General features: G+C 69.1%; 44 protein-coding genes (1 of these 44 running past the window's edge). 21 read left to right on the plus strand and 23 right to left on the minus strand.

From position 1 onward, the window contains the following. Positions 1–223, minus strand: partial view of a Rid family hydrolase gene (locus QTI51_RS33065; protein WP_116913008.1) — the 5' portion only. Its footprint begins 182 nt before the window's first position; 223 of the gene's 405 nt are visible here — the first part of the coding sequence; the start codon lies at positions 221–223; its stop codon lies off the left edge, out of view. A gap of 184 nt (positions 224–407) precedes the next feature. Between QTI51_RS33065 and QTI51_RS33070 the strand changes: the two genes are divergently transcribed. After that, positions 408–1,331 carry a LysR family transcriptional regulator gene (locus QTI51_RS33070; RefSeq protein ID WP_286517421.1) on the plus strand — a complete coding sequence of 308 codons (924 nt, stop codon included), beginning with the start codon at positions 408–410 and terminating at the stop codon, positions 1,329–1,331. A gap of 91 nt (positions 1,332–1,422) precedes the next feature. Here QTI51_RS33070 and acpA read toward each other — a convergent pair whose 3' ends face one another. Then, positions 1,423–3,648 carry an acid phosphatase gene (acpA, locus tag QTI51_RS33075; protein WP_116913095.1) on the minus strand — a complete coding sequence of 742 codons (2,226 nt, stop codon included), beginning with the start codon at positions 3,646–3,648 and terminating at the stop codon, positions 1,423–1,425. A 393-nt stretch (positions 3,649–4,041) separates the two neighbouring features. Between acpA and QTI51_RS33080 the strand changes: the two genes are divergently transcribed. The 5 genes from QTI51_RS33080 to QTI51_RS33100 all read left to right on the plus strand — a co-directional run bounded on the left by QTI51_RS33080 (position 4,042) and on the right by QTI51_RS33100 (position 10,906). Further along, a complete protein-coding gene (locus QTI51_RS33080; RefSeq protein ID WP_116913006.1) occupies positions 4,042–6,357 on the plus strand; it encodes an SGNH/GDSL hydrolase family protein in 2,316 nt (771 codons plus the stop codon). Beyond that, on the plus strand, positions 6,354–7,805 hold the full coding sequence (locus QTI51_RS33085; RefSeq protein ID WP_116913005.1) for a cytochrome-c peroxidase: 1,452 nt from the start codon (positions 6,354–6,356) through the stop codon (positions 7,803–7,805). Before QTI51_RS33080 ends, QTI51_RS33085 begins: the two co-directional genes overlap by 4 nt. Before the next feature lie 19 nt (positions 7,806–7,824). Further along, positions 7,825–8,499 (plus strand): SEN1982 family lipoprotein, encoded by a 675-nt coding sequence (locus QTI51_RS33090; protein WP_116913004.1) that lies wholly within the window; start codon positions 7,825–7,827, stop codon positions 8,497–8,499. After that, positions 8,492–9,394 (plus strand): 2OG-Fe(II) oxygenase, encoded by a 903-nt coding sequence (locus QTI51_RS33095; RefSeq protein WP_286517422.1) that lies wholly within the window; start codon positions 8,492–8,494, stop codon positions 9,392–9,394. Before QTI51_RS33090 ends, QTI51_RS33095 begins: the two co-directional genes overlap by 8 nt. Before the next feature lie 96 nt (positions 9,395–9,490). Continuing rightward, entirely contained in the window at positions 9,491–10,906 is a 1,416-nt protein-coding gene (locus tag QTI51_RS33100; RefSeq protein WP_503011567.1) for a cytochrome-c peroxidase, read from the plus strand. 3 nt (positions 10,907–10,909) lie between these two features. On the opposite strand, the gene QTI51_RS33105 is transcribed toward QTI51_RS33100, so the two are convergent. Then, positions 10,910–11,392: a MarR family winged helix-turn-helix transcriptional regulator gene (locus QTI51_RS33105; protein ID WP_116913093.1), complete on the minus strand. Its 483-nt coding sequence runs from the start codon at positions 11,390–11,392 to the stop codon at positions 10,910–10,912. 85 nt (positions 11,393–11,477) lie between these two features. Here QTI51_RS33105 and QTI51_RS33110 point away from each other — a divergent pair, with 85 nt between their 5' ends. From QTI51_RS33110 to QTI51_RS33125, 4 genes are all read left to right on the plus strand, one after another. Continuing rightward, the gene (locus QTI51_RS33110; protein ID WP_116913002.1) at positions 11,478–12,656 is read left to right on the plus strand and encodes an FAD-dependent oxidoreductase; all 1,179 of its coding nucleotides are present in this window, start codon (positions 11,478–11,480) and stop codon (positions 12,654–12,656) included. Positions 12,657–12,755: 99 nt separating this feature from the next. Beyond that, positions 12,756–13,331 carry a PadR family transcriptional regulator gene (locus QTI51_RS33115; RefSeq protein ID WP_116913092.1) on the plus strand — a complete coding sequence of 192 codons (576 nt, stop codon included), beginning with the start codon at positions 12,756–12,758 and terminating at the stop codon, positions 13,329–13,331. A gap of 48 nt (positions 13,332–13,379) precedes the next feature. Continuing rightward, the gene (locus QTI51_RS33120) at positions 13,380–13,793 is read left to right on the plus strand and encodes a DOPA 4,5-dioxygenase family protein (protein ID WP_116913001.1); all 414 of its coding nucleotides are present in this window, start codon (positions 13,380–13,382) and stop codon (positions 13,791–13,793) included. Further along, positions 13,786–14,625 carry a siderophore-interacting protein gene (locus QTI51_RS33125; protein WP_116913000.1) on the plus strand — a complete coding sequence of 280 codons (840 nt, stop codon included), beginning with the start codon at positions 13,786–13,788 and terminating at the stop codon, positions 14,623–14,625. Before QTI51_RS33120 ends, QTI51_RS33125 begins: the two co-directional genes overlap by 8 nt. Before the next feature lie 134 nt (positions 14,626–14,759). Here the strand turns inward: QTI51_RS33125 and QTI51_RS33130 are convergent, their stop codons facing one another. The 4 genes from QTI51_RS33130 to QTI51_RS33145 all read right to left on the minus strand — a co-directional run bounded on the left by QTI51_RS33130 (position 14,760) and on the right by QTI51_RS33145 (position 18,498). After that, entirely contained in the window at positions 14,760–16,292 is a 1,533-nt protein-coding gene (locus tag QTI51_RS33130) for a DHA2 family efflux MFS transporter permease subunit (RefSeq protein ID WP_116912999.1), read from the minus strand. Further along, positions 16,289–16,762: a MarR family winged helix-turn-helix transcriptional regulator gene (locus QTI51_RS33135; protein WP_116912998.1), complete on the minus strand. Its 474-nt coding sequence runs from the start codon at positions 16,760–16,762 to the stop codon at positions 16,289–16,291. Before QTI51_RS33135 ends, QTI51_RS33130 begins: the two co-directional genes overlap by 4 nt. A gap of 79 nt (positions 16,763–16,841) precedes the next feature. Continuing rightward, positions 16,842–17,819, minus strand: coding sequence for a magnesium and cobalt transport protein CorA (locus QTI51_RS33140; RefSeq protein WP_286517423.1), 978 nt, complete (start codon positions 17,817–17,819; stop codon positions 16,842–16,844). Positions 17,820–17,880: 61 nt separating this feature from the next. Next, on the minus strand, positions 17,881–18,498 hold the full coding sequence (locus tag QTI51_RS33145) for a hypothetical protein (RefSeq protein WP_286517424.1): 618 nt from the start codon (positions 18,496–18,498) through the stop codon (positions 17,881–17,883). Between the two features lie 220 nt (positions 18,499–18,718). On the opposite strand from QTI51_RS33145, the gene mutS reads away from it, so the two are divergent. From mutS to QTI51_RS33160, 3 genes are read left to right on the plus strand one after another with little or no spacing between them, the layout of a single operon-like run. Further along, complete coding sequence (mutS, locus tag QTI51_RS33150) at positions 18,719–21,316, plus strand: DNA mismatch repair protein MutS (protein WP_286517432.1); 2,598 nt, start codon at positions 18,719–18,721, stop codon at positions 21,314–21,316. Positions 21,317–21,344: 28 nt separating this feature from the next. Continuing rightward, a complete protein-coding gene (locus QTI51_RS33155; RefSeq protein ID WP_116912950.1) occupies positions 21,345–22,184 on the plus strand; it encodes a proteasome-type protease in 840 nt (279 codons plus the stop codon). A gap of 5 nt (positions 22,185–22,189) precedes the next feature. After that, a complete protein-coding gene (locus QTI51_RS33160) occupies positions 22,190–23,002 on the plus strand; it encodes an alpha/beta fold hydrolase (protein WP_116912949.1) in 813 nt (270 codons plus the stop codon). 151 nt (positions 23,003–23,153) lie between these two features. Here QTI51_RS33160 and QTI51_RS33165 read toward each other — a convergent pair whose 3' ends face one another. Genes QTI51_RS33165 through QTI51_RS33195 form a run of 7 tightly spaced genes read right to left on the minus strand, consistent with a single transcriptional unit; the run spans position 23,154 to position 30,857 of the window. Continuing rightward, a complete protein-coding gene (locus QTI51_RS33165) occupies positions 23,154–24,626 on the minus strand; it encodes an amidase (protein WP_116912948.1) in 1,473 nt (490 codons plus the stop codon). 51 nt (positions 24,627–24,677) lie between these two features. Continuing rightward, entirely contained in the window at positions 24,678–25,022 is a 345-nt protein-coding gene (locus tag QTI51_RS33170) for an AzlD domain-containing protein (protein WP_207786819.1), read from the minus strand. Next, a complete protein-coding gene (locus QTI51_RS33175; RefSeq protein ID WP_286517425.1) occupies positions 25,022–25,762 on the minus strand; it encodes an AzlC family ABC transporter permease in 741 nt (246 codons plus the stop codon). The genes QTI51_RS33170 and QTI51_RS33175 overlap by 1 nt, the downstream gene beginning before the upstream one ends. Next, complete coding sequence (locus QTI51_RS33180; protein WP_116912947.1) at positions 25,759–27,429, minus strand: dipeptide ABC transporter ATP-binding protein; 1,671 nt, start codon at positions 27,427–27,429, stop codon at positions 25,759–25,761. Before QTI51_RS33180 ends, QTI51_RS33175 begins: the two co-directional genes overlap by 4 nt. A gap of 13 nt (positions 27,430–27,442) precedes the next feature. After that, a complete protein-coding gene (locus tag QTI51_RS33185; RefSeq protein ID WP_116912946.1) occupies positions 27,443–28,315 on the minus strand; it encodes an ABC transporter permease in 873 nt (290 codons plus the stop codon). A 1-nt stretch (position 28,316) separates the two neighbouring features. Next, positions 28,317–29,258: an ABC transporter permease gene (locus QTI51_RS33190; protein WP_286517426.1), complete on the minus strand. Its 942-nt coding sequence runs from the start codon at positions 29,256–29,258 to the stop codon at positions 28,317–28,319. Positions 29,259–29,282: 24 nt separating this feature from the next. Continuing rightward, positions 29,283–30,857, minus strand: coding sequence for an ABC transporter substrate-binding protein (locus QTI51_RS33195; RefSeq protein ID WP_286517427.1), 1,575 nt, complete (start codon positions 30,855–30,857; stop codon positions 29,283–29,285). Positions 30,858–31,110: 253 nt separating this feature from the next. Here QTI51_RS33195 and QTI51_RS33200 point away from each other — a divergent pair, with 253 nt between their 5' ends. From QTI51_RS33200 to QTI51_RS33215, 4 genes are all read left to right on the plus strand, one after another. Further along, positions 31,111–32,529: an aminotransferase-like domain-containing protein gene (locus QTI51_RS33200; RefSeq protein WP_116912943.1), complete on the plus strand. Its 1,419-nt coding sequence runs from the start codon at positions 31,111–31,113 to the stop codon at positions 32,527–32,529. A 107-nt stretch (positions 32,530–32,636) separates the two neighbouring features. Continuing rightward, positions 32,637–33,239 carry a GNAT family N-acetyltransferase gene (locus QTI51_RS33205; RefSeq protein WP_116912942.1) on the plus strand — a complete coding sequence of 201 codons (603 nt, stop codon included), beginning with the start codon at positions 32,637–32,639 and terminating at the stop codon, positions 33,237–33,239. A gap of 118 nt (positions 33,240–33,357) precedes the next feature. Beyond that, positions 33,358–34,080 (plus strand): response regulator transcription factor, encoded by a 723-nt coding sequence (locus QTI51_RS33210; protein ID WP_116912941.1) that lies wholly within the window; start codon positions 33,358–33,360, stop codon positions 34,078–34,080. Between the two features lie 71 nt (positions 34,081–34,151). After that, positions 34,152–35,936 (plus strand): sensor histidine kinase, encoded by a 1,785-nt coding sequence (locus QTI51_RS33215; RefSeq protein ID WP_286517428.1) that lies wholly within the window; start codon positions 34,152–34,154, stop codon positions 35,934–35,936. Between the two features lie 4 nt (positions 35,937–35,940). Here the strand turns inward: QTI51_RS33215 and QTI51_RS33220 are convergent, their stop codons facing one another. After that, on the minus strand, positions 35,941–38,343 hold the full coding sequence (locus tag QTI51_RS33220) for a cytochrome P450/oxidoreductase (protein ID WP_116912939.1): 2,403 nt from the start codon (positions 38,341–38,343) through the stop codon (positions 35,941–35,943). Positions 38,344–38,354: 11 nt separating this feature from the next. Continuing rightward, on the minus strand, positions 38,355–39,347 hold the full coding sequence (locus QTI51_RS33225; protein WP_116912938.1) for a Bug family tripartite tricarboxylate transporter substrate binding protein: 993 nt from the start codon (positions 39,345–39,347) through the stop codon (positions 38,355–38,357). A gap of 135 nt (positions 39,348–39,482) precedes the next feature. On the opposite strand from QTI51_RS33225, the gene QTI51_RS33230 reads away from it, so the two are divergent. Continuing rightward, entirely contained in the window at positions 39,483–40,307 is an 825-nt protein-coding gene (locus QTI51_RS33230; protein ID WP_116912937.1) for an IclR family transcriptional regulator, read from the plus strand. 32 nt (positions 40,308–40,339) lie between these two features. Here QTI51_RS33230 and QTI51_RS33235 read toward each other — a convergent pair whose 3' ends face one another. Continuing rightward, a complete protein-coding gene (locus QTI51_RS33235; RefSeq protein ID WP_116912936.1) occupies positions 40,340–41,167 on the minus strand; it encodes an undecaprenyl-diphosphate phosphatase in 828 nt (275 codons plus the stop codon). A gap of 156 nt (positions 41,168–41,323) precedes the next feature. Between QTI51_RS33235 and QTI51_RS33240 the strand changes: the two genes are divergently transcribed. Then, positions 41,324–42,220: a hypothetical protein gene (locus tag QTI51_RS33240; protein WP_116912935.1), complete on the plus strand. Its 897-nt coding sequence runs from the start codon at positions 41,324–41,326 to the stop codon at positions 42,218–42,220. 29 nt (positions 42,221–42,249) lie between these two features. Here QTI51_RS33240 and QTI51_RS33245 read toward each other — a convergent pair whose 3' ends face one another. From QTI51_RS33245 to QTI51_RS33255, 3 genes are read right to left on the minus strand one after another with little or no spacing between them, the layout of a single operon-like run. After that, on the minus strand, positions 42,250–42,933 hold the full coding sequence (locus QTI51_RS33245) for an aspartate/glutamate racemase family protein (protein ID WP_116912934.1): 684 nt from the start codon (positions 42,931–42,933) through the stop codon (positions 42,250–42,252). Between the two features lie 23 nt (positions 42,934–42,956). Beyond that, positions 42,957–43,880, minus strand: a complete 924-nt coding sequence (locus QTI51_RS33250) for a transporter substrate-binding domain-containing protein (RefSeq protein ID WP_116912933.1) — start codon at positions 43,878–43,880, stop codon at positions 42,957–42,959. 53 nt (positions 43,881–43,933) lie between these two features. Further along, entirely contained in the window at positions 43,934–45,268 is a 1,335-nt protein-coding gene (locus QTI51_RS33255; protein ID WP_116912932.1) for an aspartate aminotransferase family protein, read from the minus strand. 196 nt (positions 45,269–45,464) lie between these two features. On the opposite strand from QTI51_RS33255, the gene QTI51_RS33260 reads away from it, so the two are divergent. Further along, positions 45,465–46,331, plus strand: a complete 867-nt coding sequence (locus tag QTI51_RS33260; RefSeq protein ID WP_116912931.1) for a MurR/RpiR family transcriptional regulator — start codon at positions 45,465–45,467, stop codon at positions 46,329–46,331. Between the two features lie 22 nt (positions 46,332–46,353). On the opposite strand, the gene QTI51_RS33265 is transcribed toward QTI51_RS33260, so the two are convergent. After that, positions 46,354–47,049 carry a GntR family transcriptional regulator gene (locus tag QTI51_RS33265; protein ID WP_286517433.1) on the minus strand — a complete coding sequence of 232 codons (696 nt, stop codon included), beginning with the start codon at positions 47,047–47,049 and terminating at the stop codon, positions 46,354–46,356. A gap of 286 nt (positions 47,050–47,335) precedes the next feature. Here QTI51_RS33265 and QTI51_RS33270 point away from each other — a divergent pair, with 286 nt between their 5' ends. Next, entirely contained in the window at positions 47,336–47,701 is a 366-nt protein-coding gene (locus QTI51_RS33270) for an SPW repeat protein (protein WP_116913086.1), read from the plus strand. 115 nt (positions 47,702–47,816) lie between these two features. On the opposite strand, the gene QTI51_RS33275 is transcribed toward QTI51_RS33270, so the two are convergent. Together QTI51_RS33275 and QTI51_RS33280 are read right to left on the minus strand one after the other, a co-directional pair. After that, the gene (locus QTI51_RS33275; protein WP_116912929.1) at positions 47,817–49,319 is read right to left on the minus strand and encodes an efflux transporter outer membrane subunit; all 1,503 of its coding nucleotides are present in this window, start codon (positions 49,317–49,319) and stop codon (positions 47,817–47,819) included. Positions 49,320–49,332: 13 nt separating this feature from the next. Further along, positions 49,333–52,611: an efflux RND transporter permease subunit gene (locus QTI51_RS33280; protein ID WP_116912928.1), complete on the minus strand. Its 3,279-nt coding sequence runs from the start codon at positions 52,609–52,611 to the stop codon at positions 49,333–49,335. Positions 52,612–52,806 lie beyond the last annotated feature (195 nt).

The following is a 52,806-nucleotide window of genomic DNA, read 5'->3' on the forward strand; positions in this document are numbered from 1 at the left end:
CCACGTCGTCGAAGGTGCAGCCCGCGGCCGCCAGCACGGCGTTCAGGTTGCCGAAGGCGAGCCGCACCTGTGCCTCGAGGTCGGGTTCGGGCGAGCCGTCTTCGCGGCTGCCGACCTGGCCCGACACGAACAGGAAACCGTTGGAGCGAACGGCCGGCGAATAGCGGTTCTTTTCATAGAGCGCCTGGCGGCCAAGGGGAAAAACGACGTCGCGCTGGGTCATGGAGTGCCTTTGTATGGAATGGGTCGGTGAGCCGGCATCGAAGCCGCCCCAGGATCACGGTGAAGGGACTTTAGGCACTGCCCCGCTCGCGATAAACAGGCAAGGCCAACAATCACTGTTTGTGGATTCCAAACAATCCCGTCCTTCACAAGACCAGACCCGACCAGACCGAACAGGATCAGCCATGGACCGTTTCGATGCGATGCAGGCGTTCGCGCGCGTGGTGGAAGCCGGCAGCTTCACCAAGGCGGCCGGCACGCTCCACATGAGCAAGACCACCGTGACGCAGCTCGTGCAGCAGCTGGAGGCGCGCCTGCGCGTGAAGCTGCTCAACCGCACCACGCGCAAGGTGAACGTGACGGCCGACGGCGCGGCCTACTACGAGCGCGTGGTGCGGCTGCTGGCCGACATGGACGACGCGGAAACCAGCCTGTCCGACGCGTCGGCGGCGCCTCGCGGCCGGCTGCGGGTGGACGTGCCCAGCCCGCTGGCCCGCACGATCCTGGTGCCGGCTCTGCCGGGCTTCTGCGCGCGCTACCCCGACATCCAGCTCGACATGGGCGTGAGCGACCGCATGGTGGACCTGATCGGCGAGAACGTGGACTGCGTGGTGCGCGGCGGCGAGCTCACCGACCAGTCGCTGATGGCGCGCCGTGTGGGTGACCTGCAGCTCGGTGTCTACGCGGCGCCCGGCTACCTGGCGCTGGCCGGCACGCCCGCGCACCCGCACGCACTCGAAGACACGCACCACCGCATCGTCGGCTTCCTGTGGTCGCGCAACGGCAAGACCTTTCCGTACGCGATGCGCCGCGGCGACGAGCGCATCGAGGTGCAGGGGCGCTACGTGCTGTCGGTAGACGACGGCAACGCCTACCTCGCGGCCGGCCTGGCCGGGCTGGGCGTGCTCTGGCTGCCGGACTACATGGCCAAGGCGCACGTGGCGCAAGGCGAACTGGTGCCGCTGTTCGAAGACTGGCGGCTCGACCCGATGCCGCTGTACGTGGCGTTTCCGCCGAACCGGCATGTGAGCGCCAAGCTGCGCGTGTTCATCGACTGGGTGGCGCAGCTGATGGCGCAGCACGCGCCGGTGGCCGTGGGGCTCGGCTAAAGGCCAGACCTAGGTGGCGTAACGCTAGAAAAGCGTGATGGAGCAGCCGGGCGCCTGAAGGCACCCGGCTGCCGAACCTTCACACCGCAGCTCAGGACTTGCCGAAGCTCAGCGCGCCGGTCAGGTCACCCATCGGGTGGCTGCCGTTCTTCACGAGCGCGGTGTCGCGGTCGACCAGGCCCTTCAGCGGCGGCAGCGACCAGCGGTGCGTGATGAAGCGCAGCGTGGAGGCGGTGTCGTACTGCGTCTTGTCGACAAAGCCCCTCTTGGAGAACGGCGAGACGATCAGCGCGGGAATGCGCGTGCCGGGGCCCCAGCGGTCGCCCTTGGGCACGCCGGCGTGGTCGTAGAAGCCGCCGTTTTCGTCGTAGGTGACGACCACGAGCATGTGGCCCCACTGAGGGCTGGCCTGCAGCTTGGCCAGCACGTTGGCGATGTGGGCGTCGCCGTCGGCCACGCTGGCATAGCCGGCGTGCTGGTTCAGGTTGCCCTGCGGCTTGTAGAAGCTCACGGCGGGCAGCGTGCCGGCGGCGGCGTCCTTCAGGAAGTCGGCGTCGAAGTCCTTCAGGTGGGCGGCGCGCGCGTCCGGGTGGGCCGACGGGTCGAAGGCCGCGTAGTAGTTGAACGGCTGGTGGTGGAACTGGAAGTTCGGCGTCTGCGCGGCGGGCGGCACGGCCACCGGGAACTTGCGGTCGCCGCTGGCGATGGCGGAGGTGTCCTTCCACGCACCGCCGTACCAGGCCCAGCTCAGGCCCTTGGCCGTGAGCAGGTCGCCGATGGTGGTCTGCGTCTGCGGCGGCAGCGTACTGGCATTGGCCGGGTCTGCGAAGAGCTTGCCGGTGTCGCTGCTCGCCGGAGCGACGTTGCTGGGCTGGTACGGCGGCTGCATGGTGTTCACCGCGTAGAAGTTGCCGGCCGCATCCTTCGGCGTGATGGTGTTGTCGTTCAGGTAGGTGGGCGCGCCGTTCAGCACGGAAGTCGGCGCGCCGGCCTTGGGCGTCAGGCGCACGAAGTTGCCGTCGGCGTCGGTGTCGATGGCCGAGATCGACTTGACGACCGGCGAGTTCGCGCCGTCGGCGTTCGGGTACAGCGGCGCGCAGGCGCACACCAGGTACTGGTGGTTCAGGAACGAGCCACCGAACGCGCCCATGAAGAAGTTGTCGGCCAGCGTGAAGTTCTTTGCCACTTGCCACAGCTGCATCTGGGTGCCGTCGTAGTAGCCCATGCTCAGGCCACCCGCGTCGGAGTAGGCGGCGAACTTGTCGTTCTTGCCGCCGTTGATCTGCATCTGGTTGTTGTAGAAGCGGTGCACCAGGTCGCGCGTGATGACCGTCTGGTCGACCACCGTGGTGGTGTTGAAGAAGCCAGCCTTCGCGTCGATCTGGAACATCTTGTTGGGCATGCCGACGGTGGCCTGCTGAATGATCTGCACCGTCTGGCCGCCGGCGGTGACGCCGTTCCACACCGGTGGCAGCGTCGGCAGCGTCGAGCCGTCGAAATCCTTCTGCGGCTCGGGCGTGCTCGTCGACGACGTCGGGTTCACGCCCGGAATGCCGTTGGCGCCGGGGAACAGGCCGTACAGGTTGTCGAAGCCACGGTTTTCCGCGTAGATCACGACCACGTTGGTGATCTGGTCGAGCGCGAAGCGGTTGCGCAGCGCGGCGATCACGTCGCCGCCGGCACCGGCCTCGGCCACCGCTTCGGCGATGCGCTCGAGCGACTGGTCGATCTCGTTCTGCAGCGCGGTCTTGATGGCCGCGTCGCTCACCTTGTTGTGGTCGGCCAGCAGCTGCGCTTCGCTCACGCCGATGCGTGCGGCCAGCGCGGTGCGCGCGGCGGCCAGGTTGCCGCCGTTGGCGTCCATCAGCGCGACGAGCTCGGTGGTGATGGCGTTCACCACGCCGTTGGCGCTGGCCGGGGCGCGGAACACCAGCGGCTGGGTGACGGCGCTCTCGGTGTTGGTGGCGGGGTTGAAGCGCTTGCTCGAGGTGCCGATCTCGGCGACCACGGCGCCCTCGCCCTTCAGCGTGAAGGCGCCGTTGGCGTCGGTGGTGGTGCTGACTTCGCCGCTGTCGCAACGGCCGTTGTTGTTGGCGTCGATGCAGACCTTGGCGTTGCGGTAGTAACTGCCGGTGACGACGCCCGAGGTCGTGGGCCCGGCGCTGCTGGAGGGGAACCCGAAAAAGCCCGGGCCGCTGTCGCCGCCGCCGCAGGCCGCGACCAGCGCCGCCGCGGCGATGGCTGTAGGCCAGGGGGTGAGGTGGCGTACGAGTTTGCGCCCGCGAGCGGACACGTTGCTGCGTTGGAAGGTGGTCATCATGTGTGGAGTTATGAGATGTGGATGAGCCTGACCAGCGGTCGGCGGGCGTGATGCTCTGCCCGCGCCGTGACAGCCACATTTCAGTCGGCGCAGTGACGGGAAACCGCCGAAAAATCAGCCGATGGTCAGGTGAAAGTCAGCCTTCGCCCCGGCTTTCCGCGCGCAAAAGAAGGGCTCCAGCAGCCCTTCTCCGTCGGTTCGACTCGCTAATTCGCAGCTAAGTCATTTGCCGCCGGACTGACATGGGGCAACCCTAGATTCACCGGCGGTCCGCGGCAGCGGCACCTGTGCCTGGTCGACCGGGCAGCCGGGTGCCGTGCACGTGCATCACGCCCTCCCCCCATTGTTTGAAAGAAGAAATTGAAAGCCACTCCAACAATCAGATCAGGCTTGCTGTATCCCGCCTTGACGGTGCTCGCGGCCTCGCTGCTGGCCGCGTGCGGCGGTGGCGGCGACGGCCCGGGCATCGCCTTCCTGCCGCCCGCCACCCAACCCGCAGGCTCCGGCACCACGGTGAGCGGCGTGCTCACGGCCAGCGCCTTCAAGCCCGGCAGCAGCACCGACCCCGTGGTCGCGGCCGGCTACTACGCAGGCGCCACGGTGTGCGTGGACAGCAACGGCAACGGCCGCTGCGACACCGGCGAGCCCGCCGCCGTCACCGATGCCAACGGCAAGTTCAGCCTGTCGCTGTCGGCCGCCTCGGCCCTCATCGCCGACATCGGCACCAACGCGAAGAACACCGCCACCAACACCAAGGTGGCCACGCGCGAAGTGCTGCGCGTGATGCTCGACCAGGTGCAGGAACAGGGCGCGACCGTGGTGGTGAGCCCGCTGTCGTCCGAAGTGGCGCGGCTGGTGGAAGCCAACCACACCAGCTACGCCGTCGAGAAGCAGAACCTGGCCACGCGCCTGGGCGTGCCCGCGGCCTCGCTGCTGGGCGACCTGAACGCCGCCAGCGGCACGGTGCAGACCGCGCTGCTGAACGAAGCCAACGCGCTGAACAACCGCTTCGCCTACGCCACCACCAAGCTCGACCGCGGCGACAAGTTCCCCGACGCGCTGGCCAACCCCGGTGGCGACCCGCGCCTGACCGGTATGGCCGGGGTGACCACCGCCACCGCGAACGTGGCGGACAACCGCAAGCCCATCACCTTCCTGCAGTCGCAGCAGGCGGCGTTCAACGTGGAAGGCATTCCGCGCTACGACAACATCTTCATCGTGATGCTGGAGAACAAGGCCACGATGTCGATCCTGAACTCGGCCTACGCGCCGAAGATCAACGGCTACCTGAAGGCCGGCAACCAGCTCGTGAGCTACTACGCCACCGGCAACCCGAGCGAGCCCAACTACACGGCGCTGGGCGGCGCGGACGACTGGGGCATCACCGACGACGCGCAGTGGAACTGCGACGCCACCGGCGCCAACGCGGTGCAGGACACGCCAACGCCTGACAGCTCGCAACCCGGCCTGAGCAAGTCGCCGTTCGCGGCCACCTGCACGCAGTCCGCCGCGGTCAACCACAACATCGTGGGCCGGCCCAACCTGTTCAACGCCATCACCAAGGCCGGCCTGACCTGGCGCACGTACAGCGAGTCGATGAACCCGGGGCAAGACTTCCGCACCGACAGCGTGGCCGACACTTCCGTCAGCGCCAAGGACAACGTGTATGCGCCGGGCACGCTGGGCGGCAACGCCACCGCCGTGGGCGACGCCACGCTCACGCTGCCGCTGCCGGCCGGCCTGTACAAGACCAAGCACCACCCCGGCATGGCCTACCAGAACGTGCGCAGCGCGCCCGAATGGAAGTACAGCAACCGCACCATGGGCGGCGGCCAGTGGGACGCCGCGCTGAAGAACAGCCTCGACTACACCATTCCGGCCGGCTACGACTACGACCAGCTCGGCAGCGACCTGGCCAGCGGCAACGTGGGCAACCTGAACTTCCTGGTGCCCGACCAGTGCGACGACATGCACGGCATCAGCGTGAAGGGCACCAACGGCGGCGGCGCCACCGGCACCGCGAGCGATTGCAGCAGCGTTGCCAACAACGTGTCGGCCACCGCCGTCTCGCCGATCATCACGCGCGGCGACAACTACGTGGACTACACCGTCAAGCGCATCCAGGCCTCGGCGCTGTGGAAGAACCCGCAGAAGCGCGTGGCCATCGTGCTGATGTTCGACGAAGGCAATGCCACCAGCGGCTTCAACTCCTGCTGCGGCTGGAACCCGCTGAAGGGCAGCGACCCGGCGCACCCGGTGCGCCCGCTGATGCAGAACGCGGACGGCAGCTGGACCTTCGACCCCAGCATCAACAACTACCAGGTGGGCAACCGCGGCCACGGCGAGAGCATCTTCGGCATCCTGACCAACCAGGCGGACGCACCCAAGGGCGTGTCCGACAGCGATGCCTACAGCCACTTCTCGTTCGTGCGCACGCTGCAGGACATGTTCCAGCTGGCCGACCCGACCGACGACGCCACGTACATGAACCGCTCGAAGTACACCGAGGCCTTCATCGCCGCGAACATCATGAACCTGCCGGACTACGCGGGCAGCGCGGACACGCACTTCGACAGCGTGCGGCCGATCAACCATGCCTTCGTGATTCCGGCGAGCTACACGCAGAAGCAGTCGGGCGACGTGTCGACCACGGCGCAGGTCGGGGCCGATACCAACCAGGTCAATGTCTGGTCGCTGAAGCAATGAGGTCACACCGTTCAGGCCCGCAAGGGCCGGCGGTGGCACGCCCGGGCTGGCTGGCGCTTGCTCGGGTTCGGGCCCTGGCCTGGGGCGCGGCGGGCATCGCGGGCGCGATGCTCGCCGCGTGCGGCGGCAGCAGCGGCGGCGGCTCCGCTGCCGCGCTGCCAGGCGCGGCTGGCGCACCGGCGGCGGTGGCCTCCGCGCCACCCCCCTCATCGGCCAGCACGCTGAGCCTCGCCGCGCAAGTCGGCCAGAAGATGTTCTTCGACAAGAACCTCTCGGGCTCCGGCACCATGTCGTGCGCCAGCTGCCACGACCCGGCGCACGCGCACGCGCCGGCCAACGACCTGTCGGTACAGCTCGGCGGCGCGCACATGGACCAGGCCGGCCTGCGCGCCGTGCCCTCGCTGCGCTACAAGGACATCACCCCGCCCTACGCCGACCTGCTGGACAACCCGGACGGCATCAGCGTGCCGGGCCCGGGCGGCGGCTTCACCGCCGACGGCCGCGCCGACACGCTGGCTGCGCAGGCGCGCATTCCGCTGCTCGACCCGATCGAGATGGCCAACGCCAGCAGCGCAGACGTGGTGAAGAAGCTGCAGGCCGCCGACTACGCACCGCTTGTCGCCAAGGCCTTCGGGGACAAGGTGTTCGACGACAGCGACGCAGCCTTTGCCAGCGCGCTGAAGGCCCTGCAGGCCTACCAGCTCGAGGACAACAGCTTTCACCCGTACAGCAGCAAGTTCGACAAGTACGCGAGCAACAAGATCGGCGGCACGCTCACGCCCGCGGAAACGCGCGGCCTGAAGGTGTTCACCAACCCGAACACCGGCAACTGCGCCTCGTGCCACTACCAGGGCGCGGGGCTGAACGGCAGCTCGGCGCTGTTCACCGACTTTTCCTACGAGGCGATCAGCGTGCCGCGCAACGCAGGCATCGCGGCCAACAACGACCTGAAGTACTTCGACATGGGTGTGTGCGGCCCGCTGCGCACCGACCATGCGCCGGCCGGGCCCAATGCCGCGAACAGCTTCTGCGGCATGTTCAAGGCGCCCACCCTGCGCAACGTGGCGACGCGCGGCGCCTTCTTCCACAACGGCGTGATGCATTCGCTGGAGCAGGTCGTTCGCTTCTACAACACGCGCGACACGCAACCCGAGCTCTGGTATCCCACCGTGGGCGGCACGCCGAAGGCGAAGAACGACCCGGGCTTTCCGACCTATGGCCTGGTCACCACGCAGTACACGGGCGGCAAGGTGCAGAAGTACGACGACCTGCCGGCGGCCTACGCGTCGAACATCGACACGCAGCTGCCGATGGACGGCCGCGCCGCGGGCTCGGCGCCGCCGATGTCCGAGCAGGACATCTCCGACCTGATCTGCTTCCTGAACATCCTGAGCGACGCGGACACCCAGCCCGCCACGCCGGCGAAGCCGGGGGCGTGCACCAATTGATTTCTTCCCTTTCTCTTTCATGAACAAGAAAAACATCTACGCGGCCACGGGTGCGCTTAGCTTTGCCGCGCTGGCCCTGCTCTCCGGCTGCGGCCCGCAGCAACCCGAAGCCAACCTGCAGGACATGACGGCCGCGATGAACGCCTACCTCGCGAAGAAGGGCGACCTCTGCCTGGGCAAGACCCAGTGGCCCATCGACGTGCCGCAGCGCGAAGTCGGCACGCGCGCGCGCAACGCAGTGCAGATGCCGGTGCTGGAGCACGTGGGGCTGGTGAGCGCGTCCGAAGCGAAGGTCGAGGACGTTAAGGAAGGCGAGCAGCCCACCGAGATCACCGTCACGCGCTATGTGCTGACCGAGGAAGGAAAAAAGTACCTTCACACGCGCGGCACACCCGGCACACCCGGCACTACCGACACGCAAGCCGACTTCTGCGCCGCGCACCTCACGCTCGACAAGGTCGTGGGCTGGGAAGCGCGCAAGGAAACCGGCGACGCCGACAAGGCGAAGAACGCGGCGGCCGATGCCGTCTCTGTCACCTACACCTACAAGGTCGAGGCCGCGCCGTGGACCGGCGACGCCGACGTGCAGAAGGCCTTCCCCATGGTCGACCGCGTGGTGCGCGGCGCCGGCACGATGCAGCTGAAGCAGAACTTCAGGCACACCGACAGCGGCTGGGTGCCCGAAGGTGTCTGAGCCGGCGGACGCGGTGCTGCGCTTCGCGCCCGCGCTGAGCGAGTGGGTGCTGCACAACCTGCGCCAGGGGTGCGCGCCCGCGCAGGTCATGGAGGCCATGCGCGCGCAGCGCATGCCTGCAGAGGCGGCCCGGTCCATCGTCGATGCCTTCGTGTTCGCGCTGCGCACCGGCAGCCCCGTGCCCGTCGACTCGGTGACGGTGGCGCCGCCCTACCAGTACGAGCCGTCGCGCTTGCCGCAGGGCACGTCGATTCGCGCGGCGGACCGCCTCGTGCGCGTGGCGGCCCGCGCCGCGCAGCCGGCGATGGCCGTGCTGAACGACGTGCTCGACGCACAGGAGTGCGAGGAACTGATCGCGCTGGCGCGCCCGCGGCTCACGCCGTCGACCACGGTCGATCCGCTGACCGGGCAAGACCGCGCGGGCGGCCATCGCAGCAGCCTGGGCATGTTCTTCAGGCTGCGCGAAAACCCGCTGGTCGCGCGCATCGACGAGCGCGTCTCCGCGCTCATGAACCTGCCGGTGGAGAACGGCGAGGGGCTGCAGGTGCTGCACTACCCGGCGGGCGCGCAGAGCCTGCCGCACTTCGACTTTCTGGTGTCGTCCAACGCCGCCAACCAGGCGTCGCTGCAACGCAGCGGCCAGCGCGTGAGCACGCTAGTGAGCTACCTCAACGACGTGGAAGAAGGCGGGGAAACGGTGTTTCCGGAAACCGGCTGGTCGGTGTCGCCGCAGCGTGGCAGCGCCGTGTACTTCGAGTACTGCAACAGCCTGGGCCAGATCGACCCGGCCTCGCTGCATGCGGGCGCCGCGGTGGTGCGAGGCGAGAAATGGGTCGCGACCAAGTGGATGCGGCAGCGCCTCTTCGTGCCTGCGCCGGCACCGCTGGGCCGCTGACACGCGATTGACACACCGCTGACACACGCCCGGCCGATCCTCGCGGCTGCGCTGCGGCCCTGCCCCTTGCTCCGCGCCCTGCTCCTCCAGTTCCACGTGCCTGCGACGTTCTTTTCTTCCACCCGCCTGGGCCACCCGGTGCGCCTGGCTGCAGCTGCCGTGCTCTGCGCCCTGCTGGCCGCATGCGGCCCCGCGCCCGGTGCCGCGTCGCTGACCGCCGCTACACCGGCACCCGCGCCGCAGGCCGCGCCCACGCCGGCCACTCCCGGTACAAGCGAAACAGGCGCGACGGGCGCAGCAGGCGCAACAAGCCCCACCGGCGCCACGCCCGCCTATGTGGGCGCCACCTACGCACCCGTTCCCGGCCGCCCGCAGCCCAGCGCCGCGCAGCTCACCGACATCGGCCGGCGCATCTTCTTCGACGGCAGCCTGTCGGCGTCTGGCAAGGCGTCTTGCGCGAGCTGCCACGATCCGCAGCACGCCTGGGGGCCGCCGAACGCGCTGTCGGTGCAGCTCGGCGGCGTGGACGGCAAGCGCGAGGGCCCGCGCGCCGCGCCGTCGTTGCGCTACCTGGAAACGCTCACCGCCTTCACCGAGCACCACCACGACAACGACGGCGACGACAGCGTGGACGCCGGCCCCACCGGCGGCCACATGTGGGACGGCCGCGCCGGCTCGGCGCACGAGCAGGCCGGCATGCCGCTGCTGTCGCCCGACGAGATGGGCAACGCATCGGTGCAGGAGGTGGCGGCCAAGCTCGAACGCGCGAGCTATGCCGGCGCGCTCCGCAAGGCCTTCGGCGACGACGTGTTCAAGGACCCGAACGCCGCCTTCAAGGCCGCGGGGCTGGCGCTGGAGGTGTTCCAGCAGTCGCCGAGCGACTTCTACCCGTTCACCAGCAAGTTCGACGCGGTGCTGCGCGGCCAGGTCAAGCTCAGCGCGGCCGAGGCGCGCGGGCAGCAACTGTTCAACGACGCGGCCAAGGGCAACTGCGCTTCGTGCCACATCAGCGAACGCACGCAGGACGGCGCGTTTCCCTTCTTTACCGACTACGGGCTCATTGCGCTCGGCGTGCCGCGCAACCGCAAGCTGAAGGCCAACGCGGACCCCGCCTTTCATGACATGGGCCTGTGCGGCCCGTACCGCACCGACATGAAGGACCACCCCGAGTACTGCGGCCTGTTCCGCACGCCCACGCTGCGCAACGTGGCGGTGCGCCAGAGCTTCTTTCACAACGGGGTCTTCCACTCGCTGGAGGAAGCCATTCGCTTCTATGCCCAGCGCGACACCGCCCCCGAACGCTGGTATGGGCGCACGCGCAACGGCATCGTGCAGAAGTACGACGACCTGCCCGCGCAGTACCACGCCAACGTCAACACCGAAGCCCCCTTCGGCCAGAAGCGCGGCGACAAGCCGGCGTTGACCGAGGCGGAGATACGCGACGTGGCGGCTTTCTTGCGCACGCTGACGGACGCCGACCAGAAGAACGCGCCGGTCACCGCGGCGCGATAGGGCCTATCGGGCGTCAGCTTCGGTATCGGCGTCGGTCCCTGCCGCGCCCCCGGCGCCCATGCGCTCGACATTCGCATCGAGCCGCACCAGCAGCGCCGTCAACTGCGCGATCTCTTCCTGCGAGAAGCCGGCCAGCGCGCGTTGCGCGTGCGCATCCATCAGCGCCTTCGCCTTGGGCAGCCGCCTGGCGGCCAGCGGCGTGAGCGAGATGAGGCGGCTGCGGCCGTCCTGCGGGTCGGGCACGCGCTCGACCAGGCCGTCGCGCTCCATGCGGGCCAGCAGCTGCGCCATGCTGGGCTGCTCGACCTGCGCGATGCGCGCGAGCTCGGCCTGCGAGAGCGCCTTGCGCAGCTTGAGCGACACCAGCACCGGCAACTGGCCCACCGCCAGGCCCAGCTCGCGCAGGCCGCCGTCTGCAATGCGCATGAAGCCGCGCGTGACGCGGCCGATGAGCTTCAGGGGGTTGGGTTCGTGGATGTCGGTCATGCGGGGCATTCTAACTTCATAGCCTCCTATGCTAATATGAATAGGAGCCTATCTTTCAACGCGCATTCCCTTCGGAGATCGACCGATGACCCACCCTCCCCGCATCGCCATCGTCGGCGCCGGCCCCGGCGGCCTCACGCTGGCGCGCATTCTTCACCTGTCGGGCATTGCTGCCACGGTCTTCGAGCGCGAAGAAGGCCCGCTCGTGCGGCCCCAGGGCGGCACGCTCGACCTGCACGAAGAGTCGGGCCTGCTGGCCGTGCGGCGCGCCGGGCTCGACGCCGAGTTCCAGCGCATCGCGCGCTACGACGACCAGGGCTCGCGGCTGCTCGACAAGACCGGTCGCGTGCTGTTCGAAGAGCCCGACGCCTCGGCCGGCAACCGCCCCGAAGTCGATCGCACCGCGCTGCGCGACATGCTGCTGGCGTCGCTGCCGCCCGGTCGCGTGCAGTGGGGCCGTTCGTTGCGCGACGTGCGGCTGCAAGGTGGCGGCAGTGGCGGCGGCTGGAACCTGTTGTTCCCCGACGCCGAAGCCGGCCCCTTCGACCTGGTGGTCGGCGCGGACGGCGCCTGGTCGCGCGTGCGGCCGATGCTGTCGCCGTACAAGCCGCAGTACAGCGGGCTGACCTTCGTCGAGTTCGGCATCGACGATGTCGACCGCCGCCACCCGGCGCTCTCGCAGCTGGTGGGCCGCGGCAAGCTCGACGTGCAGGGCGACGGCAAGATGCTCATCGCGCAACGCAACGGCCACGCGCACATCCGCGGCTACGCGATCTTCCGGGTGCCGCCGGACTGGGCCGCGAAGCGCTTCGACTTCACCTCGCCCGCCGCCGTGCGCAGCGCGCTGCTCGCGGAGTTCGCGGGGTACGCGGACGCCATCACCGACCTTTTTCGCGCCAGCAACGACCACTTCGTGCCGCGGCCCATCCACGCGCTGCCGGTGGGCCATTGCTGGACGTCGCGGCGCGGGCTGACGCTGCTGGGCGACGCGGCGCACCTGATGTCGCCCTTCGGCGGCGAAGGCGTGAACGCGGCGATGCGCGACGCGGCCGAGCTGGCGGCGCTGCTTGCCGCGCAGGACGACTGGGCGGCGGCCGTCGCCACTTACGAAATGCACATGTTCGAACGCGTGGCCGAAGCCGCCGAAGGTTCGGCCGAGGGCGCGGCGGTGCAGATGTCGCATGTGGGCGAGGCACTGGCGCTGGCGCACCTGCAGGCACATCGGGCGGATCAAACACAGAGGCGTCAGGCAACGACCGCCTGAAGCTTCCGCCACCTCGCGGGGCGTCCTTGCTGTATCGATTTGACTTTATTTTAGATATATCTAAAATAATTCCGATACACATCACAAAGGATGCCCACCATGAGACATTTCCATCACGCCCATCACCACTGCCGCACCGCCCGCGGCGAACATGAAGACGGCCTTTCCGGTGGCCGCGGACCGCGCGGCGGCCGTGGCGGCGGCGGCGGGCGCGTGTTCGGCCACGGCGGCCTGCGCTTCGTGCTGCTGCAGCTCATCGCCGAAAAGCCGGCCCACGGCTACGAGCTGATCAAGGCCATCGAAGACCGCCTGGGCGGCAGCTACGCACCCAGCCCCGGCGTGGTCTACCCCACGCTCACGCTGCTCGAAGAGCTCGGCTACCTCAGCGTGGAAAACGCCGACGGCGGCGGGCGCAAGCGCTACAGCGTCACCGACAGCGGCCAGGAGTTCCTGGCGGCCAACCGCGAGACGGCCGACGCCATGATGGCCCGCATGAACGGCGGCGTGGACGGCGCCGGCCCTCGCGGCGGGCGCCCGCCGCAGGTCACGCGCGCCATCGAGAACCTCAAGCTCGCCATGCGCATGCGCCTGTCGGGCACGCCGCTGACCGAGCAGCAGGCGCACGACTTCGCCGCCGTGCTCGACAGCGCCGCGCAGCAGATCGAGAAGATCTGAGCCGCACCCCGTCGCTGCACGCAACCGCCCTCCTCATTCGCCACGGCCATGCCCCACAACATCGCAACGATCAGGGGCTACCACGCCCATGTCTACTTCGACGCCGCCACGCGCGCCACGGCGCTCGCCGTGCGGCATGCGCTCACCGGCTGCTTCGAGCTGCGGGTGGGCGGCCTGCGCGACGCGCCCGGCGGCCCGCACCCGAAGCCGTCGTACCAGCTCGGGTTCACGCCCGGCCAGTTCGACCACGTGGTGCCCTGGCTCATGCTCAACCGCCAGGGCCTCGACGTGCTCGTGCACCCGCTGACGGGCGACGACGCCGGCGACCACGCTTTTCGCGCGCTGTGGCTGGGCACGCCGCAGCCGCTGGACATCGACTTCCTGCGCGGCCCGCCGGTCACGGCCGCAGCGCCTTCCCCATCTCAACCCGCCCTGCTCACACAGGAAACCTGCAATGACTGACTTCAGCACATCACCTGCTTCCACCGCCCCCGACCGCACGCCGCGCCGGGTGCGCCACGACCTGCGGTTTCGCCAGCTCACGGTGAAGACCGCCGAGCGCGTCACGCCGCACCTGATCCGCATCACGCTCACCGGCGCCGACCTCGCGGGCTTCAACAGCCCCGGCTTCGACGACCACGCGAAGATCTTCTTTCCCGATGCCAATACCGGCAAGCTCACGCTGCCGACCGCCGGCCCCGACGGGCCGGTGTGGCCCGCCAGCGGCCGCCCCACCATGCGCGACTACACGCCGCGCCGCCACGACGCCCAGGCCAACACGCTCGAAATCGACTTCGCGCTGCACGAGGCCGGCCCCGCCACCCGATGGGCCGAGCAGGCCAAGCCCGGCGACGTGGTCGGCGTGGGCGGCCCGCGCGGCTCGTTCATCGTGCCGACCGAGTTCGACTGGCACCTGCTGATCGGCGACGACACCGCCCTGCCCGCCATCTCGCGCCGACTGGCCGAGTTGCCCGCCGGCGCGCGCGTGGTGGTGCTGGCCGAAGTCGACAGCGAGGCCGACGAACTGCCGTTCGATACGCAGGCCGAACTCACGCTGCACTGGGTGCACCGCCGCGGCGCCGAGCCGGGCACGAGCACCGTGCTGGTCGACGCGCTGAAGGCGGCCAAGCTGCCGGCCGGCGACTTCCATGCATGGGTGGGTTGCGAGTCGGCGATTGCCAAGGCGCTGCGCGCGCACCTGGTCGGCGAACGCGGCGCGAACCCGAAGTGGACGCGGGCCTCGGGGTACTGGCGCAAGGGCGCCGCCGCGACGCACGATTCGCACGACGAGTAGTCCGGTCTTGCTCCTTCCCCCTTTGGGGGAAGGCTGGGATGGGGGCAAGCGGCGTTCGACAAGCCGCTGATGACGTACAGGCCGTCGTGCCCCCACCCCTGCCCTCCCCCAGCGGGGGAGGGAGAAATGCAGAGTCAGTGCGGCACTTCCGCCGGCCCCGACGTCGCCGCGTTCCGCCGCGGGCTCCTGATCAACAACAGCAGCGGAATCGCCAGCACCGTGATCACCATCATGATCCCGAAGTCGTCCAGGTACCCGATCAGCGCGCCCTGCCGCGTCACCTCGGCGTTGATCAACGCCAGCCCGGTCATCGTGTCGGGCGACATCATCTGCGGCAGCGTCGACAGCGCCTGGTTGCCGGGCGCCACGGTCGCGGCGATCTGCGCATGCGCCTTGCTCGAACCCTCGGTCAGCAACGCCTGCACGATCGAGATGCCCACGCTGCTGCCGATGTTGCGCAGCAGGCTGAAGATGGGCGTGCCCTGGTTGCGCAGCCGCGGCGCCAGCGTGGCGAAGGTGGCGGTCGACAGCGGCACGAAGGTGAAGCCAATGCCCAGCCCCTGGATGAAGCCCGACATGATGATCAGGCTGCTGTCCATCTGCAGCGTGAGCCGCGTCATCTGGTAGAGCGAGAACGCCGTCAGGCCGAAGCCCACCGCCATGATCGCGCGCACGTCGATGCGCTGCACCAGCCGGCCCACGATGATCATCGCGATCATCGTGCCCACGCCGCGCGGCGCGGTCACCTCCCCGGTGTAGATCACCGGATAACCCATCAGCCCCTGCAGGAAGTTGGGCAACAGCGCCATGGTCGCGAACAGGATCATGCCGACGATGAACGCGAACAGCAGCCCGGTGACGAAGTTGCGGTCTTTCAGCAGGTCGCGGTCGAAGAACGACACGCCCTGCACCGTCCACGTGTGCACCACGAAGAAGCCGAAGGCCACCAGCGCGGCGGCCGCCTCGAGCTTGATTTCCCACGAGTCGAACCAGTCGAGCTGCTCGCCGCGGTCCAGGAAGAGCTGCAGCATGCCGATGGCCAGGCTCAGCGTGACGAAGCCGAAGATGTCGAGCTTCTCGCCCTGCGGCCGGCTCTCGGGCAGGTAGCGCGCAATGCCCCAGAACGCGAAGATGCCCACCGGCAGGTTGATGAAGAACACCCAGCGCCAGTCGAAGTTCTCGGTGAGCCAGCCGCCCAGCAGCGGCCCGAGGATGGGCCCGACCATGATGCCCGCGCCCCAGATGGCCATGGCCTGGCCGACCTTTTCGCGCGGGTTGATGTCCAGCAGCACCGCCTGCGACAGCGGCACCAGCGCGGCCCCGAAGATGCCCTGCAGCAACCGCGCCGCCACGATGCCCACCAGCGAGGTCGCCAGACCGCACAGCGCCGACGCCACCGTGAAGCCGATCACCGAGATGATGAACACGCGCCGCCGGCCCCAGTGGCCGCACAGCCAGCCGGTCAGCGGCAGCGCGATGGCCGAGGCCACGATGTACGAGGTGAGCACCCAGGTGATCTGGTCCTGCGAGGCCTGCAGGCTGCCCTGCATGTGCGGCAGCGCGACGTTGGCAATGGTCGTGTCCAGCGCCTGCATGATGGTCGCCAGCATGATCGAGATGGTGATCATGCCCTTGTGCGGCACGGTGGTTCCGGGCGCGACGCTCATGGCTTCTGGCCCCCGCCGGTGATGTCCACCAGGCTGCCCTGCACACGGCCCAGCAGGCTCAGCAGCTGCGCGCGCTCGGGCTGCGTCAGCACCGACATCACGCGCGCGTTGAGGCCGTCGCTGATGCTCAGCGCGGCGTCGAGCGCCTTCTCGGCGCTGGGCTCCAGGAGGATGTTGTTGACGCGGCGGTCGGTGGCACTGGGCTCGCGGCGAATCCAGCCGGCGGCGGCCATGCGGTCGCACAGGCCGGCCACGGCCATCGGGCTCAGGTCGAGGCGCTGGGCCAGCTCGGCCTGAGAAAGCGGTTCGACCTCGCCCGGGTCGCCGTGCATGGCCAGCGCGCCGAGCAGGCGGCACTGGGCGCTGGTAAGGCCGATGCGTTCGCGCGCCAGGCGGTCGAACTCTTCGATGTAAAGCTTGCCGACGCTCTTGACGAGAAAGCCGAAACGCTGGGTGAAGTCCCTTTTCATAAGGGACTGGATTATCTACATGTTTATTAGTTTGGCATTAGCAACGCCAAGCCAATGCTCATCCACTACAGCCCGACCCCTACAGCCAGCCTGCGCGCCTGAACCGGTAGTAGAGGTAGCCGCAGGTGCTCACGATGAGGGCCAGCGCCACCGGGTAGCCGTAGTGGAATTTCAGCTCCGGCATGTGCTCGAAGTTCATGCCCCAGATGCCGGCGAACGCGGTGCACACCGCGAAGATGCTGGCCCAGGCCGCCAGGCGCTTGGTGACTTCGCTTTCTTCGATGGTCACCATCGACAGGTTCACCTGGATCGCCGTTCCGATGGTGTCGCGCATGGCGTCGATGGAGCCGTTGATGCGCCCCAGGTGGTCGCCCACGTCGCGAAAGTACTCCTGCGAGCTCATGCAGATCTGCGGCACCCGCCCGCCGTGCATCTTGCCGGCCGCCTCCAGCAGCGGCGCCACCGCGCGCTTCAGGATCATGCTGCGGCGCTTCAGGTCGTACAGCTGCTTGATCTTGTCGCGCGCCGCGCCGCCCTGGCCGAAGATCTGCTGCTCGATGCTCTCGAGCTCCACTTCCAGCGCGTCGATCACCGGAAAGTAGCGGTCGACCACCGCGTCCATCAGCGCATACAGCACAAAGCCCGCGCCGTTGCGCAGCAGGTCGGGCTCGCGCTCGCAGCGCTCGCGCACGCCCAGGAAGCCCTGCTTGCTGCGGTTGCGCACCGACAGCACGTAGTTGGTACCGACGAACACGTCGACCTCGCCCACGTTGGTGCAGTGCTCGCCTTCGGGCGAGGGCTCCACCAGGTGCATGACCACGAAGAGCGAGTCGCCGTACTCCTCGACCTTCGGGCGCTGGTGGCCGTGGTGGGCGTCTTCGACCGCCAGCGGATGCAGGTTGAATTCCTTCTGCATCTCTTCCAGCTCTTCGTTGGAGGCGTCGCTCAGCGCCACCCACACGAAGCAGCCCGGGCGGCTGATGTAGTCGCTGATGTCCTCGACCGAGATGTCGGCGAGCTTGGCGCCGTTTTCATACGCCACGCAGTTGATCAGCATCGGTGCTCCGAATGAATCGCGGTTGGTTGGAATGGCCGGGGGTGGGCCCGTTCAGGACAGTTCAGGGCGCGTCGGCGTCGGCGGTTGCTGCAAGGCGGGCCGTGGCGGCCAGCGCCGCGTCGATGGCTTGCGTTTCGCGGCGAAGCAGGGCGAGGCCCTTGTCAGCAAGAGCGGTATGGCTGGCCACGTCGGCCCACAGGCTGGCAGCCGCCTCGGCGCAGGTGAGCGAGGCGAAACGGATGCGGCCCTTCGCCAGTTCGACGAAGCGCTGTTCGCGCAGCGGGTCCGCGCGGTCCCAGGCGCCGCCGATGAGCACCCGCTTGCCGCGCTTGACGCGCGGTTCCAGCTCGGCGAAGAAAGGCAGCTTGGCGGAGAGCCAGCCGGCCAGGCCGGTGTTCAGCGCGGTGTCGAACGCCGACGGCGCGGCATGCGCCCTGGCGAACTCGCGCAGGGTGCCGAGTTGATACAGCACCGCGTCCTTCGGACCGGCCGCGCCGCCTTCGACGGGCCGGATGACCGACGGCGGGCTGCCCGCGCGGCCTTCGGGCCGTTTCGATTTGCGCAGGTCCGCGAGCTGGGCCGGTGACATGCAGAGATAGAGCGCGGCCAGTTCGGCGGGCAAGGTGGCGGTGTCTGGCAGCGCCAGGGCGCCGGCATCAGGGCCTTGGGGTTCGTTCATTTGGGCCATGGGCGCCTTGTTCTTCATGCGCGGGTCGCGCTGGCGGATTTTAGGGGGGTGGGTGCATGCGAGTGGTGCTGCCTGAAATGCCCGGGCGCTCCGGCAGCCAGTGAACCTGGTAGTCGGCTGAGCCGTCCGCCCGTCCCCGATAATCGCCCGAGTGAAAACGACGACTGCCCAACCCCCCCCCTCGACCAGCGACTTTTCCGGGCACACGCCCATGATGGCGCAGTACCTAGGCCTCAAGGCCAACCACCCGGACACCTTGCTGTTCTACCGGATGGGCGACTTTTACGAGCTGTTCTGGGCCGATGCCGAAAAGGCCGCGCGCCTGCTCGACATCACGCTCACGCAGCGCGGCCAGTCGGCCGGGCAGCCCGTGGTGATGTGCGGCGTGCCCTTTCATGCGGTCGACACCTACCTGGCGCGGCTCATCAAGCTGGGTGAATCGGTGGCCATCTGCGAGCAGGTGGGCGAGGTCGGCGCGAGCAAGGGACCGGTCGAGCGCAAGGTGATGCGGGTGGTCACGCCCGGCACGCTGACCGACTCCGAGCTGCTCAGCGACAAGAGCGAATCGCTGCTGCTCGCGGTGCACGCGGGCACGCGCAACTTCTGCGGGCTGGCCTGGCTCAGCGTGACGGGCGCGGAGCTTCGGCTGGCCGAATGCCCGGCCGACGCGCTCGAGACCTGGATCGCCCGCATCGCGCCCAGCGAACTGCTGTACAGCGCCGAGGTCACGCCCGCCTTCGAGCAGCGCCTGAAGGCCGCGCGCGCCGCCACCCCCTTCACGCTGTCGATCCGCCCCGCGTGGCAGTTCGACGGCGGCCTGGGCGAGCGCAAGCTCAGCGAGCAGATGGGCAGCAACAGCCTGGCGGCTTGGAACGCCGAGTCGCTCACCAACGCGCATGCCGCGGCCGCCGCGCTGCTGGGCTACGCAGAACATACGCAAGGCCGCGCGCTCTCGCACGTGCAGCGCCTGTCGGTGGAGCGCGACGGCGACCTGATCGAGCTGCCGCCCACCACGCGGCGCAACCTCGAGCTGGTGCAGACGCTGCGCGGCGAAGAGTCGCCCACGATGTTCTCGCTGCTCGACACCTGCATGACGGGCATGGGCAGCCGGCTGCTGAAGCGCTGGCTGCTATCGCCGCGCCGCGATCGCTCCGAGGCGCAGGCGCGGCTCGAGGCCATCGGCGCGCTGCAGTCCACGGTGCTCGGCGGCACGGCCGCGCCGTGGCGCACGCTGCGCGAGCAACTGAAGAACACCAGCGACGTGGAACGCATCGCCGCGCGCATCGCGCTGCGCCAGGTGCGCCCGCGCGAACTGCTGGCACTGCGCCTGGCGCTATCGAAAGCGGAGCAGCTCGCCCCGCTGCTGCCCGCCGCCTCCGAGCTGCTCTCCCGCATCACCGAGCGCCTGGCGCCGCCGCCGGGCTGCGCTGACCTGCTGGTGAGCGCCATCAAGCCCGACCCGTCCGCGCTGGTGCGCGACGGCGGCGTGATTGCCACCGGCCACGACGCCGAGCTCGACGAGCTGCGCGCCATCAGCGACAACTGCGACGACTTCTTGCTGAAGCTCGAAATCAGCGAGCGCGAGCGCACCGGCATCAGCAACCTGCGGGTGCAGTTCAACCGGGTGCACGGCTTCTACATCGAGGTGACGCAAAGCGCGCTCTCCAAGGTGCCCGACAACTACCGCCGCCGCCAGACGCTGAAGAACGCCGAGCGCTTCATCACGCCCGAGCTGAAGGCCTTCGAGGACAAGGCGCTGAGCGCGCAAGACCGCGCGCTGGCCCGCGAGAAGTGGCTGTACGAGCAGCTGCTCGATGCGCTGCAGCCCTCGGTGGGCGCGCTCACGCAACTGGCCGGCGGCATCGCCACGCTCGACGCGCTGTGCGCGCTGGCCGAGCGCTCGCACACGCTGCACTGGCGCGCGCCCAGCTTCGTGTCGCACCCTTGCATCGAGATCTCGCAGGGCCGCCACCCGGTGGTGGAAGCGCGGCTGGCCGAAAAGTCGTCGGGCGGCTTCATCGCCAACGACACGCAACTGGGCCCGCAGCAGCGCATGCAGGTCATCACCGGCCCCAACATGGGCGGTAAATCGACGTACATGCGCCAGGTGGCCATCGTGGTGCTGCTGGCTTCCATCGGCTCGCACGTGCCGGCCGCGGCCTGCAGGCTCGGGCCCATCGACGCCATCCACACCCGCATCGGCGCGGCGGACGACCTGGCCAACGCGCAGTCGACCTTCATGCTGGAGATGACCGAGGCCGCGCAGATACTGCACAGCGCCACGGCCCAGTCGCTGGTGCTGATGGACGAAATCGGCCGCGGCACCAGCACCTTCGACGGCCTGGCGCTGGCCGCGGGCATCGCGGCCCAGCTGCACGACCGCAGCAAGGCCTTCACGCTGTTCGCCACGCACTACTTCGAGCTGACCGAGTTCCCGGCCACGCACCATGGCGCGGTGAACATGCACGTGAGCGCGACGGAAGCAGGCCGCGACATCGTCTTCCTTCACGAAATGCAGCCCGGCCCGGCCAGCAAGAGCTACGGGATCCAGGTGGCGCGGCTGGCCGGCATGCCGGCCGCGGTGGTCAACCATGCGCGCCAGGCGCTGGAGGCGCTCGAATCGCAGCATGCGCAAACGCGTGCGCAGGTCGACCTGTTCGCACCGCCTCCGGTGGCCGAAACGCCCTTGTCCAGCGCCGTAGAATCCGCCCTGGCTGCGCTCGACCCCGACACCATGAGCCCGCGCGAGGCACTCGACGCCTTGTACGCCCTTCAAAAATTGAACAAACGCGAACAGGCCGCCGGCTGACCGGGCACTGTTCATGCGAGATGAACTCATGACTTACTGCGTAGGCATCAAACTCAACGCCGGCCTGGTGTTCCTGTCCGACTCGCGCACCAATGCGGGCGTGGACCACATCAGCACCTTCCGCAAGATGATCGTCTACGAGCAGCCGGGCGACCGCGTGATGGTGCTGCTGTCTTCGGGCAACCTCAGCATCTCGCAGTCGGTGCGCGAAATTCTCCAGATCGAGGAGCTGCGCGAAACCCGCGAAGACGGCACGCCCGGCGAGCCCATCACCATCTGGAACGCCAAGAGCATGTTCGACGCCGCCCGCGTGCTCGGCTCGGCGGTGCGCCATGTGTACGACCGCGACGCCGAGGCGCTCAAGCATGCGGGGCTGGACTTCAACGTGTCCTTCATCTTCGGCGGGCAGGTCAAGGGGGAGGGCATGCGCCTGTTCCTGGTGTACGCGGCCGGCAACTTCATCGAAGCGACCACCGAAACGCCCTACTTCCAGGTCGGCGAGTCGAAGTACGGCAAGCCCGTGCTCGACCGCGTGCTCACCCCCGAGACCCCGCTGGACGAAGCCGCCAAGTGCGCGCTGGTGTCGATGGACTCGACCATGAAGTCGAACCTGTCGGTCGGCCTGCCGCTCGACCTGGTGGTGTACGAGGCCAACAAGCTCGAGACCGACCGCGTGATCTGCATCGACGCCGACAACCCCTACTACCGCATGATGCACAACAGCTGGGGCCAGAAGCTGCGCGAGGTGTTCGACAGCATCGAAGACCCGGTGTGGGACGACAGCCATACCGAGCATCCGTTGAAGATGCCCGCAACGCGCCACGGCGCCCTGCGCAAGATCTCCACCCCCGACGAAAAGCTGATCTGAACCCCGTGCCCCCGGTCGTTTTCTCGCACGGCAACAGCTTTCCCGCCAGCACCTACCGCGTCGTTCTCGACAGCCTGCGCGCCCGCGGCTTCGAGGTCGACGCCATCGAGAAGTTCGGGCACGACCCGAAGTACCCGGTGACCGACAACTGGCCGCACCTGGTGCAGCAGCTGGCCGACTTCGCCAAGCTGCGCGCCGAACGCGCGGGCGGCCCGGTGTTTTTGGTCGGCCACTCGCTGGGCGGCTTCCTGAGCCTGATGTGCGCGGCGCGACACCCCGAGCTGGCACGTGGCGTGGTGCTGGTCGACTCGCCCATCCTCGGCGGCTGGCGCGCCAACACGCTCAACGTGGTGAAGCGCACGCCGCTCATGAAGAGCATTTCGCCAGGCGCCATCAGCCGCAAGCGCCGCAACAGCTGGGAGCACCGCGAGGCGGTGTTCGAGCATTTCCGCAGCAAGAAGGCCTTCGCGAAGTGGGACGAGCAGGTGCTGCACGACTACATCGACCACGGCACCTTCGACGGCGACAAGGGCGGCGAAGACGGCCGCGAGCTCAGCTTCGACCGCGACGTGGAAACCGCCATCTACAACACCCTGCCCCACAACCTGGGCGCCTTGCTGCGCGCGCACCCGCTCAAGTGCAAGGCGGCCTTCATCGGCGGGCGCCAGTCGGCCGAGATGAAGCGCGTGGGCATGACGATGACCCAGCTGGTCACCAAGGGCCGCATCGCCATGATGGACGGCACGCACCTGTTTCCGATGGAAAAGCCGCTCGCGACAGCGGCGGCCATCGAGGCCGCGCTGCGCAACCTGCTCTGAGCGGCTGCAGGCGCCGCGTCATCACCCCGTGATGACGCACGCGCAGGTCACGTGTCGGTGACGTGCAAGCAGGTCACGCGTTCGTGAGGTGCAAGGAGGTCACGCGTTCGTGAGATGCAAGCAGGTCACGCGTTCGTGAAGTGCAAGCAGGTCACGCGTTCGCGACGTGCACCCCCGGCCGCTGCCCCGCGTTCCACTTGCCCCCCAACGCCCGCTCGATCTGCGCGGCCAGCTGCAGCAGCAGCCCGTCGTTCGCCTGCGCCGCCTGCGCCTGGATGCCCAGCGGCAGGCCGTTTTCCTGTGCTGCCATCGGCAGCGAGATGCCCGGCAGCCCGCACAGGTTCGACAGCGGCGTGTACGCAAAGTTTTGCCACAGGTTGGCGAACCAGTCGTACACCGAGGGGTTGGTGCTGGTCGTCAGGTATTCGCTGGTGCCCACCTTGGGCGTGGGCAGCGCGGTGATGGGCGTGAGGATGATGTCCCAGCGCTGGAAGAAATTGCCGAACGCGCGCGAGGTCGTGTTGAACACCGCCTGCATCTTCGAGCGCTCGGTGTACGAGGTGTTCAGCCCGGCTTCCCAGATCTTGATGTTGATGGGCTCCAGCAGCTCGGCCGGCGGGCGCTCCAGCCCCAGGCGGTGCAGGTGGCCGTCGATGACCTGCGCGAAGTTGCTGATGTAGCAGGTGGTCTGCGCGGCAAAGGCGGTCTGAAAGTCGACTTCGGGCAGCACCCACTCCACGTGGTGCCCCAGCCCTTCGAGGAACTTGCCCGTGCGCTCCAGCTCGGCCACGAAATGCGGCGTGGCGCGAAAGTCGCCCCACTCGTGCGACAGCGCGATGCGCAGGCGGCCCGGGTCTTTGCGGATGAGTTCGCTGTACGGTTCGGCGGGCGACCAGAAGGGCATGAACTCGCCCGGCGCGCCGCCGCGGCAGTGATCGACAAAGGCGGCCGTGTCGCGCACGGTGCGGCTGTGGCAGCCCTGGATGGACACCAGCCCCGACAGGTCCGACAGCCCTGGCGCCAGCGAGAACACGCCGCGCGACACCTTCAGGCCGATGTTGCCATTCACGCCCGCCGGAATGCGGATGGAGCCGCCGCCGTCGGTGGCGTGCGACAGCGGCAGCACGCCCGCGGCCACGGCCGCCGCCGTGCCGGCCGACGAGCCGCAGGTGGTGTATTCGAGGTCCCACGGGTTGCGCGTGACGTGCAGCGCGTTTTCCACCGAGCTGCACACGCCGAACTCCGGCGTGGTGCTGCGGCCCACGATGTTCAGGCCGGCCTTGCGCAGCTTTTCCGTGAGGAAGCTGTCGGCCGCCGGGCGGTTGCCCTGCATGATCATCGAGCCGAACTCCTGCAGCCGGCCCTTCAGCGTGGGGCCCAGGTCCTTCATGAGGTACGGCAGGCCGGCGAACACGCCTTCGGGGTCCATGCCGTCCTTCAGCGGGTCGGCCACCACGTCGTCGAACACCTCGACCACCGCGTCGAGCCGCGGGTTGACCTTGGCGATGCCGGCCGCGGCCTGCGCGGCCAGTTCGGCCGCCGTCACGTCGCCCTTGCGCACGCGCTCGGCCAGCGCCATGCCGTCGTGCGCGGCCCATTCGTCCCAGCTCATTGCCAGCGTCATCTCATGTACTCCAGTTCGCTTCAAAAAAATGTGGATCGGTCGTTGTTCGTTTCATGGCCAGCCGAAGCCCAGCCGCAGGAGCATCAGCGTACCCGTGCCGACCAGGATCGTCCCGGCCACGTCGTTTCGCCGGACCAGGTAGTAGGCCAATGCGGCGCCCACTGCAAAAAGCCGCGCATCGTGCCAGTCGGACAGCAGGCGCCCGTTGCTCAGGAACACGTCGGGCACCACCATGGCGAGCAGCGCCGCCACCGGGGCGTGGCGCAGCCCGCGCCACAGCCAGCCGGGCAGCCTGGGTTCGCTGTCGGGCAGCAGGAAGAAGCTGCGCGTGAGCACCGTCACCACCACCAGCGCGCCCACGGCCAGCCACACGTAGGCCTCGTGCCCAAGGTGCATCAGCGCGCACCCCAGTGGCGGTCGGCCCAGGTGCCCGCCACGAAGGCGGTGGCAATGGCCGCGACCACGTTGAGCCCCATCGGCAGCGATGCTGTCGCCAGCGCCACCGCGCCCGCGGCCAGTGCCGAGCAGCGCACCGCGCGGTCGGTGAGCATCGGCAAGGCCAGCGCCAGCAAGGCGAGCACGCCGATGAAGCGCAGGCCCCATGCAGCCGGAATGGCGTCGGCCAGGAAGATGCCCGCCAGCGACGCGACGTGCCACGCCGCCCAGTTGGTCAACGCCAGCCCCAGAAAGTAGCCCTGCTGGCGCGCCGTGGCGCGCCCTTCAGGCGAAGGCTGCGGATGCCGGTGCACGAACTGCGCATACACCGGGTCGCCCGCCAGGTACGACAGCAGCACGCGCGCGAGCCGGCGGTGCGCGCCGAAATAGCGCCGCCAGTTCACGCTGAACACCACGAAGCGCAGGTTCAGCACGCACGCGGTCGCCACGATCACCCACAGCGGCGCGCCGGCCGCGATGAGCGGCAGGCAGGCCAGCTGCGAGGCGCTGGCGAACACCAGCAGCGACATCGCCAGGATCACGCCCAGCCCGACGCCGCTCTTGGCCATGGCCACGCCGGCCACCAGCCCCATGGCCATGGTGCCCAGCGCCGCGCCCGCGATGTCGCGCCGCCCTTCGGCAAAGGCGCCGCGCCAGGCGGGGTCGTCGATGGCCGCGCGCCAGGCGCCCCGCAGGCTCACTGCGCGCTCGCGAGTTCCGCGCGCGGCGCCGCCGCCAGCAGCCGCCGCGTGTACGCGTCGGCCGGCGCGTTGAACACCTGCCCCGTGGGGCCCTGCTCCACGATGCGGCCCTGGCTCATGACGATGACGCGGTCGCACAGCTGCGCGGCCACGCGCAGGTCGTGCGTGATGAACAGAATGCCCAGCCCCAGGTCGCGCTGTATCTCGCGCAGCAGATCGAGAATCTGCGCCTGCACCGACACGTCGAGCGCCGACACGGCCTCGTCGGCCACCAGCACCTGCGGCTGGCAGGCAATGGCGCGCGCGATGGCCAGGCGCTGGCGCTGGCCGCCGGAGAACTGGTGCGGGTAGCGCTCCAGCGCGGTGCGCGGCAGCTGGATGCGGTCCATCAGCTCTTCGGCGGTCTGGCGTGCGTGCAGCTTGCTCAGCCCGAAGTTCATCGCGCCCTCCACCATCGACGAGCCCACGGTGCGCCGCGGGTTCAGCGAACGGTTCGGGTCCTGGAACACCACCTGCACGCGCGAGCGCAGCGGCCGCAGCCGGCCCTCGGGCAGGTCGCGCACCTCGGCGTCGCCCCACAGGATGCTGCCCGCGCTGGGCGCGATCAGCCGGATCATGCAGCGCGCGAAGGTCGACTTGCCCGAGCCCGACTCGCCCACCACGCCCACCGTTTCGCCGCGGTGCACGGCCACGCTCGCGTCCTGCAGCGCGGTGTTGTGCTTCGCGCGGCCGAGCCAGTCGCGCCGCGTGTAGACCTTGCCGACGCCGGTGCCGCTCAGCAGCGGCTTGCCGCCGGGCAATGCGCGCGCGGGCGGCGGCGTCATGCCGGGCACGGCGTCGAGCAGCATGCGCGTGTAGGCCTCGCGCGGCTGGCGCAGCACCTGTTCGCACGGGCCCTGCTCCACCAGCGCGCCGCGGTGCATCACCATCACGTCGTCGGCAATTTCCGCGACCACGCCCATGTCGTGCGTGATGAAGAGCACCGCGCTGCCCTGCTCGGCCTGCAGCTCGGCGATGAGCTTCAGTATCTCGGCCTGCGTGGTCACGTCCAGCGCGGTGGTCGGCTCGTCGCAGATCAGCAGGCGCGGCTTCAGGATGATGGCCATCGCGATCACGATGCGCTGGCGCTGCCCGCCCGAGAGCTGGTGCGGGTAGCTCGCATGAATGCGCGCCGGCTCGGGCAGCCGCACGCGCTCGAAGATGGCGATGGTGTGCGCCTTGCGCTCGGCCGCGCCCCATGCGGTGTGCGTGCGCAGCAGCTCGTCGACCTGCTCGCCGCAGGTGAGCACCGGGTTCAGCGCCGTCATCGGCTCCTGGAACACCATGCCCATGCCGGTGCCGCGCAACTGGCGCAGCCGCTTGTCGGAGGTGAAGCGGCCCTGCGCCACCAGCTTCTCGCCGCACAGCATCACGTCGCCGGCCTTCAGCGTGAGGCCCTTGGCCAGCAGGCCCATCACCGTGGTGGCCAGCACGGACTTGCCCGAGCCCGACTCCCCCACGATGCACAGCGTGCGCCCGGCCTCGATGCGCAGGTCGAGCCGTTCGATGGCGTGCGGGCGGTCGGCGTCAGAGGGCAACGCCACCTGCAGGCCGCGCACTTCGAGGATGGGGGCGCCCGGGTTGGAACCGGGTGTGGAACCGGATGTGGAATCGGATGTGGCGTTCATGAAAATCTGCGCCTCACACGCGTTTGGAGAACTTGGGGTCGAGCACGTCGCGCAGGCCGTCGCCCAGCATGTTGATGGCCAGCACCGTGGGCACCAGGAACAGCGCGGGGAACAGCACGTTGCCCGGGCTCTGCGAGAACTGCACGCGCCCCTCGGCCATGATGTTTCCCCAGGTGGGCACGTCCGACGGCAGGCCCAGCCCGAGAAAGCTCAGGATGGCCTCGGTCAGCACGGCCGAGGCCGCGATGAAGGTGCCCTGCACGATCAGCGGCGCCAGCGCGTTGGGCAAGATGTCGCGCCACAGGATGGTCGCGTCGGCCGTGGCCAGCGCGCGCGCGGCCTCCACGAAGGGCTCGTCGCGCAGGCTCATCACCAGCGCGCGCACCAGGCGCGTCACGCGCGGCACCTCGGGCACGGCAATGGCCAATATCACCGTCGGCAGGCTGGCGCCCAGCACCGCCACCAGCGTGATGGCCAGCAGCACGGCGGGAATGGCCATCACGCCGTCCATCACGCGCATCAGCACCGCGTCGACCGCGCGGAAGTAGCCCGCCAGCATGCCCAGCAGGCAGCCGAAGGCGATGGCGACGAAGGCGGTGAACAGGCCCACCGTCATCGAGATGCGGGTGCCGTAAAGCACGCGGCTCCACACGTCGCGGCCCACGCTGTCGCTGCCCATCCAGAAGGTGTGGGCGAACTGCGCGCCGTCGGGCAGCGTCACCTGGCCCGCGGTGCCCGCGCCCACCGAGATGAAGCTCGGGTCCATCACCGAGGGGTCGAAGGTGCCCAGCCAGGGCGCGAACACGCCCAGCAGCGCGAGCACCACCAGCACGACGATGCCGCCGCGCACGGCGCTGTTGCGCCAGAGTCTTTTCAAGGTGCTCATGTCAGTAGCGAATGCGTGGATCGATGAACAGGTAGCTCACGTCCACCAGCAGGTTGACGGCCACGTACACCACGGCGAAGAACAGCACCACGCCCTGCAGCACCGGAAAGTCGCGGTTCAGCACCGCGTCCACCGTGAGCTGCCCCAGGCCCGGAATGGCGAACACCGTCTCGGTGACCACCACGCCGCCCAGCAGCAGCGCCGCGCTCACGCCGATCACCGTGACCACCGGCACCGCCGCATTGCGCAGCGCGTGGTGCTTGAGCACCTGCAGCTCGGTGATGCCCTTGGCGCGCGCGGTGCGAATGAAGTCTTCGGTCAGCGCCTCGCTCACCGCGGCGCGCGTCACGCGCGACAGCAGCGCCACGTAGGTGATGGCCAGCGTGAGGCATGGCAGCACCAGCTGGTTCAGCCATGGCCCCACGCCTTCTCCTATGCGCCGGTAGCCCTGCACCGGAAACCACTGCAGCTTCATCGCCAGCAGATAGATCAGCACATAGCCGACCACGAACACCGGCACCGAGAAGCCCGCCACCGAGAACGCCATGACGGCCTTGTCGAGCCAGCCGCCCATGCGCCACGCGGCCAGCGTGCCAAGCGGCAGCGCAATGGCCACCGCCAGCAGCAGCGTGCCGCCGGCCAGCGAGAGCGTGGGCTCCATGCGCTGGCCGATGAGCTCCAGCACCGGCTTGTTCAAAAAGAACGAGAAGCCCAGGTCGCCGTGCAGCACGCCGTTGCCCCAGATCGCGAACTGCTCCCACAGCGGCCGGGTGAGGCCGAGCTGCACGCGGATGCGGTCCAGGTCTTCGTTGGTGGCGCTGTTGCCGCCGATGACGGCCGCCGGGTCGCCGGGCGTGAGGCGCACGATCATGAAGATCGCCACCGCCACCACCAGCAGCACGGGAATGGTGGCGAGCAGGCGCTTGCCGAGGAAGGTCAGCATGGACGGGCCCTCTTCTCTTCGTTCTTATTGCTTCTTGATGTTCCAGTACACCTGCGCACCGGCCGGCACCAGGCCGCTCACGTTCTTGCGCACCGCGGCGGGCTGGTTGTACTGGCCCACGGGCACGTGCGTGGCGGTCTCGAAGGCGCGCAGCTGGGCGGCCTGCGCCAGCTTCTTCTTGTCGGCGTCGGTCTTGGCCTGGGTGAACTGCATCTTGATTTCCTCGAGCTTGGCGTCGGTCTGCCAGCCGAACCAGCCCTTGTCGCCGGTGGCGTTCATCATGGCCATGGTGATGGGGTTCAGGATGTCCGAGGCGGTCCACGAGGTCATGAACGCGCTCCAGCCGCCGGCCGCGGGGGCGTCCTTCTTGGCGCGGCGCGCCACCAGCGTGGACCAGTCCATCGACTGCATGTCGACCTTGAAGCCGGCCTGCTCCAGCTGCTGCTTGGCCACCAGCGGCAGCTTGCCGATGGTCGGGTTGTCGGTCGGGCGCATCAGCACCACCGGCTCGCCCTTGTAGCCCGCCTCTTCGAGCAAGGCCTTGGCCTTCTGCGGGTTGGCTACGCCGGTGTAGTCGCCGGTTTGCTCCGACTCGAACAGCGTGCCGCAGGGGAACATGCTCTTGCAGTAGCGCGTGAGGCCGGGCGTGCCGACCTGGGTGCGCAGGAAGGCTTCCTGCCCCAGCGCCAGCAAGGCCGCGCGGCGCACCTTCTCGTTGTTGAACGGCGGCTGCAGGAAGTTGAAGCGCAGGATGAACTGGTTGCCCGCGGGTTGCGCATCGACCAGCTTGATGTCGGGGTTGGTGCGCAGCGTGGCGTACTGCTCGAACGCCGGCTGCTCCAGGATGTCGGCCTCGCCGTTGAGCAGCGCGTTCATCTGCGTCTGTGCGTCGCGAATGATGAGCCACTCCACGCGGTCCACGTACACGTTCTTGCCGCCGGCGGTGCCCGAGGGTGCTTCGGCGCGCGGCTTGTAGCGCGTGTTCCTGGTGAACACCACGCGCTCGCCGGGGCGGAATTCGTCGGCCTTGAACACGTAGGGGCCGGAGCCGATCGACTCCTTGATCTGCACGTCGCCCGAGGTGTCGGCAATGCGCTTGGGCATGATGAACGGCACGTTGGAAGACGGCTTGCCCAGCGCCTCGAGCACCAGGCCGAAGGGCTCCTTCAGCACGATGACGAAGGTCTTGGCGTCGGGCGTGTCGTAGCGCTCGGTCACCTTCGACAGCTGCGCGCCGAAGGTGTCGCGGCTGGCCCAGCGCTTGATGGACGAGACCACGTCCTCGCTGGTGACGGGCTTGCCGTCATGGAACTCCAGGCCGTCGCGCAGCGTGAAGGTCCAGGTCTTGTTGTCGGGCGACACCTTCCACTTGTCGACCATCTGCGGGCGGATGTGGCCTTCGAGGTCGGTGGCGAACAGCGTGTCGTACACCATGTAGCCGAAGTTGCGCGTCACGTAGGCGGTGGTCCAGATCGGGTCGAGCACGGTGATGTTGCTGCTCGGAATGATCTTCAGCGTGGTGGTCTGCGCCATCGCCGGGGCAATGAACGCACCGGCCAGCAGCGCGGCGGCGCCCCATCGGGCAAGGCGGCGCGACAAGATTCCTGCCGGGCGGACAGGCGAAGGCGAGAAGGGCTGCGGTTGCATGTGATTTCCTGACAAAGGATGAACGGGGAACGCCGTGCCGGGCAGCCTCGGAAGGCGTGCGGCGGCGAGGTCTCCATTGAGACATCTGCCAAGGGAAATGCATATATACAGTTGAGAGGGTCTGTAGTAGAACAGTCGCTCTTCTTCCCTGTGTTCGTCCCCGTGTTGGGGCTTTTTCGTGCACACGAAACGTGCATGCCATGCCGTGATCACTGTCAACCCTTCGCTGCCCACGCCCCTGGTGCGCCAGGTCTACGACGCACTGCTCGCGCAGATCGCCTCCAGCGCGATGAAGCCCGGCGACAAGCTGCCTTCGGTGCGCGCGCTGTCCACCGACTGCGGCGTGAGCACCATGACCATCACCAACGCCTACCAGCGGCTGGTGGCCGAGGGCCATGTGGAGGCGCGGCGCGCCAGCGGCTACTACGTGGCCGAGGCCGAGCGCTCGGCCGCCACGCGGCGCAAGCCCTTCCTGGGCCGCACCTCGGTCGACTCGCTGTGGCTGCTGAAGCACGTGTACGAAGACGACCGCACGCTGCTGAACGCCGGCTGCGGCTGGATCCCGCCCGAGATGCTGCATATAGACGGTGTGAAGCGCGCGCTGGCCGCGCTGTCGCGCAAGTCGGCCGCCGGGCTGGCGAACTACGGCACGCCCCACGGCTACCTGCCGCTGCGCCAGCAGGTGCAGACGCTGCTCGCGCAGCAGGGCATCGAGACCGCGCCGCACCAGATCGTGCTGACGCACGGCGCCTCTCAGGCGCTGAACCTGGTGGCGCGCTGCCTGCTGCAGCCGCGCGACGTGGTGCTGGTCGACGAGCCCGGCTCCACCAACCTGTACGCGATGCTGCGCTCGCTCGACCTGAAGCTGGTGGGCGTGGAGCGCACCGTGCACGGCCCCGACGTGGCCGCGCTGCAGGCGCTGGCGCAGCGCCACGGGGCCAAGGCTTTCTTCACCACCACCAACCTGCACAACCCCACCGGCGGCCACTGCACGCCGGCGGTTGCCTACCAGATGCTGCGGCTGGCCGAGCAGCTGGATTTCCACATCGTCGACAACGACGTGATGGCCGGGCTGGAGCCGCCCGGCGCCGCCACGCCGCTGGCGAGCCTGGACCGGCTGCAGCGCGTGATCCATGTGGGGAGCTTTTCGAAGACGGTGTCGCCCGCGCTGCGCGTGGGCTTCGTGGCGTGCAACGAGGAGTTCGCGGAAAAGATGATCCTGCAGAAGATGGTCAACAGCCTCACCACCTCGGAACTCACCGAGCGGCTGCTGCACGGCGTGCTGGTCGAGGGCCGCTACCGCGCGCACGTGTCGAAGCTCGCCGAGCGGCTGCAGGCGGCGCAGCACACGGTGTGCGACAGGCTGGAGGCCGCGGGCATGCAGCTGTTCACGCGGCCGGCGGGCGGGCCCTTTCTGTGGGCGCGCTTCGAGCGCGACGACGTCGACATGCGGGCGCTGGCGCAGCGCGCCATTGCCGAGAGCTTTCTGCTGGCGCCGGGCGACCTGTTTCGCACCGACCTGCGGCCCACGCCGTGGCTGCGCTTCAACGTGGGCTACGCGGACGACCCGAGGCTGTACCGCTTCCTGGCGCAAGAGGCCAAGCGGCTGCGCGCCAGGGCCTGAGCGCGCGCCTTTCGCCACACAGGCGCTTCCTAGAATCACACGGGTTCCGCCGCCCCCCAAAGTCCCATCCTGTCCCGTCCCGTCCCGTCCCGTCTCTGCAGACCCGCATGCCACCCCCACATATCTCCACGCCAGCGCTGGCCGACGCGCTGATCGTCGATCCGTTCTACCTCGCGATTTCCGTCGACTTCGAGCACGACCTGCACCAGCGCAAGGCGGTGCTCGCCGCGTACTTCGGCTACTCGATGGGCGAGGCCGCGCGCACCGGCCGCTGCCTGGTGCCCGACGACCCCGCGCTGGGCGCCGCGGCCTGGCTGCTGCCGCGTGCGGACGATGTGGACGCCACGGAGTCCGCCGCCAAGAGCGCTTTTCTGGCCGACACGCTGGGCCCGCGCGGCCTGGCGAACTACGACCGCATCGTCGCGTTCATGTCGGCGCGCGCGCCGGCCGTGGTGCCGGCGGGTGCGTGGTACCTGTCGATCCTGGGCATCGCACCGGCGGCGCAGGGGCGCGGCATTGGCGCGCGGCTGCTCGCGCCCACGCTGGCCGAGGCCGACGCGGCGGGCGCGCCCTGCTTCCTGGAAACCTTCACGCCGCCGAGCGTGGGCTTCTACGAGCGGCTGGGCTTTCGCAGCGAGGCCGCGCACCACGAGCCGGTGTCGGGGGCGCAGTACCTCATCATGTGCAGGCCGCCTTTCAAGCCCCTTTGATCCGCGCGCGCGGCGGGGTCGATAGATACAGCTGGCAATACTTGGCAACATTTCCGGGACAATGGCCGCCCAGGCCCCACCCACCTCGGGCAACCGGCCTGGCAACAGAATCCGCCGCATGTCCGCCGTCGCTTTCACCGAAGAAGTCCAGCCCGTCTCGCTGAGCCCCGCGCTCATCGTCGAAGACGACCCTGCCATGCAGGCCCGCCTGCGCCACGTGCTGTCCACGCTGGGCTGCAACGCCGCGCACATCGCCGTGACCGACAGCGTGGCCGGCGCGCAGCGGCTGCTGGCCGACAACCGCTACAGCGTGGCGCTGGTCGACATCGGCCTGCCCGACGGCAGCGGCGTGGAGCTCATCGGCTGGCTGCAGGCGCACCACCCGGGCGTGCCCGCGGTGGTGATCTCGGCCTGGCGCACCGAAGAAGTCATCTTCGCGGCGCTGCGCGCGGGCGCCATCGGCTACCTGCTGAAGGAGCGCGACGACCTCGAGCTGGGCCTGGCGCTGCGCAGCATCGAGCAAGGCGGCGCGCCCATCGACCCGACCATCGCGCGGCGCATCCTGGCCTGGGTGGCCGCGGCGGCGCCGCCGACCACCGCTACGGCGTCCACCCCGGCGCAAACGCCCCCGGTCGGCGCGCTGCGCTCCGCGCTCACGCCGCGCGAACGCAAGATCCTCGAGCTCGTGGCGCAGGGCCTGAGCAACCGCGACATGGCGGAGTCGCTGTCGATCTCCAGACTGACCGTGGAATGCCACACGAAGAACATCTACCGCAAGCTGGCCGTCAACTCCCGCACCGAAGCCGTGTTCCAGGCGCGGCGGCATGGCTTGCTGCGCTGATCGGCGCGCTGCCTCCCTTTTTCGCGCTCCTTTTCACGTTCTTTGTCGCGCTCTTTCTCGCGGCCGCGCCCGTGCCTGTGTTCGCGCAGGAGGCGACCCCGCCCGCATTGCGCGTGGAGGCCGTGCGCGCCGCCGGCTGGCACGACACCGCGCCGCCCGCCGAGGGCTGGACACCGGTCGCCCTGCCCGACAGCTGGGCCCAGCGCTGGCCCGGCTTCGACGGCGTGGTCTGGTACCGGCTGAGCTGGACGCAGCCTGAGCCGGTGCACGAAGCCGGCCTGCTGCTGCGCTACCTGAACATGGCCGGCGAGGTGTCGCTCAACGGCACGCCCCTTTCGCGCGACGACAGCCTGGTGGAGCCGCTCACCCGCGCATGGAACACGCCGCGCTACTGGCTGCTGGCGGCGCCGCTGCTGCGCCCCGGCGCCAACACGCTGCTGGTGCGCGTGTCGGGCCTCGCGGCCTACCAGGCCGGGCTGGGGCCGGTGGAGCTGGGCGCGCCCCGCGCCATGCAGGCGGCGTTCGAACGCGAGCGGCTGCTGCGCCGCGACCTGCAGGTGCTGGGCCTGGCGGTGAGCGCGGCGGTGTCGGCCTTCTTCGCGGCGTGGTGGTGGCTGCGCCGGCGCGAGACGGCCTACGGCTGGTTCGCTGCCATGTCGGTGCTGTGGCTGCTGTTCGCCTACAACCAGATCGCGACCAGCCCCTGGCCCTTCGCGTCGAACCACGGCTGGCAGGCGCTGAACACCTCGCTGCTGCTGGTGTTCAGCCTGTCGTACCTGGTGTTCGCGCTGCGCTATGCCGGGCGGCGCAAGCCTCGCCTGGAAGGCGCGGCGCTGCTGGTGGTGGCCGCGGGCGTGGTCGACCTGTGGACCGCGCCGCTGGCCGACCTGATGGCACACCGCGCGCTGTGGACGCTGGTGGGCGGGCTGACCATCATCGTGGTGAACAGCGTGGCCGTCGTGCATGCGTGGCGCCACCCGGGCAGCCCGATGCGCGCGCTCACGCCATTCATGGCGCTGTCGGCCATCACCGGGGCGCACGACCTGCTGGTGTTCACGCAGGTGATCGACAGCAACATCTACTACACCAACATGTCCTCGTACGTGCTGCTGCTGGGCATGGCGCTGGCGCAGGCCGCGCGCTTCGCGCAGAGCCTGCGGCGCATCGAGAACTTCAACACCGAGCTCATCGAGGAAGTGAACGCCGCCAAAGCCGAGCTGGCGGCCACGCTGGCGCAGCAGCACGCGCTGGAACTCGCGCACGCGCGCATCGGCGAGCGCGTGAACCTGGTGAGCGACCTGCACGACGGCCTGGGCGGCATGCTGGTGGGCAGCATCGCCACGCTGGAGCGCGCGCCCGAAAACCTGAGCGCGCCCGAGCTGCTGGCCATGCTCAAGCGCCTGCGCGACGACCTGCGGCTGATCATCGACGCCACCGGCCGCGACGACGGCGCCCGCACGCTGGGCGAGCTGCTGGCGCCGATGCGCCACCGCAGCGCGCAGCTGCTGGAGGCCAACGGCATCGACTGCCGCTGGCAGGTGGCGAACATCGACACGCTGGAGCTGCCGCCTTCGCAAAGCCTGGACCTGATGCGTTTCCTGCAGGAGGCGCTGACCAACGTGCTCAAGCACAGCGCCAGCGCGCGGGTGGACGTGAGCGTGGCGCGCGCCGGTGCCGAGCTGCGCCTGAGCGTGCGTGACGACGGGCGCGGCTTCGCGGTCGAAGACACGGCTCGCAACGCGGGCGCAGGGCTGCGGAATCTGCGCGCGCGGGCGCGGCGCCTGGGGGGCGAGCTGCAGCTGCAGTCGCGCCCCGGCGAAACGCAGGTGGCGCTGCGGATGCCGCTGGCGCCCTAGGCGCTCAGAGCTCCAGCACCAGCCGCCCCTGGCCTTGCCCCTCGCCCTGGGCGCTACAGGCGCGCGAGCAGCAGGCCATCATCTTGGTGTTGGCCTCTCGCTCCATGCGCGTGAGCACCACGTCGCGGTGGTCGACCTTGCCCGACAGCACGCGCACTTCGCAGGAGCCGCACAGGCCCTCTTCGCAGTCGCTCTGCACATCGACATTGGCGGCGCGCAAGGCGCTCAGCAAGGTCTGGTCGGGCGGCACGGTGAGCACCAGGCCGGAGTCTTTCAGCTCGACCTCGAAGGCATGCTCCTTCGACGGGTCGAGCGTGGCCAGCGTCGATTCGAAATGCTCCACGCGCAACGCGCCCTCGGGCCATGCGGCGCACGCGTCTTCCAGCGCCTCGAGCATGCGCAGCGGGCCGCAGGCGTACACCTGCGCACCGGGCACGGGCTGCGCGAGCAGCGCCTGCAGGTCGTTGCGGCGGCCTTCGCTCGCGGCGTGCAGGTGCAGGCGCTCGCCGTGCAGCGCGACCAGCTCGTCGACGAAGGCCATGCTGGCGCGGCTGCGGCCGCTGTAGTGCAGCTCGTAGTCCATGCCCAGCGCCTTGGCGCGCCGCGCCATCGCGCTCACCGGCGTGATGCCGATGCCGCCTGCGATGAAGATGGCCTTCTTCAGCGACTCGTCCAGCCTGAAGTGATTGCGCGGGCCGCGAATGCGCAGCCGGTCGCCCGCTTTCACGTTCGCATGCACCCAGGCCGAGCCGCCGCGGCCTTCGGGCTCGTGCAGCACGGCAATCTCGAGCACGCCGGCCTCGTCCGGGTCGCCGCACAGCGAGTACTGGCGAGACAGGTCGGCCGTGCCGCATTCCACGTCGATGTGCGCGCCGGGCGTCCAGCGCGGCAGCGGCTTGCCGTCGGGCGAGGCCAGGCGCAGCCTGACGATGCCGTCGGCCACCGGCGTCACGCGCTCGACCACCACGGGCCGCGCGATCGAGCCGGCCGAAGGCTCGCCGATGCGTACCGGCACCGGCACCTGCACATCGCGCAGGCCCTTGTTCGTGCGCTCGGGGTTCGCCGCCGGGTCCCATTCCACGAGCAGGTGCTCCGGCCCGCGAAACGAGGTGTTCGGCACGTAGGTGAAGCGCTGCGCCGACAGCTTCATGTGCGGCAGGCGGCGCGTGAACTCCTCCAGGAAGATCTGCATTTCCATGCGCGCCAGGTTCTTGCCCATGCACTGGTGCGAGCCGTAGCCGAAGGTGAGGTGGTCGCTGGCGTTGTCGCGGCGAATGTCGAACAGGTCGGCGTCCTCGAAGTGGCCTTCGTCGTGGTTGGCCGACGACGTGACGATCAGCAGGCGCGAGCCCGCGGGCAGGTCGACGCCGTCGATGCGCGTGTCCTTGGTGACCAGGCGGCGCCACGCGGCCACCGAGCCGTTGTGGCGCAGGCACTCTTCCACCGCGTTGGGAATCAGGCCCGGGTCTTCGCACAGCTCCTGCCACACCTGCGGGTGCTGCAGCAGCAGCTTCATCGCGTTGGCGGTGGCGTTGGCGGTGGTCTCGTGCGCGGCGACGATGCCGGCCATCATCATCGAGTGCAGGTACGAGTCGGTCACCACCTCGGGCTGCAGCGCCTGCTTGCGAATGCCGTACTGCATCCAGCCGGGCGCGTCGGGGTCTTGCCGCATCTTCTCGAGCACCTTGCCGGCGTACTGCCAGAAGTTGCCCACCGCGTGCGCCACGGCCACCTGCTCTTCGGGCCTGGGCCGGCCCCAGGTGTTGACGGTGTGGGCAATGGAGTACTTGCGCAGCGTGTCCATGTCTTCCTCGGGCACGCCGAGAAAGTGCAGCGCCACGGTCAGCGGAATTTCCCACAGCATCTGGTCGACGAGGTCGGCCTTGCCGTCGTCGATGAAGCGGTCCACATACGTGCGCGCCAGCTCGCGCACCATCGGCTCGTGGTGCTTCAGCGCCTCGGGCGTGAACGGGTCCATGAGCGCGCGGCGGCGCGGCATGTGCGCGGGCTCGTCCTCGTTCACCAGCGTGCGGTTCAGCGCGAAGCCGTACGACGCCAGCACCGCGTTGGCCTCCTCGCCGGTGGGCGTGATCTTTTCCAGCGCGTTCGACGGGCTGAAGGTGATGTTGTCGCGAAACACCGCCTTGATGTCCGCATAGCGCGTGAGCACCCAGTAGCCCAGCTTCGGGCTGTAGAAGACGGGCTCCTGCTCGCGCGCCCAGCGCACGTACTCGGGCGGGTCCTGCTGGTAGCCGTCTTCGAAGGGGTCGAAGCCGGCGGCGCGCTGGCTCACCGGGCAGCCGGTGGGCGTGCGCTCGGAAGACAGCGCGCCATGCGCGACGGGGCAGCCCGAACGCTGCGGGGCGCTCGTGCTCGCGGCTGGCTGGACGGGGGCGGTGTCTGGCATGGCGTGGGTTCTCAGTCGAGGGTGATCTTGAGATCGCGGATGAGCTTTTGCCAGCGCACGGTCTCGTTCTTGAGCAGCTCGGCGTACTGCGCGGGCGTGTTGCCCACCGGCTCCACGCCGAAGTCGACCATGCGCGTGCGCACCGACGGCTCGTTGATGGCCGCGACGATCTGGCGGTTCAGCGTCTTCACCACGTCGGGCGGCGTGGCCGAAGGCACCACCACGCCGACCAGCGCGGCGGCTTCGACGTTCTTGTAGCCCAGCTCGGCGAAGGTGGGCACGTCGGGCAGCTGCGGCAGGCGGGTGGCGTTGGCCACGGCCAGCGCGCGCACCTTGCCGCCCTTGATGAAGCCCGAGCCCGCGGCCAGGTCGACCATCATGGCCGGCAGCTGCCCGCCGACCACGTCGGCCAGCGCGGGCGCCGCGCCGCGGTAAGGCACGTGCACCATGAAGAGCTTGGCCTCCACCTTCAGCAGCTCCATCGCCAGGTGGTGCGGGCTGCCCGCGCCGGCCGAGGCGTAGTTGATGCCGCCGGGCTTGGCGCGCGCCTGCGCGATGAAGTCCTTGGCCGAGGCGAAGCCCGAGTTGGCACCCACCACCAGGATCATCGGGAACTTGCCCATCAGCGTGACCGGGGCCAGGTCCTTGGTGGGGCTGTACGTGAGCGACTTGTACAGCGCCGGGTTGAACACCAGCGTGCCGTTGTCGGCCGAGAGGATGGTGTAGCCGTCCGCCGGCGCGCGCGCCGTTTCCGCGGCGCCCAGGGCGGTGTTGCCGCCGGGCTTGTTGTCGACCAGCACCGGCTGGCCGACCTGCGTGGAGAAGGTCTGCGCGACCGTGCGCGCGAGAAAGTCGGAGCCGCCGCCGGCCGCGTACGGAACGATCCAGCGGATCGGCTTGGCGGGATAGGTCTGCGCGCTGGCGGCGGTGGCGCCAAGGCCGGCGACGGCCGCGATGCCGGCGAAGGAAATGACCGCGAGGGCGCGGGCGGCGTGCTTCTTCATGGGGGTGTCTCCGGGGTGAATATTGTGTATTGCGTAATTATCATACGCATTGCGTAATCTTCAGATCACGGGTTTACCCGGCCTCCACCGGCCGTTTTCAGGGCGCCCCGGGCCTGCACCTAACATCGAGCGCACATGACCTCATCGCCGGAACCCCTCGCCGCCCCCGCCCCCGCACGTGAACGCCGCCAGCGCGTGCAGGCCGCCGAAACCGGCATGGCCGTGCTCAAGGGGCTGGCGCACCTGGGCGGGCGCAGCAGCCTCACCGCCCTGTCGACCCACGTGGCCGAAAGCCCGGCCAAGGTGCACCGCTACCTCGCCAGCCTGATGGAAGAAGGCCTGGTGGCGCAGGACGCCGCCTCGCAGCACTACTACCTGGGCACCGAGGCCATCCAGATCGGGCTGGCCGCCATGCGCCAGGCCGACCCCATTCGCGCGGCCGAGCCCTGCCTGATACGCCTGCGCGAAACGCTGGAGGTGACCTGCTTCGTGGCAGTGATGGGCAACAAGGGCCCGACCATCGTGCGCTTCGAGGAACCGGGCCTGCCGGTGACGGTGAACGTGCGCGTGGGCTCGGTGATGTCGATGCTGTGGTCGGCCACCGGCCGCGCCTTCCTGGGGCTGCTCGACGAGTCGCGCGTGCTGGCGCTGGCCGAGCAGGAACTGGGCGACGCCACGCCCGACATGCGCGCGCTGCTCGACGCGAAAGACCCGATCGGCAGCTTGCGCCGCGAGGTGCAGCAGGCGCGCTGCGCCAGCGTGAAGGACACCTACCTGCGCGGCATCAGCGCCGTGGCGGCGCCGGTGTACGACTACGCGGGCCGCGTGAGCGCGGTGATTACCGCGCTGGGCGCCACGGGCGGCTTCGACCCCGCCATCGACGGCCCCATTGCCGTGGCGGTGCGGCAGGAGGCCCGGGCCGCCAGCGCCCTGCTGGGCGCCACCGCGGCCGCGGCCTGAAGTTTCAAACGCTCAAGTTTTGCGCAGGCGGCTCAGTCCGCCCACACCACCACGCCGCTCCACGCGGTCGCCAGCACCACGATGCCGAAGGCGATGCGGTACCAGGCGAAGGGCACGAAGCTGTGGCTGCTGATGTAGCGCAGCAGCCAGCGCACGCACAGCCAGGCGCTGATGAACGAGAACACCAGCCCCACCGCGAACAGCGGCAGGTCGGCCATCGACAGCGCCGCGCGCTCCTTGTAGACGCTGTACACGCCCGCGCCGATGAGCGTGGGAATGGCCAGGAAGAACGAGAAGTCGGTCGCTGCCTGGCGCGACAGGCCCAGCAGCATGCCGCCGATGATGGTCGAGCCGCTGCGGCTGGTGCCCGGGATCATGGCGAAGCACTGCACCAGGCCCACCTTGAGCGCGTCCCACGGCGTCATGTCGTCCACGTGCTCCACGCGCACCGAGCCGGGCGGGCGCTTCTCGGCCCACAGGATGATGAAGCCGCCGATGATGAAGGTGCTGGCCACCACGGTCGGAATGAACAGGTGCGCCTTGATGACCTTGCCGAACAGCAGGCCCAGCACCACCGCCGGCAGGAAGCCGATGAAGATGTTCAGCGCCAGGCGCTGCGCCTTGGGCTGGCGGGGCAGCGCCACCACGGTGGAGCGGATCTTCTGCCAGTACACCAGGATCACCGCGAAGATCGCGCCGGTCTGGATGGCGATCTCGAAGACCTTGCCCCGGTTGTCGCCGAAGCCGCCGAGCAACGAGCCCGCAAGAATCAGATGGCCTGTCGACGAAATTGGAAGAAATTCGGTCAGCCCCTCCACGATGCCCATGATGGCGGCCTTGACCAGCAAAACGATGTCCACGCGTACTCCTTGAAAGAGCGGCAATTATGGCGAGGCGGGTGGTCAGGCGGCGTTCAGGTGAGCGCCCCGGATACCCAGTTCTGGTGATGTTCGGATGCATTGCGTTGACACATAGTCACAAATGCGCGGACCCCGCGGTCCGCAGGAGCCTCACCCATGCAGACGTTCACCCCCGGCAACGGGCTCGAAGAACACGTCTCCACCGCCGACGACCATGGCGAAGACCGGCGCAAGAACGTGCACGACCTGGAGCGCGAGCAGTGCGAGTCGATCCGCCGCGTGAGCCAGGCCACCGGCGCCTCGGCCGGCGAGCTGCGCCGGCTGATGCAGCGCCTGCTCGACATCGACCGTTCGGGCACCAGCGCGGGCATCGTGGCGCAGGGCCACATCGCGGCCGACCGCATGCAGTCGGCGATGCCGCTGCTCGACCTGGGCGACGGCCGCACCGCCGACCAGCGCAGCGACGCGGTGCAGAGCCTCGACTTCTGGCTGCTCGAGCCGCTGGACCCGGCGCACGACAAGAAGTGGTACGCGCGTTGGAAGTTCTGGAGCTTCGTGCTGGGCGCCTCGGGGCCCGACGTGGCACTCACGCTGCAGGGGCTGGCGCTGCGCCCCACCGAGCCCGGCGACACGCATGCCGACCTGGTGGCCAAGGCGCGCAAGGTGCTGGAGAGCTGGCGCCGCACCTCGGAGCCGCTGTTCTGGGCGGCGGTGGAGTGCTACGTGCGCCAGCATTCGTTCTCGCTGGAAACGCAGGCCTACCTCATGCACTGCATTGCCGCCATGTTCCCGGGCGACGGCATGAAGCTGTCGAACGCGCAGAGCGAGCAGCTCACCGCCGTGCTGGCCGACACCTGGTGCGACGCGCTGGGCAACGCCGCGGCCATGCCCTCGGCCGACATCTACCGACGCCTGTCGCAGGGGCTGCAGGCCACCGACCGCGAAAGCAACATCACCCGGACGCTGGGGCGCAGCGACGCGGCGCAGATCGCGATCACGGCGCTGTTCTCGATCATCGAGAGCAGCCGCGCGGCGATGAAGCAGCGGGCCTGAGCTTGCGGGCCTGAGCTTGCGGTGCTGAATCAGCGCTGCGTGGCGCGGCGCCGCAACGCGCGCACCGCGCTGTCGACCGTGGTCAGCACCGGCAACCCGCTCGCAGCCTCGCAGGCCGTGCGCGCCCGCGCCATGCTGAACTGCGCCAGCGCGATGCGCGTGCAGCCGCGCTCGCGCAAGGCGGCCGCCTGCGCGGCGATGAGCGCGTCGTGCCGCTGCGTGTCGCCAGCGTTCAATGCGTCGAGCGCGCCTTCGGCCAGCGCCGTTTCCAGCTCGGTGCCCGGCGCGAACTCCGGCGGCATCGAGGCGAGCGTGGGCGCGAAGGTGGCGATGAGGCCCAGCCTGCCCTGCCCTTGCGCCACTTTCTCTGTCACTTTCTCTGCCACTTTCTCGGCAACCTCCTCGACCATGGCCTCGTTCGGCTTGAGCACCGGAATGCCCGCGTGCCGGCGCGCCACCGCCTCGATGCACGGCCCGAAGGCCGAGCAGGTGAACAGGATGCCGCGCGCGCCCGTGTCCACCGCGTACTGCGCCAGGCGCTGGAAGCGCTCGTGCATGGCCGCGTCCAGCCCCTTGCCGTCGCGCGCCAGGTCGGCGGACAGGCTGTCGTCGAGCAGGTTCATGCGCACCGCCTCGGGCCAGTCGCGCGCAAAGGCTTCGTTGATGGGCGCGACGGAGTGCGAGAGCGCGTGGATCAGGGCAATGCGGGTCATGGTGCGGGGAGCTTCGGGTGCGCTCAGATGCCTTTGGAAGACGGGTTCGCGAACGCGTCCTTCGTCTCGGCATTCAGCGGATAGTTGATGTTGATGCCCTTCGGCGGAATGGGCGACATGAACCACTTGTTGTACAGCTTTTCCATCTCGCCCGACTTCATCATGCCGGAGACCACGCGGTCCACCAGCGCCTTGAAGGCCGGGTCGTCCTTGCGGAACATGAGCGACTGGTTCTCGGTGCGCAGGCTCTCGCCGGTGATCACGAAGTCCTTCGGGTTGCGCGCGTTCGCGAGCTGCCCGGCCAGCAGGATGTCGTCGAGCACGAAGGCCTGCGCGCGCCCGCTTTCCACCAGCAGGAAGGAGTCGCTGTGGTCCTTGCCCGCGAGGTTGGTCACGTCGAGGCTGCGGCCGCGGTCGGCCTCGCGCAGCAGGCGGAACGAGGTGGTGCCGGTGGTGGTGGCCACGGTCTTGCCCTGCAGGTCGGCGATGCCCTTGATGCCCGAATCGGCCTTGACCAGCATGCGCACGTTGTAGCGAAAGATGTCGGGCGAGAACGCCACCTGCTTCTGCCGGTCGACCAGGTTGGTGGTGGAGCCGCACTCGATGTCGACCGTGCCGTTCTGCACCAGCGGCATGCGGTTGGCCGAGGTGACGGCCTGGTACTTGATTTCGATGGCGGGCATCTTCAGCTCGGTCTTCAGCGCCTCGACGATGCGGTTGCAGATCTCGATGCTGTAGCCCACGGGCTTCAGGTTGCCGTCGAGGTACGAGAAGCCGAAGGACGACTCGCGGTAGCCGAAGGTGATGGCGCCGCTGGCCTTGACCTTGGCGAGCGTGTCGCTGTCCTGCGCGTGGGCGGCGAAGGCCAGCACGAAGGAAAGCGAAAGGGAGAGCGGGAGCGACAGTGAAAAGGCACCGCGCGAAAACGACAGACGTGGCTTGGGCATGGAACGCTCCTTGGAACGACGGTTGAAGAAAAAAGCGGGAAGAAAAAAGGCGCTCAGCGCACGGCCGCGCGCGTGACCGCGTCGATGGACTCGGCCAGCCGCTCGGCAATGGCCTGCAGGTGTTGCCGCGTGGCGATGAAGGGCGGCGCCAGCAGCACGTGGTCGCCCTGGCGCCCGTCGACCGTGCCGCCGAAGGGGTAGCACAGCAGGCCGCGGGCCATGGCGTCTTTCTTCACGGCGGCGTTCAGCTTGAGCGCCGGGTCGAACGGCGCCTTGCTGGCGCGGTCGGCGACCAGCTCCAGGCCCCAGAAGAAGCCGCGGCCGCGGATGTCGCCCACATGCGGGTGCCCGCCCAGCGCATCGCGCAGCATCGCGCCGAAGGCTGCGCCGTCTTCGCGCACCTTGGCGACCAGCCCGTCGCGGCGGATCACGCGCTGCACCGCGAGCGCGGCGGCGCAGGCCATCGGGTGGCCCAGGTAGGTGTGGCCGTGCTGGAAGAAGCCGCTGCCCTGCGACATGGCCTCCACGATGCGGCGCTGCGCCAGCACCGCGCCCACCGGCTGGTAGCCGCCGCCCAGGCCCTTGGCGATGGTGATCAGGTCGGGCACCACGCCCTCCTGCTCGCAGGCGTGCAGCGTGCCGGTGCGGCCCATGCCGCACATGACCTCGTCGAGGATCAGCAGCACGCCGTACCTGTCGCACACCGCGCGCACCGCCTTGAAGTAGCCCGGCACCGGCGTGAGCACGCCGGCGGTGGCGCCGCCGACCGTCTCGGCCACGAAGGCGATCACCCGGTCGGCGCCCTGCGCGAGGATGGCCGCTTCGAGCTCGGCCGCCAGCCGCAGGCCGTACTGCTCCGCGCTTTCGTCGTCGCGCTGCTCGCGGTACGGGTAGCACGGCGCCACGTGCGTGGCCGGCACCAGGATGGGCGCGAAGGGCTCGCGCCGCCAGGCGTTGCCGCCCACCGCCAGCGCGCCCAGCGTGTTGCCGTGGTAGCTCTGGCGCCGCGCGATGAAGTGGGTGCGCTGCGGCTGGCCGGTTTCCACGAAGTACTGGCGCGCCATCTTCAGCGCGGACTCCACCGCCTCGGAGCCGCCGCTCACCAGGTACACGTGGCTCATGCCCTCGGGCGCGGAGCCGATGAGCTCGTCGGCCAGCTGCTCGGCCACCTCGCTGGTGAAGAAGCTGGTGTGCGCGTACGCCAGCGTATCGAGCTGCGCGTGCATGGCGGCCAGCACCTCGGGGTGCGCATGGCCCAGCGAGGAAACCGCGGCGCCGCCGGAGGCGTCGAGGTACTCGCGGCCTTCGGCGTCGCGGATGAACATGCCGTGCGAGCCGGCGGCGACGGGTGGGGTCTGGCGGAGGTGGCGGTGGAAAACGTGCGTCATGGCGGGTGGGGTCGGGTACAGGAGAGTCCGGGACGGTCCGGGTGGCAGTTCGGGAAGCAGTTCGGGAAGCAGTTCGGTTTTGTTGGAACTAACGTTTCGGCTGAATTATTGTTTGGAACATTTGTTCCGTCAACTGTTCCGTTCGAACCCCTCCGGTACATTTGTTCCAGACACAGCCGAAGAGAGACACCACGCCATGGGCGCCAGAGACCAGATCCGCCAGCGCTTCAACGAACTGAGCCCCGCCCTGCAGCAGGTGGCGCGCTACGTGCTCGACCACCCGAACGAGGTGGTCACGGGCTCGATGCGCAACGTGGGCACGCGCTCGCAGAGCACGCCGGCCACGCTGGTGCGCTTCGCTCAGCACCTGGGCTTCGAGGGCTGGCCGCAACTGAAGGAGGCCTTTGCCGCGGACATGGGCCTGGGCACCGACACCTACGGCGGTCGCGCCAAGCAGCTGGTGGGCCGCGCGCAGGACCAGAGCCTGACCGGCGAGATGTTCGAGGTGCAGCGCCGCAACCTCGAGGCCACGCACCAGCAGAGCGAGCAGGCGCTGCAGAAAGCCTGCGCGCTCATCGAGAAGGCGCCCGCCGTGCATGCGGCGGGGTTCCGGGCGTGCTTTCCGATCGCGTTCTCGTTCGTGTACGTCTACCGCATCTTCCGCAGCAGCGTGCACCTGGTCGACGGCCAGGGCGGCTCGCTCGAAATGCAGCAGCGCGCCTTCGCCAAGGGCGACGCGCTGGTGGTGGCCAGCTTCGCGCCCTACTCGCGCGAGGCGCTGCAGGTGACGCAGGCGGCGAAGGCGGCGGGCTGCCGCATCGTGGCCATCACCGACAGCCTGGGCTCGCCGCTGTCGCTGCTGGCGGACGAGACGCTGCTGTTCACCATCCACAGCCCCTCGTTCTTCCCGTCGGTGGCGGCGGGGGTGGCGCTGTCGGAGGCGCTGGTCGAGCTGCTCGCGAGCCGCGCGGGCAAGCCGGTGGTGCGGCGCATCGACCAGGCGGAGGCGCAGCTGTTCGAGTCGGGCGCGTACCTGGCGCCACCGGCGTCGCGCGGCGGGTAGGCGCGCGGCAACGGGCGCAGGGTCAGACCCTGGCCATTGCGCGCGCCTCGGTCGCGTTCTTGCGCAGGTGGTGCACCAGCAGGTCGCGGTGGCCCAGGATGTGGTCGCGCATGGCCGCCTCGGCCTCCACGCCGTCGCGCTGGCCCAGCGCCTCCAGGATGCGGGTGTGGTCGTCCAGCGCCTGCAGCGCCTGCTCGTGGCGGTAGAGCTGCATCGACGCGTCGCGGTTGTGCGGGCGCAGGTTGCTGTCGAAGATGATGGGCAGCTGGCAGGCCCGGTACACCGCCTCGGTGAGCCAGCGGTTGTCCGCCGCCTGCAGCAGCTTGCGGTGGAAGTCGAGGTTCAGCTCGTGCCAGCGCAGCGCCCGCGCCGAGGTCCAGTCCCTGCTCTGCAGCAGCCGGGCCTGCTCGCCCACCAGGGCCGCCAGCTGGGCGAACACCTCGTCGTCGATGCCGCGCTCGCCCAGCAGCCGGCAGGCCATGCCTTCGAGGTTGGCGCGCAGGGTGAAGGCGTCGAACACGTCCTTGGCGTTGAAGCGGCGCACCTGGAAGCCCTTGTTGGGCAGGTACACCAGCAGCCCCTCGTCCGCCAGCCGCGCCATGGCGCCGCGCACCGGCGTGCGCGACACGCCGAGCTCGGTGGCCAGCGCAATCTCCATCAGGTGGCAGCCGGGCGCGAACACGCCGTCGAAGATCTTGTTGCGCAGCGTTTCGGCCACGGACAACGCGCGTGTCCGGGAAGGATCTGGGGGGGTCATCGAGGGTCGAGAACGGGTGGTGTCAGCCAGGGCTCGGGAATGAGCCGGGCGCATGGTACGGCCCCGTATCGAAGCTTCATATCCCCGGTTTCCGTAAAAATTCGAAGAAAGTTGATTTTTCGAAAATTGAGGAAAAGTTCCTAACTGCTGTCTGCATTCATATGGCATGCACGCCGTGGAACCTCGCCGCGCCGAAACGGGTCCAACACCCCGTCGCGGCGTCGTGTCGCGACAGGAGGCAATGACCATGAGGCAAGTGAAGCACTGGCAAGACCCCGTCAACGCCGTCGCCGGCGCCTGGCTGATCGTCTCGCCCTGGGTCCTGGGCTTTTCGGACATGACGCCCGCCATGTGGACCATGGTGGCGACCGGCATCGTGCTGGGCGCCGTGGCACTGGGCGCGACCTTCGTGCCCCGACAGTGGGAAGAGTGGACCGAGGTCGCGCTGGCGGCCTGGCTTGCGGTGTCTCCCTGGCTGGTCGGTTTCCGCGGCCTGGAGCCGGCGCTGGTCAACGCGGTGCTGGTGGCCGCGGTGATATTGGTGCTCGCGCTCTGGGTGCTGGTGACCGACAAGGACTACCTGGGACACACCATCGACCGTCCGGCGCATTGACCATCGGTGCGCCGCGACATGACAAGGCCCGCCCCGGCGGCATGCGCGCCGGCCAGCGGGCCTGAGGACGGGCAAGGCCGGCATTGGCGCCCTGCCCGCCCGCCAGATCAGCCGTTCACTGCGCGCGGGGCGTGGTGGCGGGATCCGTTTGTTGCGTGTTTGCGCTGCCGCCCATCCACCCCGCCTGCCAGCCGCCGCCCATCGCCTGGACCAGCGCGATGGCGGTGGTCTGGCGGTTCACCTGCAATTGCACCAGCGTGCGCCGTGCGCTCAGCGCGGCTGCCTGCGCCGTGACCACGTCGGTGTAGCTCACCTGGCCCGCGCGATAGCGGTTGAGCAGCTGCTGCTCGGTCTTGTCGGCCGCCGCCGAGGCTTCGCGCCGCAGGCCCTCCTGTTGCGCCAATGTGGCGCTGGCGGTGAGCTGGTCTTCCACCGCCTGGAAGGCCGTGAGCACGGTCTGGCGGTAGCGCGCCACGCTCGATTCGTAGCCGGCCTTGGCCGAATCGACGTTGGCCGCGATGGCGCCAGCGTCGAACACCACCTGCGCCACCGAGAAGCCCAGCGACCACAACGAGTTGGCCGAGCTGAACAGGTCCTTCACACGGCTGGCGTTGCTGCCCACCGAGGCCGTGAGGTTGATGTTGGGAAAGTACGCCGCCCGCGCGATGCCGATCTGCGAATTGGCCGAGGCCACCGTGCGCTCGGCCGCGGCAATGTCGGGCCGGCGCTGCAGCAGCGTCGAGGGCACGCCGGTCGGCACGCCCGGCACGCTGGGCGTCCATTGGGCGGCCGGCAGGCTGAAGTCGGCCGGGGCCACGCCCAGCAGCGTGGCGATCGCGTGCTCGTAGGTGGCGCGGCTGCGCTGCAGGCCCACGCGGTCGGCCTTGGCGTTGACCAGCTGGGTCTGCGCCTGCAGCACGTCGGTCTGCGCGGCGATGCCGGCGGCGTAGCGGTTGCTGGTGATGTCGAAGGCGCGCTGGTAGCCCTGGATGGTTTCGTCCAGCAGCACCATCTCGGCGTCGGCCTCGCGCAGCGAGAAGTAGTTGATGGCCAGGTCGCCGATGGCCGAGAGGCGCGCCGCCGCCAGGTCGGCCTCGCTGGCCTGCGCATTGGCTTGCGCGCTGCTCACGGCCTCGCGCAGGCGGCCCCACACGTCGGGCGTCCAGCTGGCGCCCAGCGTGGCGGAGAACGCGTTCGACGGGCTCGATCCGCTGGTGCCGCCACCGCCCACCGTGCCCGTGCGCTTGCCCGAGCCGTCGAGCGACACCGACGGGAACAGCGCCGCCCGCTCGCCGCGCACCAGCGCCTGGGCCTGCGAGTAGTTGGCCACCGCCGCGGCGATGTTCTGGTTCGACACCTGCACCCGGCCGGCCAGGTCGTCGAGCGTGGCGTCGTTGAACAGCTTCCACCATTCGCCGCGGTCCAGCGCGTCGGCCGGCGCGGCCGGCAGCCAGCCTTCGGCGGTCTGCAGCTCCTTCCAGTTGGAGGGCAAGGCGGTGGTGGGCTGCTCGTAGCGCGGGCCCACGGCGCAGCCGCTGACGGTGAAAGCGATGGCAAGGGCCGCGGCCAGCGCGAGCGCCGAGCGCGGAAAACGGGAGGCGAAAGGCAATGCGTTCATGGTGTCGTTGTTCTCAGGCGGGCGTGGCGCGGCTCAGTTCGTGTTCGTTCTTGCCGCGGCGGCGCAGCTTGTCGAGCAGCAGGTAGACCACCGGCGTGGTCAGCAGCGTCAGCAACTGGCTCGCGATGAGCCCGCCGATGATCGCCACGCCCAGCGGCCGGCGCAGCTCGGCGCCCTCGCCGAAGCCGATGGCCAGCGGCAGCGCGCCCAGCGCCGCGGCCAGCGTGGTCATCAGGATGGGGCGAAAGCGCAGCAGGCAGGCCTCGCGCACCGCCTCCAGCGGCGTGAGCCCGCGCGAGCGCTCGGCCTCCAGCGCGAAGTCGATGATCAGGATGGCGTTCTTCTTCACGATGCCGATCAGCAGGAACACGCCGATGAGCGCGATGATGGAAAACTCCATGCGGAACATCAGCAGCGCCAGCACCGCGCCCACGCCGGCCGAGGGCAGCGTCGACAGCACCGTGATCGGGTGCACCAGGCTTTCGTACAGGATGCCTAGCACGATGTAGATCACCACCAGCGCCGCCGCGATCAGCATCACCTGCTGGCCCTGCGACTGCTGCGCGCTGGCGGCGGTGCCCGCGAAGGCGCCGCGCACGTTGGTGGGCATGGCGATGTTGGCCTCGGCCTTGGCGATGGCCTCGCGCGCGTCGCCCAGGTTGGCGCCTTCGGCGAGGTTGAACGAGATGGTGGTGGCCAGCTCGCCGTCTTCGTGGCTCACCGAGGTGGCCACCGACTGCTCCTCGAACTTCGCGACCGCCGACAGCGGCACCAGGCTGGTGGCCGTGTTGCTCAGCACGTTGCCCGACGAGGCATTGCGCAGCGCCGGGTTGGCGGACACGGGGACCGCGGCGCTGGAACTGCTCGAAGAAGACGCAGAAGACGACGACGAACCGGTCGACGCCGTGGAAGTGGCTGCCGCCACCTGCGTGGTCACCGTCTGCCCCGCCACCACCGACGTTTTGGTGGCCGGCACGTAGATGTCCTTCAGCGCGTTCGGGCTGCGCGTGTAGCGCGGCGCCCATTCCATCACCACGTGGTACTGGTTCAGCTCGGTGTAGATGGTGGCCACCTGCCGCTGGCCGAAGGCGTTGTACAGCGCGTTGTCGATCGAGGTCGAGGTCAGCCCGAGCCGGCGCGCGCTGTCGGGGTCGATCTTGGCCACCGTTTCCACGCCGTTCTCGTCCTGGTCGGTGTCGATGTCGGTGAGCACCGGCTGCTGCTTGAGCTCTTCGGACAGCTTCAGCGCCCAGGTGCGCAGGTCGGCCAGGCTGTCGCTCTTCAGCGTGTACTGGTAGGTCGAGTTGCTCGACCGGCCGCCCGAGCGCACGTCCTGCACCGTGCCCAGGAACACGCGCAGCCCCGTGACCTCGGCCAGCTGCGGGCGCAGCCGCGCGATGACGGCCAGGCCGCTTTCGGTGCGCTGGTTGGCCGGCTTCAGGTTGACGAACATGAAGCCGCCCCCGGCCCGGCCGGCGCCGGTGAAGCCCACCACCGTGTCCACGGCCGGGTCCTTGCGGATGATGTCCACCACCTGCCGCAGCTTGGCCGCCAGCGCCTGCGAAGAAATGCTCTGGTCGGCGCGCAGGCCGCCGTTGAGCTGGCCGCTGTCCTGCTGCGGAAAGAAGCCCTTGGGCGCGGCGCTGAACAGGTACACGTTCAGCCCCACCACCGCCACCAGGATCAGCATGACCAGGCCCTTGCTGTCGAGCGCCCAGTCGAGGCTGGTTTCGTAGCGCTTCAGGATCCAGTCGTAGCTGCGCGCGGCCATGCGGCCCAGGCGGCCTTGCGGCTTGTTCTTGTCGTGCTCGCCGCCCGGCTTGAGCAGCCAGGCGCACATCATGGGCGTGGTGGTGAGCGAGATGACCAGCGAGATCAGCACCGCCGCCGACAGCGTGACCGCGAACTCGCGGAACAGCCGCCCCACCTGCCCGCCCATGAACAGCAGCGGAATGAACACCGCCACCAGCGACACGCTGATCGACAGCACCGTGAAGCCCACCTCCTTCGCGCCGAGCAGCGCCGCCTTCATGCGCGTCATGCCCGACTCGATGTGGCGGCTGGTGTTCTCCAGCACCACGATGGCGTCGTCCACCACGAAGCCGGTGGCCACCGTGAGCGCCATCAGGCTCAGGTTGTTCAGGCTGAAGCCCAGCAGGTACATGACCCCGAAGGTGCCCAGCAGCGCCGCCACCGTGGCCACCGCCGGCACGATGGTCGCGCGCACGCTGCGCAGGAACAGGCTCACCACCAGCACCACCAGGATCACCGAGATGACCAGCGTGAACTCCACCTCGCGCAGCGAGCCGCGGATGGAGTTGGTGCTGTCCGACGCCACCTGCAACGTGACGTCCGGCGGCAGCTGCGCCTGCAGCTCGGGCAGCAGCGCGCGCACGCTGTCGACCGTCTCGATGATGTTGGCCGAGGGCTGGCGCGTGATGAGCACGATGATGGCCGGCTCGCCGTTGAAGAGGCCGAGCGTGCGCGTGTCTTCCACGCCGTCGATCACCTCGGCCACGTCCTGCAGCCGCACCGCCGCGCCGTTGCGCCAGGCGATGACCATCGAGGCGTAGTCGCTCGCGCGCAGCGCTGGCGTCTGCGTGTAGATCTGCAGCTTGCGCCCGTCGCCCTGCACCGTGCCCTTGGGCCGGTTTGCGTTGGAGGCCTGGATGGCCGCGCGCACGTCGTCGGTGCTGATGCCGTAGCGGCTGAGCGCGAACGGCAGCAGCTCGATGCGCACCGCCGGCAGCGAGCCCCCGCCGATTTCCACGTCGCCCACGCCGTCGACCTGCGACAGCCGCTGGCTGACGATGTTGGACACCGCGTCGTAGATCTGGCCCGGCGTCTTGGTCTTTGACGTGAGCGCCAGGATGATGACCGGGGACGCGGCCGGGTTGGCCTTGCGGTAGGTCGGGTTGCTGCGCAGCGTGGCGGGCAGGTCGACGCGGCTGGCGTTGATGGCGGCCTGCACTTCGCGCGCGGCGCCGTCGATGTTGCGGCTCAGGTCGAACTGGAGCGTGACACGGGCGGAGCCCACCGAGCTGGTGGACGTCATTTCGTTGACGCCTGCGATGGTGCCCAGGTGGCGCTCCAGAGGGGTTGCCACGCTGGTGGCCATGGTCTCGGGGCTGGCGCCGGGGATGGAGGCTCTGACGGAGATGACGGGGTAGTCGACCTGGGGGAGCGGGGATACCGGCAATACGAAGAATGCCGCTATGCCGGCCAGGGCGATGCCTATGGTCAGGAGGACTGTGCCTATGGGGCGCTTGACGAAGGGGAGGGAGAGATTCATCGTTGCGCTCCTTGCGGAGGGCAGAGGCCGGGTCTCGCCCCGGCAGGCGATCTACTTTCTTTTGCTTCGCCAAAAGAAAGTAGAGGCGGTTTCAAACCTGAAGTGCAACACACTCGATCCTGAAAGGAAGAGCTTGCATGACCAGGAGTTACGAACAACTGAGTGCCGAAGAGCGCGGGATGATCATGGCGATGA

The organism is Variovorax sp. J22G73 (genome assembly GCF_030317035.1).
Classification (GTDB): domain Bacteria; phylum Pseudomonadota; class Gammaproteobacteria; order Burkholderiales; family Burkholderiaceae_C; genus Variovorax.

Bases quoted from the DNA above. Each gene is read 5' to 3' on its own strand.
- QTI51_RS33070 (WP_286517421.1), top strand. From the start codon at position 408: ATGGACCGTTTCGATGCGATGCAGGCGTTCGCGCGCGTGGTGGAAGCC.
- acpA (WP_116913095.1), bottom strand. From the start codon at position 3,648: ATGACCACCTTCCAACGCAGCAACGTGTCCGCTCGCGGGCGCAAACTC.
- QTI51_RS33085 (WP_116913005.1), top strand. From the start codon at position 6,354: ATGAGGTCACACCGTTCAGGCCCGCAAGGGCCGGCGGTGGCACGCCCG.
- QTI51_RS33090 (WP_116913004.1), top strand. From the start codon at position 7,825: ATGAACAAGAAAAACATCTACGCGGCCACGGGTGCGCTTAGCTTTGCC.
- QTI51_RS33105 (WP_116913093.1), bottom strand. From the start codon at position 11,392: ATGACCGACATCCACGAACCCAACCCCCTGAAGCTCATCGGCCGCGTC.
- QTI51_RS33110 (WP_116913002.1), top strand. From the start codon at position 11,478: ATGACCCACCCTCCCCGCATCGCCATCGTCGGCGCCGGCCCCGGCGGC.
- QTI51_RS33115 (WP_116913092.1), top strand. From the start codon at position 12,756: ATGAGACATTTCCATCACGCCCATCACCACTGCCGCACCGCCCGCGGC.
- QTI51_RS33120 (WP_116913001.1), top strand. From the start codon at position 13,380: ATGCCCCACAACATCGCAACGATCAGGGGCTACCACGCCCATGTCTAC.
- QTI51_RS33125 (WP_116913000.1), top strand. From the start codon at position 13,786: ATGACTGACTTCAGCACATCACCTGCTTCCACCGCCCCCGACCGCACG.
- QTI51_RS33130 (WP_116912999.1), bottom strand. From the start codon at position 16,292: ATGAGCGTCGCGCCCGGAACCACCGTGCCGCACAAGGGCATGATCACC.
- QTI51_RS33135 (WP_116912998.1), bottom strand. From the start codon at position 16,762: ATGAAAAGGGACTTCACCCAGCGTTTCGGCTTTCTCGTCAAGAGCGTC.
- QTI51_RS33140 (WP_286517423.1), bottom strand. From the start codon at position 17,819: ATGCTGATCAACTGCGTGGCGTATGAAAACGGCGCCAAGCTCGCCGAC.
- QTI51_RS33145 (WP_286517424.1), bottom strand. From the start codon at position 18,498: ATGAACGAACCCCAAGGCCCTGATGCCGGCGCCCTGGCGCTGCCAGAC.
- mutS (WP_286517432.1), top strand. From the start codon at position 18,719: ATGATGGCGCAGTACCTAGGCCTCAAGGCCAACCACCCGGACACCTTG.
- QTI51_RS33155 (WP_116912950.1), top strand. From the start codon at position 21,345: ATGACTTACTGCGTAGGCATCAAACTCAACGCCGGCCTGGTGTTCCTG.
- QTI51_RS33165 (WP_116912948.1), bottom strand. From the start codon at position 24,626: ATGACGCTGGCAATGAGCTGGGACGAATGGGCCGCGCACGACGGCATG.
- QTI51_RS33170 (WP_207786819.1), bottom strand. From the start codon at position 25,022: ATGCACCTTGGGCACGAGGCCTACGTGTGGCTGGCCGTGGGCGCGCTG.
- QTI51_RS33180 (WP_116912947.1), bottom strand. From the start codon at position 27,429: ATGAACGCCACATCCGATTCCACATCCGGTTCCACACCCGGTTCCAAC.
- QTI51_RS33185 (WP_116912946.1), bottom strand. From the start codon at position 28,315: ATGAGCACCTTGAAAAGACTCTGGCGCAACAGCGCCGTGCGCGGCGGC.
- QTI51_RS33190 (WP_286517426.1), bottom strand. From the start codon at position 29,258: ATGCTGACCTTCCTCGGCAAGCGCCTGCTCGCCACCATTCCCGTGCTG.
- QTI51_RS33205 (WP_116912942.1), top strand. From the start codon at position 32,637: ATGCCACCCCCACATATCTCCACGCCAGCGCTGGCCGACGCGCTGATC.
- QTI51_RS33210 (WP_116912941.1), top strand. From the start codon at position 33,358: ATGTCCGCCGTCGCTTTCACCGAAGAAGTCCAGCCCGTCTCGCTGAGC.
- QTI51_RS33220 (WP_116912939.1), bottom strand. From the start codon at position 38,343: ATGCCAGACACCGCCCCCGTCCAGCCAGCCGCGAGCACGAGCGCCCCG.
- QTI51_RS33225 (WP_116912938.1), bottom strand. From the start codon at position 39,347: ATGAAGAAGCACGCCGCCCGCGCCCTCGCGGTCATTTCCTTCGCCGGC.
- QTI51_RS33230 (WP_116912937.1), top strand. From the start codon at position 39,483: ATGACCTCATCGCCGGAACCCCTCGCCGCCCCCGCCCCCGCACGTGAA.
- QTI51_RS33240 (WP_116912935.1), top strand. From the start codon at position 41,324: ATGCAGACGTTCACCCCCGGCAACGGGCTCGAAGAACACGTCTCCACC.
- QTI51_RS33245 (WP_116912934.1), bottom strand. From the start codon at position 42,933: ATGACCCGCATTGCCCTGATCCACGCGCTCTCGCACTCCGTCGCGCCC.
- QTI51_RS33250 (WP_116912933.1), bottom strand. From the start codon at position 43,880: ATGCCCAAGCCACGTCTGTCGTTTTCGCGCGGTGCCTTTTCACTGTCG.
- QTI51_RS33255 (WP_116912932.1), bottom strand. From the start codon at position 45,268: ATGACGCACGTTTTCCACCGCCACCTCCGCCAGACCCCACCCGTCGCC.
- QTI51_RS33260 (WP_116912931.1), top strand. From the start codon at position 45,465: ATGGGCGCCAGAGACCAGATCCGCCAGCGCTTCAACGAACTGAGCCCC.
- QTI51_RS33270 (WP_116913086.1), top strand. From the start codon at position 47,336: ATGAGGCAAGTGAAGCACTGGCAAGACCCCGTCAACGCCGTCGCCGGC.
- QTI51_RS33275 (WP_116912929.1), bottom strand. From the start codon at position 49,319: ATGAACGCATTGCCTTTCGCCTCCCGTTTTCCGCGCTCGGCGCTCGCG.
- QTI51_RS33280 (WP_116912928.1), bottom strand. From the start codon at position 52,611: ATGAATCTCTCCCTCCCCTTCGTCAAGCGCCCCATAGGCACAGTCCTC.